General features: G+C 60.8%; 56 protein-coding genes and 1 pseudogene (2 of these 57 cut by a window edge). 29 read left to right on the forward strand and 28 right to left on the reverse strand.

Annotation, left to right across the window (positions count from 1 at the left end; translation table 11 throughout):
• Positions 1–318, forward strand: the 3' portion of a protein-coding gene (locus AB4O16_RS15645) for a xanthine phosphoribosyltransferase (protein WP_008022089.1). Its footprint begins 255 nt before the window's first position; the window shows 318 of its 573 coding nt (coding positions 256–573); its start codon lies off the left edge, out of view; the stop codon is at positions 316–318.
• Between the two features lie 114 nt (positions 319–432).
• On the opposite strand, the gene AB4O16_RS15650 is transcribed toward AB4O16_RS15645, so the two are convergent.
• The 6 genes from AB4O16_RS15650 to dadA form a co-directional block, all read right to left on the reverse strand.
• Entirely contained in the window at positions 433–2,370 is a 1,938-nt protein-coding gene (locus AB4O16_RS15650; protein WP_460155280.1) for an acetyl-CoA hydrolase/transferase C-terminal domain-containing protein, read from the reverse strand.
• A gap of 258 nt (positions 2,371–2,628) precedes the next feature.
• Positions 2,629–3,051, reverse strand: a complete 423-nt coding sequence (locus AB4O16_RS15655) for a c-type cytochrome (RefSeq protein WP_160386709.1) — start codon at positions 3,049–3,051, stop codon at positions 2,629–2,631.
• Positions 3,052–3,233: 182 nt separating this feature from the next.
• Positions 3,234–3,782 carry a cupin domain-containing protein gene (locus AB4O16_RS15660; protein WP_007975150.1) on the reverse strand — a complete coding sequence of 183 codons (549 nt, stop codon included), beginning with the start codon at positions 3,780–3,782 and terminating at the stop codon, positions 3,234–3,236.
• Between the two features lie 127 nt (positions 3,783–3,909).
• Positions 3,910–4,983: an alanine racemase gene (gene alr, locus AB4O16_RS15665; RefSeq protein ID WP_460155281.1), complete on the reverse strand. Its 1,074-nt coding sequence runs from the start codon at positions 4,981–4,983 to the stop codon at positions 3,910–3,912.
• Between the two features lie 94 nt (positions 4,984–5,077).
• Positions 5,078–5,431: a RidA family protein gene (locus AB4O16_RS15670; RefSeq protein WP_160386706.1), complete on the reverse strand. Its 354-nt coding sequence runs from the start codon at positions 5,429–5,431 to the stop codon at positions 5,078–5,080.
• A complete protein-coding gene (dadA, locus tag AB4O16_RS15675) occupies positions 5,403–6,707 on the reverse strand; it encodes a D-amino acid dehydrogenase (protein ID WP_160386704.1) in 1,305 nt (434 codons plus the stop codon). The genes AB4O16_RS15670 and dadA overlap by 29 nt, the downstream gene beginning before the upstream one ends.
• Positions 6,708–6,864: 157 nt before the next feature.
• On the opposite strand from dadA, the gene AB4O16_RS15680 reads away from it, so the two are divergent.
• Positions 6,865–7,353 carry an Lrp/AsnC ligand binding domain-containing protein gene (locus AB4O16_RS15680; RefSeq protein ID WP_007975155.1) on the forward strand — a complete coding sequence of 163 codons (489 nt, stop codon included), beginning with the start codon at positions 6,865–6,867 and terminating at the stop codon, positions 7,351–7,353.
• Positions 7,354–7,475: 122 nt separating this feature from the next.
• On the opposite strand, the gene AB4O16_RS15685 is transcribed toward AB4O16_RS15680, so the two are convergent.
• Positions 7,476–7,829: a YkgJ family cysteine cluster protein gene (locus AB4O16_RS15685; protein ID WP_150716221.1), complete on the reverse strand. Its 354-nt coding sequence runs from the start codon at positions 7,827–7,829 to the stop codon at positions 7,476–7,478.
• Between the two features lie 147 nt (positions 7,830–7,976).
• Between AB4O16_RS15685 and AB4O16_RS15690 the strand changes: the two genes are divergently transcribed.
• Positions 7,977–9,284: an NAD(P)/FAD-dependent oxidoreductase gene (locus tag AB4O16_RS15690; protein WP_160386702.1), complete on the forward strand. Its 1,308-nt coding sequence runs from the start codon at positions 7,977–7,979 to the stop codon at positions 9,282–9,284.
• A 142-nt stretch (positions 9,285–9,426) separates the two neighbouring features.
• Here the strand turns inward: AB4O16_RS15690 and AB4O16_RS15695 are convergent, their stop codons facing one another.
• On the reverse strand, positions 9,427–9,672 hold the full coding sequence (locus AB4O16_RS15695; protein ID WP_460155282.1) for a DUF1127 domain-containing protein: 246 nt from the start codon (positions 9,670–9,672) through the stop codon (positions 9,427–9,429).
• Between the two features lie 179 nt (positions 9,673–9,851).
• On the opposite strand from AB4O16_RS15695, the gene AB4O16_RS15700 reads away from it, so the two are divergent.
• A complete protein-coding gene (locus AB4O16_RS15700) occupies positions 9,852–11,285 on the forward strand; it encodes an aminotransferase-like domain-containing protein (RefSeq protein ID WP_460155283.1) in 1,434 nt (477 codons plus the stop codon).
• Positions 11,286–11,345: 60 nt separating this feature from the next.
• Positions 11,346–12,920: a phospholipase D family protein gene (locus AB4O16_RS15705; RefSeq protein WP_460155284.1), complete on the forward strand. Its 1,575-nt coding sequence runs from the start codon at positions 11,346–11,348 to the stop codon at positions 12,918–12,920.
• A gap of 156 nt (positions 12,921–13,076) precedes the next feature.
• On the opposite strand, the gene AB4O16_RS15710 is transcribed toward AB4O16_RS15705, so the two are convergent.
• Both AB4O16_RS15710 and AB4O16_RS15715 read right to left on the reverse strand, forming a co-directional pair.
• A complete protein-coding gene (locus tag AB4O16_RS15710; RefSeq protein ID WP_460155285.1) occupies positions 13,077–14,219 on the reverse strand; it encodes an MFS transporter in 1,143 nt (380 codons plus the stop codon).
• 186 nt (positions 14,220–14,405) lie between these two features.
• Positions 14,406–15,899 (reverse strand): aldehyde dehydrogenase, encoded by a 1,494-nt coding sequence (locus tag AB4O16_RS15715; protein ID WP_150716215.1) that lies wholly within the window; start codon positions 15,897–15,899, stop codon positions 14,406–14,408.
• Positions 15,900–16,135: 236 nt separating this feature from the next.
• Here AB4O16_RS15715 and AB4O16_RS15720 point away from each other — a divergent pair, with 236 nt between their 5' ends.
• Positions 16,136–16,498 carry a cupin domain-containing protein gene (locus tag AB4O16_RS15720; protein WP_460155286.1) on the forward strand — a complete coding sequence of 121 codons (363 nt, stop codon included), beginning with the start codon at positions 16,136–16,138 and terminating at the stop codon, positions 16,496–16,498.
• A gap of 178 nt (positions 16,499–16,676) precedes the next feature.
• On the opposite strand, the gene rpmG is transcribed toward AB4O16_RS15720, so the two are convergent.
• Together rpmG and rpmB are read right to left on the reverse strand one after the other, a co-directional pair.
• Complete coding sequence (gene rpmG, locus AB4O16_RS15725) at positions 16,677–16,832, reverse strand: 50S ribosomal protein L33 (RefSeq protein WP_003177274.1); 156 nt, start codon at positions 16,830–16,832, stop codon at positions 16,677–16,679.
• An 11-nt stretch (positions 16,833–16,843) separates the two neighbouring features.
• Positions 16,844–17,077, reverse strand: a complete 234-nt coding sequence (gene rpmB / locus AB4O16_RS15730; RefSeq protein ID WP_007975166.1) for a 50S ribosomal protein L28 — start codon at positions 17,075–17,077, stop codon at positions 16,844–16,846.
• A 446-nt stretch (positions 17,078–17,523) separates the two neighbouring features.
• On the opposite strand from rpmB, the gene AB4O16_RS15735 reads away from it, so the two are divergent.
• Positions 17,524–19,110, forward strand: coding sequence for an ABC transporter substrate-binding protein (locus AB4O16_RS15735; RefSeq protein WP_160388673.1), 1,587 nt, complete (start codon positions 17,524–17,526; stop codon positions 19,108–19,110).
• Positions 19,111–19,238: 128 nt separating this feature from the next.
• On the opposite strand, the gene radC is transcribed toward AB4O16_RS15735, so the two are convergent.
• Entirely contained in the window at positions 19,239–19,913 is a 675-nt protein-coding gene (gene radC / locus AB4O16_RS15740; protein ID WP_160388672.1) for a RadC family protein, read from the reverse strand.
• A 135-nt stretch (positions 19,914–20,048) separates the two neighbouring features.
• Here radC and coaBC point away from each other — a divergent pair, with 135 nt between their 5' ends.
• From coaBC to argB, 4 genes and pseudogenes are all read left to right on the forward strand, one after another.
• Positions 20,049–21,257, forward strand: coding sequence for a bifunctional phosphopantothenoylcysteine decarboxylase/phosphopantothenate--cysteine ligase CoaBC (coaBC, locus tag AB4O16_RS15745; RefSeq protein WP_160388671.1), 1,209 nt, complete (start codon positions 20,049–20,051; stop codon positions 21,255–21,257).
• Positions 21,258–21,262: 5 nt separating this feature from the next.
• Positions 21,263–21,718, forward strand: a complete 456-nt coding sequence (gene dut, locus AB4O16_RS15750; protein WP_160388670.1) for a dUTP diphosphatase — start codon at positions 21,263–21,265, stop codon at positions 21,716–21,718.
• Between the two features lie 265 nt (positions 21,719–21,983).
• Positions 21,984–23,360 (forward strand): annotated as a pseudogene (locus AB4O16_RS15755) (phosphomannomutase/phosphoglucomutase); the annotation flags it as partial.
• A gap of 17 nt (positions 23,361–23,377) precedes the next feature.
• Positions 23,378–24,283: an acetylglutamate kinase gene (gene argB, locus AB4O16_RS15760; RefSeq protein WP_008047078.1), complete on the forward strand. Its 906-nt coding sequence runs from the start codon at positions 23,378–23,380 to the stop codon at positions 24,281–24,283.
• A 180-nt stretch (positions 24,284–24,463) separates the two neighbouring features.
• On the opposite strand, the gene pyrE is transcribed toward argB, so the two are convergent.
• Complete coding sequence (gene pyrE, locus AB4O16_RS15765) at positions 24,464–25,108, reverse strand: orotate phosphoribosyltransferase (RefSeq protein WP_460155287.1); 645 nt, start codon at positions 25,106–25,108, stop codon at positions 24,464–24,466.
• A gap of 81 nt (positions 25,109–25,189) precedes the next feature.
• On the opposite strand from pyrE, the gene AB4O16_RS15770 reads away from it, so the two are divergent.
• A complete protein-coding gene (locus tag AB4O16_RS15770; RefSeq protein ID WP_003176915.1) occupies positions 25,190–25,969 on the forward strand; it encodes an exodeoxyribonuclease III in 780 nt (259 codons plus the stop codon).
• 75 nt (positions 25,970–26,044) lie between these two features.
• Here AB4O16_RS15770 and gltS read toward each other — a convergent pair whose 3' ends face one another.
• From gltS to rph, 3 genes are all read right to left on the reverse strand, one after another.
• Positions 26,045–27,250: a sodium/glutamate symporter gene (gltS, locus tag AB4O16_RS15775; RefSeq protein WP_460155288.1), complete on the reverse strand. Its 1,206-nt coding sequence runs from the start codon at positions 27,248–27,250 to the stop codon at positions 26,045–26,047.
• A gap of 383 nt (positions 27,251–27,633) precedes the next feature.
• Positions 27,634–28,002 (reverse strand): DUF4870 domain-containing protein, encoded by a 369-nt coding sequence (locus AB4O16_RS15780; protein ID WP_160388666.1) that lies wholly within the window; start codon positions 28,000–28,002, stop codon positions 27,634–27,636.
• A 28-nt stretch (positions 28,003–28,030) separates the two neighbouring features.
• Positions 28,031–28,753 carry a ribonuclease PH gene (gene rph, locus AB4O16_RS15785; protein ID WP_160388665.1) on the reverse strand — a complete coding sequence of 241 codons (723 nt, stop codon included), beginning with the start codon at positions 28,751–28,753 and terminating at the stop codon, positions 28,031–28,033.
• A gap of 268 nt (positions 28,754–29,021) precedes the next feature.
• Here rph and AB4O16_RS15790 point away from each other — a divergent pair, with 268 nt between their 5' ends.
• From AB4O16_RS15790 to AB4O16_RS15815, 6 genes are all read left to right on the forward strand, one after another.
• On the forward strand, positions 29,022–29,885 hold the full coding sequence (locus AB4O16_RS15790) for a YicC/YloC family endoribonuclease (RefSeq protein WP_160388664.1): 864 nt from the start codon (positions 29,022–29,024) through the stop codon (positions 29,883–29,885).
• 12 nt (positions 29,886–29,897) lie between these two features.
• Positions 29,898–30,518 (forward strand): guanylate kinase, encoded by a 621-nt coding sequence (gene gmk / locus AB4O16_RS15795; RefSeq protein ID WP_160388663.1) that lies wholly within the window; start codon positions 29,898–29,900, stop codon positions 30,516–30,518.
• Between the two features lie 167 nt (positions 30,519–30,685).
• Positions 30,686–30,949 carry a DNA-directed RNA polymerase subunit omega gene (gene rpoZ, locus AB4O16_RS15800; RefSeq protein ID WP_007921129.1) on the forward strand — a complete coding sequence of 88 codons (264 nt, stop codon included), beginning with the start codon at positions 30,686–30,688 and terminating at the stop codon, positions 30,947–30,949.
• A gap of 57 nt (positions 30,950–31,006) precedes the next feature.
• On the forward strand, positions 31,007–33,112 hold the full coding sequence (gene spoT, locus AB4O16_RS15805; protein WP_160388662.1) for a bifunctional GTP diphosphokinase/guanosine-3',5'-bis pyrophosphate 3'-pyrophosphohydrolase: 2,106 nt from the start codon (positions 31,007–31,009) through the stop codon (positions 33,110–33,112).
• A gap of 22 nt (positions 33,113–33,134) precedes the next feature.
• The gene (locus AB4O16_RS15810) at positions 33,135–33,515 is read left to right on the forward strand and encodes a RidA family protein (protein ID WP_003229509.1); all 381 of its coding nucleotides are present in this window, start codon (positions 33,135–33,137) and stop codon (positions 33,513–33,515) included.
• Between the two features lie 66 nt (positions 33,516–33,581).
• Complete coding sequence (locus tag AB4O16_RS15815; protein WP_160388661.1) at positions 33,582–34,322, forward strand: hypothetical protein; 741 nt, start codon at positions 33,582–33,584, stop codon at positions 34,320–34,322.
• 77 nt (positions 34,323–34,399) lie between these two features.
• Here AB4O16_RS15815 and AB4O16_RS15820 read toward each other — a convergent pair whose 3' ends face one another.
• Complete coding sequence (locus AB4O16_RS15820; protein ID WP_460155289.1) at positions 34,400–35,257, reverse strand: SDR family oxidoreductase; 858 nt, start codon at positions 35,255–35,257, stop codon at positions 34,400–34,402.
• A gap of 189 nt (positions 35,258–35,446) precedes the next feature.
• Here AB4O16_RS15820 and exbB point away from each other — a divergent pair, with 189 nt between their 5' ends.
• The 6 genes from exbB (at position 35,447) to AB4O16_RS15850 (ending at position 42,297) form a co-directional block, all read left to right on the forward strand.
• Complete coding sequence (exbB, locus tag AB4O16_RS15825; protein ID WP_460155290.1) at positions 35,447–36,427, forward strand: tonB-system energizer ExbB; 981 nt, start codon at positions 35,447–35,449, stop codon at positions 36,425–36,427.
• 6 nt (positions 36,428–36,433) lie between these two features.
• Positions 36,434–36,862 carry a TonB system transport protein ExbD gene (gene exbD / locus AB4O16_RS15830; protein ID WP_057395886.1) on the forward strand — a complete coding sequence of 143 codons (429 nt, stop codon included), beginning with the start codon at positions 36,434–36,436 and terminating at the stop codon, positions 36,860–36,862.
• Positions 36,859–37,608, forward strand: coding sequence for a TonB family protein (locus AB4O16_RS15835; RefSeq protein WP_460155291.1), 750 nt, complete (start codon positions 36,859–36,861; stop codon positions 37,606–37,608). Before exbD ends, AB4O16_RS15835 begins: the two co-directional genes overlap by 4 nt.
• A 192-nt stretch (positions 37,609–37,800) precedes the next feature.
• Entirely contained in the window at positions 37,801–38,730 is a 930-nt protein-coding gene (locus AB4O16_RS15840; RefSeq protein ID WP_460155292.1) for a LysR substrate-binding domain-containing protein, read from the forward strand.
• Between the two features lie 9 nt (positions 38,731–38,739).
• Positions 38,740–40,815: an ATP-dependent DNA helicase RecG gene (gene recG, locus AB4O16_RS15845; protein ID WP_160388655.1), complete on the forward strand. Its 2,076-nt coding sequence runs from the start codon at positions 38,740–38,742 to the stop codon at positions 40,813–40,815.
• A 78-nt stretch (positions 40,816–40,893) separates the two neighbouring features.
• Complete coding sequence (locus tag AB4O16_RS15850; protein WP_160388654.1) at positions 40,894–42,297, forward strand: aminoacyl-tRNA deacylase and HDOD domain-containing protein; 1,404 nt, start codon at positions 40,894–40,896, stop codon at positions 42,295–42,297.
• A gap of 98 nt (positions 42,298–42,395) precedes the next feature.
• On the opposite strand, the gene AB4O16_RS15855 is transcribed toward AB4O16_RS15850, so the two are convergent.
• The 4 genes from AB4O16_RS15855 to AB4O16_RS15870 form a co-directional block, all read right to left on the reverse strand.
• Positions 42,396–42,779 carry a helicase gene (locus tag AB4O16_RS15855; protein WP_460155293.1) on the reverse strand — a complete coding sequence of 128 codons (384 nt, stop codon included), beginning with the start codon at positions 42,777–42,779 and terminating at the stop codon, positions 42,396–42,398.
• A gap of 259 nt (positions 42,780–43,038) precedes the next feature.
• Positions 43,039–43,314, reverse strand: a complete 276-nt coding sequence (locus AB4O16_RS15860; protein WP_003195589.1) for an HU family DNA-binding protein — start codon at positions 43,312–43,314, stop codon at positions 43,039–43,041.
• 194 nt (positions 43,315–43,508) lie between these two features.
• On the reverse strand, positions 43,509–44,657 hold the full coding sequence (locus AB4O16_RS15865) for an NAD(P)/FAD-dependent oxidoreductase (RefSeq protein ID WP_160388652.1): 1,149 nt from the start codon (positions 44,655–44,657) through the stop codon (positions 43,509–43,511).
• A gap of 22 nt (positions 44,658–44,679) precedes the next feature.
• The gene (locus AB4O16_RS15870; RefSeq protein WP_160388651.1) at positions 44,680–44,847 is read right to left on the reverse strand and encodes a rubredoxin; all 168 of its coding nucleotides are present in this window, start codon (positions 44,845–44,847) and stop codon (positions 44,680–44,682) included.
• A 200-nt stretch (positions 44,848–45,047) separates the two neighbouring features.
• Between AB4O16_RS15870 and AB4O16_RS15875 the strand changes: the two genes are divergently transcribed.
• Both AB4O16_RS15875 and ubiA read left to right on the forward strand, forming a co-directional pair.
• Entirely contained in the window at positions 45,048–45,611 is a 564-nt protein-coding gene (locus AB4O16_RS15875) for a chorismate--pyruvate lyase family protein (protein WP_460155294.1), read from the forward strand.
• Positions 45,611–46,501 carry a 4-hydroxybenzoate octaprenyltransferase gene (gene ubiA, locus AB4O16_RS15880; RefSeq protein ID WP_160388649.1) on the forward strand — a complete coding sequence of 297 codons (891 nt, stop codon included), beginning with the start codon at positions 45,611–45,613 and terminating at the stop codon, positions 46,499–46,501. Before AB4O16_RS15875 ends, ubiA begins: the two co-directional genes overlap by 1 nt.
• 51 nt (positions 46,502–46,552) lie before the next feature.
• On the opposite strand, the gene AB4O16_RS15885 is transcribed toward ubiA, so the two are convergent.
• Entirely contained in the window at positions 46,553–46,945 is a 393-nt protein-coding gene (locus AB4O16_RS15885; protein ID WP_160388648.1) for a COG4315 family predicted lipoprotein, read from the reverse strand.
• A 153-nt stretch (positions 46,946–47,098) separates the two neighbouring features.
• Here AB4O16_RS15885 and phoB point away from each other — a divergent pair, with 153 nt between their 5' ends.
• The 3 genes from phoB (at position 47,099) to AB4O16_RS15900 (ending at position 50,614) form a co-directional block, all read left to right on the forward strand.
• Positions 47,099–47,788: a phosphate regulon transcriptional regulator PhoB gene (phoB, locus tag AB4O16_RS15890; protein WP_160388647.1), complete on the forward strand. Its 690-nt coding sequence runs from the start codon at positions 47,099–47,101 to the stop codon at positions 47,786–47,788.
• A gap of 75 nt (positions 47,789–47,863) precedes the next feature.
• Positions 47,864–49,150: a phosphate regulon sensor histidine kinase PhoR gene (gene phoR, locus AB4O16_RS15895; protein WP_178120702.1), complete on the forward strand. Its 1,287-nt coding sequence runs from the start codon at positions 47,864–47,866 to the stop codon at positions 49,148–49,150.
• A 123-nt stretch (positions 49,151–49,273) separates the two neighbouring features.
• On the forward strand, positions 49,274–50,614 hold the full coding sequence (locus AB4O16_RS15900; RefSeq protein ID WP_160388645.1) for a hemolysin family protein: 1,341 nt from the start codon (positions 49,274–49,276) through the stop codon (positions 50,612–50,614).
• A gap of 130 nt (positions 50,615–50,744) precedes the next feature.
• Here AB4O16_RS15900 and AB4O16_RS15905 read toward each other — a convergent pair whose 3' ends face one another.
• The 5 genes from AB4O16_RS15905 to pstA all read right to left on the reverse strand — a co-directional run.
• The gene (locus AB4O16_RS15905) at positions 50,745–51,644 is read right to left on the reverse strand and encodes a peptidoglycan DD-metalloendopeptidase family protein (RefSeq protein WP_460155295.1); all 900 of its coding nucleotides are present in this window, start codon (positions 51,642–51,644) and stop codon (positions 50,745–50,747) included.
• A 208-nt stretch (positions 51,645–51,852) separates the two neighbouring features.
• Positions 51,853–52,755: a response regulator gene (locus AB4O16_RS15910; protein ID WP_160388643.1), complete on the reverse strand. Its 903-nt coding sequence runs from the start codon at positions 52,753–52,755 to the stop codon at positions 51,853–51,855.
• Positions 52,756–52,922: 167 nt separating this feature from the next.
• Entirely contained in the window at positions 52,923–53,684 is a 762-nt protein-coding gene (gene phoU / locus AB4O16_RS15915; RefSeq protein ID WP_095964354.1) for a phosphate signaling complex protein PhoU, read from the reverse strand.
• A gap of 71 nt (positions 53,685–53,755) precedes the next feature.
• Complete coding sequence (gene pstB / locus AB4O16_RS15920; protein WP_160388642.1) at positions 53,756–54,589, reverse strand: phosphate ABC transporter ATP-binding protein PstB; 834 nt, start codon at positions 54,587–54,589, stop codon at positions 53,756–53,758.
• 172 nt (positions 54,590–54,761) lie between these two features.
• Positions 54,762–56,123, reverse strand: the 3' portion of a protein-coding gene (gene pstA, locus AB4O16_RS15925; RefSeq protein WP_160388641.1) for a phosphate ABC transporter permease PstA. Its footprint extends 309 nt past the window's final position; only the last 1,362 of its 1,671 coding nucleotides appear in the window; its start codon lies beyond the right edge, outside the window — the gene reads right to left on this strand; it ends in the stop codon at positions 54,762–54,764.

Consider the following 56,123-nt stretch of genomic DNA (forward strand, 5'->3'; position numbering starts at 1 on the left):
ACCCTGACCGAGAACCTGCTGTCGGCGACCGTCTACTCGTTCACCAAGCAGACCGAAAGCACCGTGGCGATCTCCCCGCGTCACCTGACCAGCAGCGACCGCGTGCTGATCATCGACGACTTTTTGGCCAACGGTAAGGCGTCCCAGGCGCTGATTTCGATCATCAAGCAGGCCGGCGCTACCGTTGCCGGTCTGGGCATCGTGATCGAGAAGTCGTTCCAGGGTGGCCGTGCGGAGCTGGATTCGCAGGGGTATCGCGTAGAGTCGCTGGCTCGCGTGAAATCGCTGGCCGGCGGTGTCGTGACCTTCATCGAATAAATCAGCTGCAATATAGAACCTGTGGGAGCGGGCTTGCCCGCGATGAGGCCATATCATTCAACATAAACGTTGGCTGATATATCGCCATCGCGGGCAAGCCCGCTCCCACAGGGATCACTTGCGTTGCTGAGCTTGTGCGGTTGCCTTTAGGCCACTGAGCAACAACCGCTGGTACAAATCCTCCTTCAGCCCTTCCGGCTTGCTCAACTGCATGCGTTGCAGATGCTCGGGAAACGCCGCAGGCTCCGGTGCATCCAGCGCTGCCTTGCCCAACTCCAGCACCTCGCTCAGCTTGAACTTGCTCTTGAGCCAGTTCAGCGCCCGCAACACATCCCGCTCCACTTCGGTGAAATCACAGCCCAGCGGATACTCCGGAAACAAATTCGGATGCCGGGCCTGAATCGCCTGCAATCGTTGTGGACTGTTCTCGGTAAAGCGCGGATCGAGACGGAAATCCTTCGGCAGTTTGCCGACTTTCTGCGCCTGCTCGATCAGCCCCTGCTGAAAACGCGAGTCGCTGATATTGAGCAGCGCCTCGATCACCGCCGCATCGGTTTTGCCACGAAGATCGGCAATGCCGTATTCGGTGACCACAATGTCCCGCAGGTGCCGGGGGATTGTGCAGTGCCCGTACTCCCAGACGATGTTCGAGCTGACGTCGCCTGCGGACTCGCGCCAGCTGCGCAGCAGCAACACCGAGCGCGCGCCTTGCAGCGCATGGCCCTGAGCCACGAAGTTGTACTGCCCGCCGACACCGCTGAGCACACGACCGTCTTCGAGTTGATCCGCCACCGCGGCACCGAGCAAGGTCACGGTGAACGCGGTATTGATGAACCGCGCATCAAGACGCTGCAAGCGCTTGAGCTCTTCCTGACCATAAAGCTCGTTGATGTAGCTGATACGGGTCATGTTGAATTCGAGCCGCTTGCTTTGCGGCAGCTCGCGCAGGCGATCGTAGAAACTGCGCGGCCCGAGAAAAAAGCCGCCATGCACCGAGATGCCGTCGGTTTGCGCGGCTTCGTCGAGGGTTCCGGCATTGGCCTGCTGTTGGGTCGTCACGTCCGGGTAAACCTTGCGCCGCACGATCCCGGCATCCGCCAGTACCAGCAAGCCGTTGACGAACATTTCGCTGCAGCCATACAGGCCTTTGGCGAAGGGTTCGATGCCGCCTTCGCGCTCGATCAATTGCGCCCACTGGCTGAGGTTCACCTCGGCCAGCAATGCCTTGTAAGCGTCGCTGTCGGCTTGCCGCGCCAGCAGCGCCGCCGTCAGCGCATCGCCCATGGAACCGATGCCGATCTGCAAGGTGCCGCCATCGCGTACCAGGGTGCTGGCATGCAAGCCGATGAAATGGTCCTGGAAACCGACCGGCATGTTCGGTGTGGAGAACAGCGTGGTGTTGTCCTTCTGGTCGATCAGCAGGTCGAACGTGTCGATGCCCAGCTCCGCATCGCCAGGCATGTACGGCAGATCGTTGTGCACCTGGCCGACCATCAGGATGGTTTCTCCGGCGGCGCGGCGCCTGGCGATCATCGGCATCAGGTCGAGGGTGATGTCCGGGTTGCAGCTGAGGCTCAAGCGGTCGGGATGCTCGGCATGGCTGGCGACCAACTGCGCGACCAGGTTCAACCCGGCGGCATTGATGTCCCGGGCTGCATGGCTGTAGTTGCTGCTGACGTAATCCTGCTGCGCCGTGGCACTGTTGAGCAGGCTGCCGGGCTGCATGAAAAACTGCTGGATGTGGATGTTGCCCGGCAGTTGATCGCGACGCAGGTCGGCGAGGAAATCCAGCTCGGGATAATCGCCGAACACCCGTTCTACAAAGGGTTCGAGGAAGCGCTTTTGCAAGCCGTCACCCAAGGGTGGCCGGCCCAGGCACAGCGCGGTGTAGATGGTCAGGCGCCGCTCGGGCAGCTGCGCAACACGCCGGTAGAGCGCATTGACGAAGGGGTTGGGTTTACCCAGCCCCAAGGGCAGCCCCATGTGAATGTGGTCCGGCAACCGCGCCAGGACGTCATCGACCGCCTGCTCGATAGAACACAACTGCACCATCGCTTGCTCCCTCACGTTCCATGACTTGGGCTTGGACCGAGCTTGCCGGGTCTTTGCTGCAATGAACAGCCTATAAAAACTGTGGGAGCGAGCTTGCTCGCGATGGATTCACAGACGCCGTGGGGTATCAGGTTCGCCGCGTTATCGTTGGCGACCATCGCGAGCGGGCTCGCTCCTACAGGTGGGCGGTGGTGTTCGTTGAAACGGCGGGCACAAAAAAGCCGCTCGAAAGCGGCTTTTCAGCAGCAAGATTCTGGCTTATTTCAGGCCGGACATCTTCTGGATGGCGCCTTTGAGCTCGGCATCGGAGCAGTCGGCGCAGGTGCCTTTAGGCGGCATCGAGTTAACACCGGTAATGGCCTTGGCCAGGATGCCGTCGAGGCCGCCCTGGTGGTCGGCACGCTCTTTCCAGGCAGCGGCATCACCAATTTTCGGTGCGCCCAACAGGCCTGAACCGTGGCAAGCGTTGCAATGTTTTGCAATCACTTCGTCCGGGGTTTTCGCACCGCCACCGCCGCCGGCGGAAGCGGCGACTTCCATGCCCTTGCACTCTTTACCCTGAACACAAACCTGGCCTACTGGCTCAAGGCGTTTGGCAATATCGTCGTTGGTCGCAGCTTGAGCGCTGACACTGACAGCCCATAGGGCCAATACGGTTGCTGGTGCAGCCAGCATTTTCATAATTAGGTTCACGCGTTCACCCTCAATGGTGGCTAGTCACGCCTACGGCCACGGTTCGCAGGCGGGCGCAAGTATAGCGGTAAGCCCGTCGCACTGAAACAACCCCAAAGTCGCAAGGGTCTTAGGCTGCGGCGGAAAAACGGCCCGGGCGCCTCTGTGATGCTGGCAGGACGCCTCTTTTCTTAGAAATTCGCCGGTGTGGCTGCGCTGATTAGTCGCGCAGGCGCATCGAACGGATTCCGGAAACGGTGTGGCTTGGTACTTTCAAAGTAGTAGCTATCGCCAGCTTCGAGGACAAAAGTTTCCAGACCGACCACCAGTTCCAGTTTTCCTTCGACCAGGATGCCGGTCTCCTCGCCCTCATGGGTGAGCATCTCGTCACCGGTGTCGGCGCCTGGCGGGTAGATTTCGTTGAGGAATGCGATGGCGCGGCTCGGATGCGCCCGGCCGACCAGTTTCATGGTTACGGCGCCATCGGAAATGTCGATCAGCTCGTTGGCCTTGTAGACGATCTGGGTCGGTTTTTCCTGCAGGATTTCTTCGGAAAAGAACTCGACCATGGACATGGGAATCCCGCCCAGCACTTTGCGCAGCGAACTGATCGAAGGGCTCACGCTGTTCTTTTCGATCATCGAAATGGTGCTGTTGGTGACACCCGCCCGTTTGGCGAGCTCACGCTGGGAAAGGCCTTTGAGCCTACGGATGGATTGCAGTCGTTCACCGACGTCCAAAGCTTGCGCCTCCAGGATTCAGATTGTTGGAATAGTGAGCGTTATCATGGCGACAGCGTTCAGTATTTACAACACCTTGACCTGAATCCTGCTCAGCGAGGCGACTTCCGGTCTCGAGCCTTGCGCACTAAGCCCCGGAATAGAGCAGTGGCACCCGGCGCAGGTTGCAGAAAATCTGATAAGGAATCGTCCCGGCGGCCATGGCTACATCACTGGCGAGGATGTTTTTGCCCCACAACTCGACGGTCGAACCCAGGCCGGCCTGCGGCACATCGGTCAGGTCGATGCAGAGCATATCCATCGATACCCGACCGATCAGCTGGCTGCGCTGCCCGGCAACCAGCACTGGCGTGCCGGTCGGTGCCAGACGCGGGTAGCCGTCGGCATAACCCATGGCCACCACGCCAATGCGCATCGGTTTAGGGGTGATGAATTTGGCACCGTAACCGACCGGCTCGCCAGCCGGCAGCTCGCGGACGCTGATCACTTTCGACTCCAGGGTCATCACTGGTTGCAGGCGCGAGGCCACTTCATTGGCCTCTTCGAACGGCGTGGCGCCATAGAGCATGATGCCGGGGCGCACCCAGTCGCTGTGAATCTGCGGCCAACCGAGCACCGCCGGCGAGTTGCGCAGGCTGACCTCGGCGGACAAGCCCTTGCGCGCGGCTTCAAACACCGCCACCTGGTCTGTGCTGGCCTGTTCGTGCAGTTCATCGGCACGCGCAAAGTGGCTCATCAGCACGACTTTCGCGACCTTGCCGCAGGCCAGCAGCCGTTGATAGGCCGCCTGATAATCCGCCGGGTGCAGCCCAACGCGGTGCATGCCCGAATCGAGTTTCAGCCACACGGTGATCGGTTTGCTCAACGAGGCTTTTTCGATGGCTTCGAGCTGCCACAGCGAATGCACCACGCACCAGAAATCGTGCTCGACGATCAATGACAGCTCATCGGCTTCGAAAAAACCTTCCAGCAGCAGGACCGGCGCACGGATGCCTGCCGCTCGCAGCTCCAGCGCCTCTTCGATACAGGCCACGGCAAACCCGTCCGCCTCGGCTTCCAGCGCCTGGGCGCAACGCACCGCGCCATGGCCATAGGCATCGGCCTTGATCACCGCGAGGGCTTTGGCCCCCGTGAGTTCACGGGCGATTCGATAGTTGTTGCGCAGGGCTTGAAGGTCGATCAGGGCACGGGCAGGACGCATGGCGGCAGACTTCTGGTCGGGTTATCGGGAAGAAAAACCGGTGCTGGCTGGTAGCGTGAACCGCCAACAGCACCGGGAGAGGGATCGTTAAAACCTACGGCAACGCGGCGACGATGGAGATCTCGACCAGGATACTCGGCTTGGCCATCTTCGCTTCGACGGTGGCGCGGGCCGGGGCGCTGCCTTTTGGCAGCCACTGGTCCCACACCGAATTCATGCCGGCAAAGTGCGCCTCGATGTCGTTCAGGTAGATCGTCGCCGACAGCAGATTCTGTTTGTCAGTCCCTGCCAGATCAAGCAAGCGTTCGATATTGGCGAGCACGTCGCGGGTCTGCTGTTCAATCCCGGCGTTGAAGTCGTCGCCAACTTGCCCGGCCAGGTACACCGTGCCGTTATGGGTGACGATCTGACTCATGCGCTCATTGGTGAGCTGGCGCTGGACTGACATGCTTTGCAGACTCCTGGGTTTTGCTGCCATAACGGGAAATATCGAGGCCTTCGGCGCTGATCTGCGGCTTTTTCTTCGCCATCAGGTCAGCCAGCAAGCGACCGGAGCCACAGGCCATGGTCCAGCCGAGCGTGCCGTGACCGGTATTCAGGAACAGGTTCTTGAACGGGGTGGCGCCGACAATCGGGGTGCCGTCCGGGGTGGTCGGACGCAGGCCGGTCCAGAAATCGGCCTGGGCCAGATCGCCGCCCTGAGGATAAAGATCGTTGACGATCATCTCCAGGGTTTCACGCCGGCGCGGGTTCAGCGACAGGTCAAAACCGGCGATTTCAGCCATGCCGCCGACGCGGATGCGGTTGTCGAAACGGGTGATCGCGACCTTGTAGGTCTCGTCGAGAATGGTCGAGGTCGGGGCCATCGCCGGGTTAGTGATCGGCACAGTCAGGGAGTAGCCCTTGAGCGGGTACACCGGCGCCTTGATCCCCAGCGGCTTGAGCAACTGCGGCGAGTAGCTGCCCAGAGCCAGCACGTAGCGGTCGGCGGTTTCCAGCTTGCCGTCGATCCACACACCGTTGATGCGGTCACCGGCGAAGTCGAGGCGCTGAATGTCCTGGCCGAAACGGAATTGCACGCCGAGGTTGGCGGCCATCTCGGCGAGCTTGGTGGTGAACATCTGGCAGTCGCCAGTCTGGTCGTTCGGCAGGCGCAGGGCACCGGCGAGGATGTCGGTGACGCTGGCCAGCGCCGGCTCAACGCGGGCAATGCCGTCGCGGTCGAGCAGCTCGAACGGCACGCCGGACTCTTTCAACACGGCGATGTCTTTCGCGGCGCCGTCCAGTTGCGCCTGGGTGCGGAACAGTTGGGTGGTACCGAGGCTACGGCCTTCGTAGGCGATGCCGGTTTCGGCGCGCAGTTCATCGAGGCAGTCACGGCTGTACTCGGACAGACGGACCATGCGCTCCTTGTTCACCGCGTAACGGCTGGCGGTGCAGTTGCGCAGCATCTGTGCCATCCACAGGTACTGGTCGATGTCGGCAGTGGCCTTGATCGCCAGCGGCGCGTGGCGCTGCAACAGCCACTTGATGGCCTTGAGCGGCACGCCCGGCGCGGCCCACGGCGAGGCATAACCCGGCGAGACCTGGCCTGCGTTGGCGAAACTGGTCTCCATGGCAGCAGCCGGCTGCCGGTCCACGACCACCACTTCAAACCCGGCACGGGCCAGATAATAAGCACTGGTGGTACCGATGACGCCGCTACCCAAGACCATGACGCGCATTTTCATATCCCTCATCGCGGCGAACCGCTGACGTTTGTTGTTCAGAGCTGCAGATGCGCGCAGTGTAAAAAAGATTTGCCAGTGCTTTTCACTATATAAACGCCTATATTTGGCGACAATTCTCGGCAAAAACCCTTTTCACGGAGGCGCATCCCCTATGCGTACCAACACTCAGACCAAACGTGAGCTGGACAAGATCGACCGCAATATCTTGCGGATCCTGCAAGCGGACGGGCGCATTTCTTTTACGGAGCTTGGGGAAAAAGTCGGGCTCTCGACCACGCCCTGTACTGAGCGGGTCCGGCGTCTGGAGCGCGAAGGGATAATCATGGGCTACAACGCCAGGCTCAATCCCCAGCATCTGAAGGGTAGTCTGCTGGTGTTCGTCGAGATCAGCCTGGATTACAAATCCGGTGATACTTTCGAAGAGTTCCGACGTGCGGTGCTGAAATTGCCCCATGTACTGGAGTGCCACCTGGTATCAGGGGATTTCGACTACCTGGTGAAGGCGCGGATTTCCGAGATGGCTTCGTACCGCAAGTTGCTGGGCGATATCCTGCTCAAGCTTCCTCATGTACGGGAATCCAAGAGCTATATCGTGATGGAAGAGGTGAAGGAGAGTTTGACCCTGCCGATTCCGGATTGAAATTTGCGGTGTCAGAACCGGCCCCATCGCGGGCAAGCCCGCTCCCACAGGTACAGTGGTGATCCTGTGGGAGCGGGCTTGCCCGCGATGGGGTCGACTCGGTGAACTGATTTACGGGATGGTCAGACCAGCACCTGTCGGTTCGAAGCCATGTACTCGAACACCTGCTTCTCCACCCTCGGATGAATCAGCTCCACCGGACCGCGGCCATTGGGGCACGGCAATGTCCTGGTGGTGCCGAACAACCGGCAGATCAGCGGCCGCTCGTCATACACGGTGCAGCCGTTTGGCCCCAGATGCACACAGTTGAGCTCTTCCATCGCGGCATCCTGCTCGGCACGGGTCTTGCGCGGCAGGCGTGACATTTCTTCGGGCGAGGTGGTCACCGGCCCGCAGCAGTCATGGCAGCCGGGAACGCACTCGAACGAGGGAATCTGCTGGCGCAAGGTGCGGATTGTCTGGCTGTTGCAGCTCATTGCAGCGGTGACCGATAGCGGAATAGAACGGGATTCTGACGCAAAAGCCCCGATCCAGACAGCACCAACCGACCAATGTTGCCCGCCCGGGAAGGTCCGGCTTATGCTCCGTCAAATTTTCTAAACATCAGAATCAGGATCACGCACATGATTGCCCGTGCTCAACAGCCTGCTGCGAACCACACCGCCTCCTACTACGCCGCCAGCAGCCTGCCGCAGCCCGAGCACCCTGCGCTCAAAGGCGAAGTGCTGGCGGATGTCTGCGTGGTGGGTGGGGGGTTCTCGGGGTTGAACACGGCGCTTGAGCTGGCCGAACGCGGCCTCAGCGTGGTGTTGCTCGAAGCCCACAGAATCGGCTGGGGCGCCAGTGGACGCAATGGCGGGCAGCTGATTCGCGGCGTCGGCCACGGCCTCGATCAGTTCACCAACGTCATCGGTGTCGAAGGCGTGCGGCAAATGAAACTCATGGGCCTGGAAGCCGTGGAAATCGTCCGGCAACGGGTCGAGCGCTTCCAGATCCCCTGCGACCTGACCTGGGGCTACTGCGACCTCGCCAACAAACCCCGCGACCTTGAAGGTTTCGCCGAGGATGCCGAAGAACTGCGCGGTCTCGGTTATCGCTTCGAGACACGATTGCTGCAAGTCCACGAGATGCACACCGTGGTCGGCTCCACGCGTTACGTCGGCGGCCTGATCGACATGGGTTCGGGGCACCTGCATCCGCTGAACCTGGCCTTGGGCGAAGCCGCAGCGGTACAACGGCTGGGGGTCCGACTGTTCGAGCAATCGGCCGTGACGCGCATCGATTATGGCCCCGAGGTCAAGGTGCATACCGCCGAGGGTGTGGTGCGCGCCAAAACCCTGGTGCTGGGCTGCAATGCCTACCTCAACAACCTCAACCCGCAACTGAGCGGCAAAGTCCTGCCCGCCGGCAGCTACATCATCGCCACCGAACCCCTGAGCGAAGAACAGGCCCACGCCTTGTTGCCGCAGAACATGGCGGTCTGTGACCAGCGGGTGGCCCTGGACTACTACCGGCTTTCGGCTGACCGGCGCCTGCTGTTCGGCGGCGCCTGCCATTACTCCGGACGCGACCCGAAAGACATCGCCGCGTACATGCGTCCGAAAATGCTGGAGGTCTTCCCGCAACTGTCTGGGGTGAAGATCGACTATCAATGGGGTGGCATGATCGGCATCGGCGCCAACCGCCTGCCGCAGATCGGACGACTCAAGGACCAGCCGAACGTGTATTACGCCCAAGCCTATTCCGGTCATGGCGTGAATGCGACGCACCTCGCCGGCAAGCTGCTGGCCGAAGCCATCAGCGGTCAGCACAGTGGCGGCTTCGATCTGTTTGCCAAGGTGCCACACATCACCTTTCCCGGCGGCAGGCATTTGCGCTCGCCGTTACTGGCGCTGGGGATGTTGTGGCATCGGTTGAAAGAGTTGGTGTGAAGGATTGGCGGCATCAGAACTGACGCCTCGCTGGCAAGCCAGCTCCCACGGGGATTACTGGTGTTCACAAGATTTGTGTTCACCACCGAAACCTGTGGGAGCTGGCTTGCCAGCGAAGAGGCCCGAAAGAACACTGCAAATTTCAGATCCGCCAGAAAGGCTTCAGCCCCTCCTCCAGCGCCTGCTCCCGCGTCAGCCCGACATCCTTGAGCTGGTCAGTCGTCAGCGCCAGCAACGCCTTGCGCGTATGCAGCCGACGCCAGAACAGATCCCAACGATTCTGGCCGGACGCCGCATCGCGCATGCTCGCCTCCCGCGTGCCGTTGTTCTGCCCTGCCGCCAGTTCCTGACTGTGTAACGTCAGCCGCACATCGCTCAAACCGTTCATCTTGGGTGCTCCTGTTTACTTGGGTAGCCAGAGGTTCCATGATGCGTGGGTGAGCAAAAGCATTACAGATTCAAAGCAACTGTATTAACTCAATACAGTTTTGCCGATTCCGTCACTGAATCCCGATTTTTCGCTCGATCTGTACTGGTCAACCGAATCACACCTGTCGAGGCTGCACCATGACCCTTTACGTCAATCTCGCCGAATTGCTCGGCACGCGTATCGAACAGGGCTTCTATCGCCCCGGTGACCGGCTGCCCTCGGTAAGGGCGCTGAGCGTCGAGCACGGCGTCAGCCTGAGCACGGTGCAGCAGGCCTATCGGGTGCTGGAAGACAGCGGGTTGGCCACGCCGCGGCCCAAGTCCGGGTACTTTGTTCCCGCCAGCCGCGAACTGCCGGATTTACCCGCAGTCGGTCGCCCGGCCCAGCACCCGGTGGACATTTCCCAATGGGACCAGGTGCTGGAGTTGATTCGCGCCGTGCCGCGCAAAGACGTGGTGCAGCTGGGCCGCGGTATGCCGGACATCACCAGCCCGACCATGAAGCCGCTGCTGCGCGACCTGGCGCGAATCAGCCGGCGGCAGGACATGCCCGGTTTGTATTACGACAACATCCACGGCAACCTCGAACTGCGCGAACAAATCGCTCGCCTGATGCTCGATTCCGGCTGCCAGTTGAGTGCCAGCGATCTGGTGGTCACCACTGGATGCCATGAAGCGCTGTCCACCAGCGTTCGCGCGATTTGCGAGCCGGGGGACATTGTGGCGGTGGACTCGCCGAGCTTCCACGGCGCCATGCAGACCCTCAAGGGCCTGGGCATGAAAGCCCTGGAAATCCCCACCGATCCGCTGACCGGTATCAGCCTCGAAGCGCTGGAGCTGGCCCTGGAGCAATGGCCGATCAAGGTCATACAGTTGACCCCCAACTGCAACAACCCGCTGGGCTACATCATGCCGGAGTCGCGCAAACGCGCGTTGTTGACGCTTGCGCAGCGCTTTGACGTGGCGATCATCGAGGACGATGTGTATGGCGAGCTGGCCTACACCTATCCGCGCCCGCGCACGATCAAGTCCTTCGACGAGGACGGTCGCGTCCTGTTGTGCAGTTCGTTTTCCAAGACCCTGGCGCCAGGCCTGCGCATTGGCTGGGTCGCGCCGGGCCGGTATCTGGAACGGGTGCTGCACATGAAATACATCAGCACCGGCTCAACCGCGCCACAACCGCAGATCGCCATTGCCGAATTCCTCAAGGGCGGGCACTTCGAACCGCATTTGCGGCGGATGCGCACGCAATACCAGCGTAATCGCGACATGATGATCGATTGGGTAACCCGCTACTTCCCGGCCGGCACCCGTGCCAGTCGCCCGCAAGGCAGCTTCATGCTGTGGGTCGAACTGCCGGAAGGTTTCGATACGTTGAAACTGAATCGCGCCTTGCACGACCTGGGCGTACAGATTGCCGTGGGCAGCATCTTTTCCGCCTCCGGCAAGTACCGCAATTGCCTGCGCATGAACTACGCTGCCAAGCCGACACCGCAGATCGAAGACGCGGTGCGCAAGGTCGGTGCGACAGCGATCAAGCTGCTGGCGGAAACCGATCAGCTCAGCGACTGACTTTTCTTCGGGAATCAGCGTCCATATGCCTATCTGCGCCGCCAAACGGAACGATCCTACGTGAGAGTCAGACAGCCCCTGCTTGCTCTTGTACTACTCGCCGCGTTCCTGGGCGGTTGCTCCAGCCTCGACGTCCGGCGTGAACCGAGCCAGGCACTGCCGGCCTCAGACTCCGCATTCGGGCGTTCGGTCCAGGCGCAAGCGGCACCCTACAACGGGCAATCGGGCTTTCGCCTGCTATCGGACAGCAGCGAGGCCTTCACCGCCCGCGCCGAACTGATCCGCAATGCCCAAAGCAGCCTCGACTTGCAGTACTACATCGTGCACGACGGCATCAGCACGCGCATGTTGATCGAGGAACTGCTCAAGGCCGCCGACCGGGGCGTGCGGGTGCGGGTCCTGCTCGACGATACCACCAGCGACGGCCTGGACCGGGTCATCGCCACCCTCGCCGCGCACCCGCAGATCCAGATCCGTGTGTTCAACCCGCTGAATCTTGGCCGCAGCACCGGCGTAACACGCACCGTGGGCCGGCTATTCAATTTGTCGCAACAGCATCGGCGCATGCACAACAAGTTGTGGCTGGCGGACAACAGCATGGCCATCGTCGGCGGGCGAAATCTGGGGGACGAGTATTACGATGCCGAGCCCAACATGAACTTCACTGACATCGACCTGCTCGGTGTCGGCCCGGTTGCCGAGCAGCTCGGACACAGTTTCGACCAATACTGGAACAGCGCCCTGAGCAAGCCGATCGACGAATTCCTGTCGAGCAAACCCACACCTCAAGACCTGGAAAACACCCGCGCCCGACTGGAAGAGTCCCTGGCGCAAACGCGCAAGCAGAATCACGCGCTCTACCAACACTTGATGACCTTCACCACGCACCCGCGCCTGGACATCTGGCGCCGCGAGCTGATCTGGGCCTGGAACCAGGCATTGTGGGATGCGCCGAGCAAGGTACTGGCCAAGGGCGAGCCCGACCCGCAGTTGCTGCTGACCACGCAACTGGCGCCTGAACTCAACAGCGTCCGCAAAGAACTGATCATGATCTCGGCCTACTTCGTGCCCGGCCAGCCGGGACTGGTGTACCTGACCGGGCGCGCCGATGCCGGCGTTTCGGTGAAACTGCTGACCAATGCACTGGAAGCCACGGACGTTCCCGCGGTACACGGTGGTTACGCGCCCTATCGCAGAGCGCTACTGGAGCATGGCGTGAAGCTTTACGAACTGCGCCGCCAACCCGGCGAGGGAGGCGGCAGCGGTAGCGGGCCGCATCTGTTTTCCAGCAGCTCCTATCGCGGCTCTGACTCCAGTCTGCACAGCAAGGCGATGATCTTCGACAAGCAGAAATCCTTTATCGGCTCATTCAATTTCGATCCACGCTCGGTACTGTGGAACACCGAAGTCGGCGTGCTGGTGGACAGTCCGGAGTTGGCCGTACGGGTCCGTGAACTAGCATTGCAGGGCATGGCACCGGCCCTGAGTTATCAGGTGGAGCTGGAAAACGATCAGATCGTCTGGACCACCGAAGACGACGGAAAAATGCACACCCTGACCAAGGAGCCAGGGAGCTGGTGGCGGCGCTTCAATGCCTGGCTGAGCAACACGGTTGGCCTGGAGAAGATGTTGTAATCCCGGGTCAGCAGGGCTTTTGTGGCGAGGGGGCTTGCCCCCGTTCGGCTGCGAAGCAGTCGTGAAGTGGGTCGGACAAAATGTTTTGGCCATGTTTAGCGCTGCTGCGCACCGCAACGGGGGCAAGCCCCCTCGCCACAGACTTCGCGCTCGTCGCTAAGCCGGTTGCGCGGCACCAAACGCCCCTTGGCGCGACACCACGATCAACACGCCCAAGGCCCCCACCGCCATCAGCAACGGCAACGCATGGCCGCTGATCCACTGGCTGCCGGCGCCCGCCAGCAGCGGCCCGACCAGACAACCGATGCCCCACAGCTGAGCGATGTGCGCGTTGGCGCGTACCAGTGCGTCGTCGCGATAACGCTCACCAATCAGGATCAGTGACAAGGTGAACAAGCCGCCGGCACTGGCACCGAACAGCACCCACAACGGCCAGATCAGCAGCGTATCGATCAGCAGCGGAATCGCCAGGCTCGACAGCAACAAGGCGGCTGCGCAACCGGTAAACAACGCCCGGCGCGACAAGCGATCGGCCAACGCACCTATTGGCAATTGCAGCACCGCATCGCCAACCACCACCGTACTGACCATCGCCAGCGCGATCTCCGTGGTGAAGCCCTGACGCAAGCAATAGACCGGCAGCAGCGTCAGAATCATCGCCTCGAATGCGGCGAACAGCGACACCGCCCAGGCAATCGCCGGCAAGCCACGACAGAATTCAAGCAAATCACGCAGAGTCACGCTGCTGGCCTCGCTGCTCGGTGCACCACTGCGGCCCAGCAACAGGAACGGAGCCGCCATCAGCAAGCCGACACCGACCCAAAAACCATAATCGTGCTCGGTGCCAAGGAAGCCCAGCAACACCGGTCCGGCCAACTGACTCAATGCGTAGCTGCTGCCATACAGCGCCACCAGTCGACCGCGCCACTCCTCGACCACCAGTTGGTTGATCCAGCTTTCACCGATGATGAAGACGAGGGTCAGGATCACCCCGATCATCAGCCGCAGCACCAACCAGATCGGATAGCTCGGCAACAGCGCCAGCAGACCGATGGAAACCGCCCCGGCCCACAGGCACAGGCGCATCAGATTGGCCGTGCCGAATCGCGCCGCCAGATGACTGGAAATTTTCGCCCCCAACAAGACACCGATGGCCGGCATCGCAGCCATCACGCCAATGGCAAACGAGCCATAGCCCCAGCTCTCCAGGCGAAACGACACCAGCGGCATGCTGACACCCAGGGCCAGGCCGACACTCAAGACAGAGGCCAAAACGGCGAAATAAGTCGCCCAACGCATGTTCCACGCTCCTGTGGATATTTTTATGTACAACACAAAACACTGTGGGAGCGAGCTTGCTCGCGATAGCGGTACAACATTCAACATTGAAGTCGACTGTTACACCGCTATCGCGAGCAAGCTCGCTCCCACAAGGGAACTGTGTCGTTCGGGAGGCCTGGTACTCAACAGGCCTCCGTCACTGACTTACAACTTGATCCAGGTCGCCTTCAGCTCGGTGTATTTGTCAAACGCGTGCAGCGACTTGTCGCGACCGTTGCCGGATTGTTTGAAGCCACCGAACGGAGCGGTCATGTCGCCGCCATCGTATTGGTTGACCCACACGCTACCGGCACGCAGTGCACGGGCGGTGAGATGGGCCTTGGAGATGTCGGCAGTCCAGACCGCAGCGGCCAGGCCGTACGGCGTGTCGTTGGCGATCGCGATGGCTTCTTCGGCGCTGTCGAATGCGATGACCGACAGTACCGGGCCGAAGATTTCTTCCTGGGCGATTTTCATCGCGTTGCTCACACCGTCGAAAATCGTCGGCTCAACATAAGTGCCGCCCGTTTCCTGAAGCGTACGCTTGCCACCGGCTACCAGCTTGGCGCCGTCGGCATGACCGGACTCGATGTAGGACAGCACGGTGTTCATCTGCTGGGTATCGACCAGCGCGCCAACATTGGTCGCCGGATCCAGCGGGTTGCCCGGCTTCCAGGTTTTCAGCGCCTCGATCACCAACGGCAGGAATTTATCCTTGATCGAACGCTCCACCAGCAGACGCGAACCGGCGGTGCAGACTTCGCCCTGGTTGAAGGCGATGGCACCGGCAGCCGCTTCGGCAGCGTCCTGCAGGTTCGGCGCATCGGCGAACACGATGTTCGGGCTCTTGCCGCCGGCCTCAAGCCAGACGCGCTTCATGTTCGACTCGCCGGAATAAATCAGCAGCTGCTTGGCGATCTTGGTCGAACCGGTGAACACCAGGGTGTCGACATCGTTGTGCAGGGCCAGGGCCTTGCCGACGGTGTGACCGTAACCTGGCAGCACGTTCAGCACGCCTTTCGGGATGCCGGCTTCGACAGCCAGTTCAGCGATGCGGATGGCGGTCAGCGGCGATTTTTCCGACGGCTTGAGGATCACCGAGTTACCGGTGGACAGCGCAGGACCGAGTTTCCAGCACGCCATCATCAGCGGGAAGTTCCACGGCACGATGGCACCAACAACACCCACCGGCTCACGGGTCACCAGGCCCAACTGATCGTGCGGGGTTGCAGCGACTTCATCGTAGATCTTGTCGATGGCTTCGCCGCTCCAGCTCAGGGCCTGCGCCGCGCCGGGAACGTCGATGTACAGGGAATCGCTGATCGGCTTGCCCATGTCCAGGGTTTCAAGCAGGGCCAGCTCTTCGGCGTGCTGTTTCAGCAGGCCGGCGAAACGGATCATGGTGGATTTGCGCTTGGCCGGCGCCAGGCGCGACCAGGCACCGGAGTTGAAGGTGGCGCGAGCGTTTTCCACGGCGCGCTGGGCGTCGGCGGCGTCACAGCTGGCAATCTTGCCCAGCAGACGGCCATCGACCGGGCTGATGCACTCGAAGGTCTCGCCGGATACGGCATCGGTGTATTCGCCATTGATATAGGCGCGGCCTTCGATTTTCAGGTCGCGGGCACGTTGTTCCCAATCGGCACGGGTCAGGGTGGTCATGCGAGTGTCCTCCTCTTATTGATACGACACCCGCGCTCTTCGCGGGTGCTGTCAGGAATTCTGCCCGGCCAGCCTGCTTTTCGGCCCAAGGCAACCGTCACCCTAAACCAGCCGCCCCTTATGTTTCAATATATTTGACATAACACCGGCAAACGGCCTTGCGATGTTCATTTTAATAAACATAGACTTTGGCCGGACACCCACCCATTGCGCCGTAATCAAAGGAGATAACAACAATGAACATCCAGAACGTCGTCGACTTCAGCCAGGCTACCACCGCCGCCGAACGCTACCGTCCGGACCCGACCAAAGTGCTCAAGGGCGACCCGGAACAAGCGGTCTACAACCACTACAACAGCCCTTGCGGGCAGTTGAATGCTGGCGTGTGGGAAGGCGATGTCGGGCAGTGGACAGTGAACTTCACCGAACACGAGTACTGCGAGATCCTGCAGGGGGTTTCGGTGCTGCGTGACAACGACGGCAACGCCAAGACCCTGCGCGCGGGCGATCGTTTTGTGATCCCGGCCGGGTTCAAAGGCACCTGGGAAGTACTGGAATCGTGCCGCAAGATCTACGTGGCGTTTGAACAGAAGGCCTGAGGATTTGGGTTGTCCCAGCCGGCCTAATCGCGAGCAAGCTCGCTCCCACAGGATATGTGATCGACGCAGTTCCCTGTGGGAGCGAGCTTGCTCGCGATGGGCCCCACCACGAAATTCAGGCAACAAAAAAGGCCCGTATCTCGCGATACGGGCCTTTTTCGTAAGAGGGAAAAATCAATTACTTGATTTTGCCTTCTTTGTAGATCACGTGCTTGCGAACAACCGGATCATATTTCTTGATCTCGATTTTGTCCGGGGTAGTACGCTTGTTCTTGTCGGTAGTGTAGAAGTGACCAGTACCGGCGCTCGAAATCAAACGAATCAATTCACGCATGATTAGCTCCCTTAAACCTTGCCATCGCGGCGAAGTTCGGCCAGCACGACAGTGATGCCACGCTTGTCGATGATACGCATGCCTTTGGCAGATACGCGCAGACGCACGAAACGTTTCTCTTCTTCAACCCAGAAGCGGTGATGCTGCAGGTTCGGCAGGAAACGACGACGGGTTTTGTTGTTTGCGTGGGAAATGTTATTCCCGGTTACCGGACCCTTACCGGTAACTTGACATACTCTAGACATGCCTCAGCCCTCTAAAACCACATGCCCAACCCGGCATGGGTTGGCCGCTTAATCTCTCAGTCATTTGGCGCCAGGCGCCGCGTTTCTTTAGAGGTCTTACCGGCTACACCTACAGTGAAGGAACCGGGCCCCTAGAAAAGAGCGCTGCTTTATACCAGAAAGACTTGAGAGCAACAACATTCACTGTGCGTTGAATTCACAAAATGCCCGTTTTCCGGGCGCCGAGCGCCTTGGACAAAGGCTATCGTCGATGACGACCGCTCGTCGCAGAGAATCGAACATTCGATCAACCAGGGGGTTTTCTCAACCGCTGCACAGCAAAATCAGTCGCCTATAGTCCTCTCAAAATGAAAAAGGGGATAGTCATTTGCAATAGAGCCCACTAGGGTAAGACTTTTCCAGACTGCACTTGCAGATGGGCCTTCGATCTGTAAAGGAAGCCGACCATGCGCCTCGCTGCCCTACCGCTGTTGTTCGCCCCGCTTCTGCTGAGCCCACAGGCCTTTGCCGCCGCCCTGAGCGTCTGCACCGAGGCCAGCCCCGAGGGGTTCGATGTGGTGCAGTACAACTCGTTGACCACCACCAACGCCTCGGCCGACGTGTTGATGAACCGCCTGGTGGATTTCGACACGGCCAGTGGCAAAGTGGTCGCCAGCCTCGCCGACAGCTGGGAAATCAGTCCCGATGGCCTGACCTACGTGTTCAAATTGCACCCGAAGGTGAAATTCCATCAGACGGAATACTTCACCCCGTCGCGTGAACTGAACGCCGAAGACGTGATTTTCAGCTTCGACCGCATGCTCGACCCGGCCAACGTGTGGCACAAAGTGGCCCAGAGCGGCTTCCCGCATGCGCAATCGATGCAGTTGCCCGCACTGATCAAGAAGATCGACGCCCTCGATCCGCAGACCGTGCGCTTCACCCTCGACCACCCGGACTCGACCTTCTTGGCGACCCTGAGCATGGGCTTCGCCTCGATCTACTCAGCCGAATACGCCGACAAACTGATGAAGGCGGGCACACCCGAGAAGCTCAACAGCCAGCCGATCGGCACAGGGCCGTTCGTTTTCACCCGCTTCCAGAAGGACGCCTCGGTTCGCTACAAAGCCAACCCTGACTACTTCGGTGGCAAACCCACTGTGGATCCGCTGATCTTCGCCATCACACCGGACGCCAACGTGCGCTTGCAGAAATTGCGTCGCAATGAATGCCAGATCGCCCTGTCGCCCAAGCCTCTGGACGTACAAGAAGCACTGAAAGAACCGACCCTGAAAGTCGAAAAGACTGACGCCTTCATGACCGCATTCGTCGGCATCAACAGCCAGCATCCGCCGCTGGACAAGCCAGAAGTGCGTCAGGCCATCAACCTCGCGTTCGACAAGGCCAATTACGTCAAAGCCGTGTTCGAAGACACTGCCGAAGCGGCCAACGGTCCGTATCCGCCGAACACCTGGAGCTATGCGAAAAACCTTCCGGGGTACCCGCATGACATCGCAAAGGCCAAGGCGCTGATGGCCAAGGCCGGGCTCAAGGAAGGCTTCCAGACCACCATCTGGACCCGCCCTTCCGGCAGCCTGCTCAACCCCAACCCGAGCCTCGGCGCTCAATTGCTGCAGTCCGACCTGGCGGAAATCGGCATTCAAGCCGAAATCCGCGTGATCGAATGGGGCGAGCTGATCCGCCGTGCCAAGGCCGGAGAACACGACTTGCTGTTCATGGGCTGGGCTGGCGACAACGGCGACCCGGACAACTTCCTCACGCCGCAGTTTTCCTGCGCGGCCGTCAAGTCCGGCACCAACTTCGCCCGCTACTGCAACCAGGATCTGGACAAGCTGATCAGCGCTGGCAAGACCACCGGCGAGCAAGGCGTGCGCACAAAGCTCTACGAGCAGGCCCAGGCGCAGATCCAGCAGCAGGCGCTGTGGCTGCCCCTGGCCCACCCGACGGCCTTCGCGCTGACACGCAAGGATGTCGAGGGGTACTCGGTCAGCCCGTTCGGGCGGCAGGATTATTCGAAGGTAAACCTCAAATAATCTGACACAACACAAAACCCTGTAGGAGCCGGCTTGCTGGCGATAGCGTCGGCACGCTAAGCCCCCATGCTGGATCTGCCGGCCCCATCGCCAGCAAGCCGGCTCCTACAATGTCCGCGTGCATCCCATTACATCCACCCATACTCCGCCATCGACAGCGGATCGCCGTCGCCGATGATGAAGTGGTCCAGCACCCGCACGTCAATCAACTCCAACGCCTTTTGCAGGCGCTTGGTCAGCACCCGGTCGGACTGACTGGGGTCGGTGTTGCCCGAAGGATGGTTGTGACAGAGGATCACTGCCGCTGCGTTGTTGGCCAAGGTGCGCTTGACCACCTCTCGCGGATGGACGCTGGTGTTGTCGATGGAGCCGCGAAACAGCGTCTCATAGGCCAGTACCTGATGCCTGGAATCGAGAAACAGGCAGCCAAACACCTCGTGTGGCTCGTGGCGCAGCATCGATTTCAGGTACTCGCGAACCGCGTGGGGATTCTCCAGTGCCGATTTCTGGCGCGCACGTTCGGCCAGATGGCGCCTGCTCATTTCTTGCGCAGCCTGCAACTGGGCAAACTTCGCCGGCCCAAGCCCCAACTGCTTGCTGAACGTTTCCTGATCGGCCTCGAACAGCAAACGCAGGCTGCCAAACTGATTCAACAGGTGTCGCGCCAGATCTACGGCACTTTTACCCACCACACCCGAGCGTAAAAAGATCGCCAGCAGCTCGGCGTCCGAAAGGCTTTCCGCACCCTGTTCAAGCAACCTCTCCCGCGGTCGTTCCGCCGCCGGCCAATCGCGAATACTCATAGCACCTCCCTGTCTGTGGGCGCCGCTGTTCCGTAGCGGTCGCTGTGATATCGTAGCCCATCTTTTTTGCGGGCGAATTCACCCTGGGGAGGGGGTTTCGCCACGTATGTCACCAACGAACTGAAAGGCAGGCCTATGCAGCGGCTGTATCGGAAACGCATTGTTCTGGGCGTCGGCGGCGGTATCGCTGCCTACAAGAGCGCCGACCTGGTTCGCCGCCTGATCGATCAGGGCGCCGAAGTGCGCGTGGTCATGACCCGTGGCGGCGCGGAATTCATCACCCCGCTGACCATGCAGGCCCTGTCGGGGCACCCGGTGCACCTGGACCTGCTGGACCCGGCAGCCGAAGCGGCGATGGGCCACATCGAGCTGGCCAAGTGGGCCGACCTGGTGCTGATCGCCCCCGCCACGGCGGACCTGATCGCACGCCTGGCACAGGGCATTGCCGACGACCTGCTGACCACACTGGTGCTGGCCACCGATGCGGTGGTCGCCGTTGCACCGGCAATGAACCAGGCCATGTGGCGCGATCCAGCAACCCAGGCCAACCTGCAAACCCTCGAAAGCCGCGACATCAAGGTCTTCGGCCCGGCCTCCGGCAGCCAGGCCTGCGGCGACGTCGGCCTGGGCCGCATGCTCGAAGCCACTGATCTCGCCCAATGCGCGGCCGACTGCTTCAAGCGTCAGGCCCTGACCGGCAAACACGTGGTGATTACCGCAGGTCCGACCCAGGAAAACATTGACCCGGTGCGCTACATCACCAACCACAGCTCCGGCAAGATGGGTTTCGCCCTGGCCGAAGCGGCGGTCGAAGCCGGCGCCCGCGTCACCCTGATCAGTGGTCCCGTGCACCTGCCGACCCCGGATCGCGTCACCCGCATCGACGTCGTCAGCGCCCGCGACATGCTGGCCGCCTGCGAAGCGGCGATTCCTTGTGACCTGTTCATCGCCTCGGCAGCAGTCGCTGACTACCGACCGGAAGTCGTCGCCCCACAGAAACTCAAGAAAGATCCTACGAACGGCGACGGCTTGTTGCTGCAGATGGTGCGTAACCCGGACATCCTGGCCACCATCGCCACCCGCCCCGACCGCCCGTTCAGTGTCGGTTTTGCCGCCGAGACCGAGCACCTGCTCGATTACGCTGCACGCAAGTTGAAAGACAAGAACCTCGATTTGATCGTCGCCAACGACGTCGCCAACCCGAGCATTGGCTTCAACAGCGAAGAAAACGCCTGCAGCGTCATCGACCGTGAGCTTCACGCCACACTTTTCGCCCAGACCAGCAAGAGCAAGATTGCTCGCCAGCTGATCACTTTTATCGCCGAACGTCTGAACCAGGTTTAATTTACATGCACGCTTTGCAAGCCAAGATCCTCGACCCTCGCATCGGTACCGAATTCCCGCTGCCGCAATACGCCACACCGGGCTCCGCCGGCCTCGACCTGCGCGCCATGCTGGAGCAGGACACCGTGATCAAGCCGGGTGAAACCGTGCTGATCCCTACCGGCCTGTCGGTCTACATCGGTGACCCGAACCTGGCGGCGCTGATCCTGCCGCGCTCGGGCATGGGCCATAAGCACGGCATCGTGCTGGGCAACCTGGTCGGCCTGATCGACTCCGACTACCAGGGCCCGTTGATGGTCTCCTGCTGGAACCGTGGCCAGACCGCATTCACCATGCCGGTCGGTGAGCGCCTGGCGCAACTGGTGCTGGTGCCGGTGGTACAGGCTCACTTCGAAATGGTTGAAGAGTTTGTTGAAACCGAGCGTGGCACCGGCGGCTTCGGCCATACCGGCACCCGTTGATTCGGTAGAGATCCTTTGTGGTGAGGGAACTGGCTTCCTCACCACAAAATTCAAATTGTCATCTGCAGCGTTTAGTACCGAAAATCAAGGCATTGCCCGGCCAAACCCTTGCCGCCATGGGCGTCATGGCCCTTTCACACCACGAACTCTCTGTGGAAATCGCCGTCATACCCTTCAGTTTGAGCCTGCCGCCGAATGATTCGGCGGCCTGTCCAGCCACTTTCGAGATGGAGCATTTCCACAGATGAACACCCCGGCCAAAATCGCACCCAAGTTCCCGGACAGCATCTTCCGCGCCTATGACATTCGCGGCACCGTCCCGGAGTTCCTGAACGCTGAAACCGCTTACTGGATCGGCCGCGCCGTCGGCACCCAAAGCCTGGCCCAGGGCGAGCCAAACGTGTCCGTCGGTCGCGATGGCCGTCTGTCCGGTCCGGAACTGGTCGCCCAACTGATCAAAGGCATCGCCGACAGCGGCTGCCATGTCAGTGATGTCGGCCTGGTCCCGACTCCGGCACTGTATTACGCCGCCAATGTGCTGGCCGGCAAATCCGGTGTAATGCTCACCGGCAGCCACAACCCGTCGAACTACAACGGTTTCAAGATCGTCATTGCCGGCGACACCCTGGCCAACGAACAGATCCAGGCCCTGCACGACCGCCTCAAGACCAACGACCTGAGCAGCGGCCAGGGCAGCATCACCCAGGTCGAGATCCTCGAGCGCTACAACAACGAAATCGTCCGGGACATCAAACTGGCCCGTCGCCTGAAAGTGGTTGTCGACTGCGGCAACGGCGCGGCCGGCGTGATCGCCCCACAGCTGATCGAAGCGCTGAACTGCGAAGTCATCCCGTTGTTCTGCGAAGTGGATGGCAACTTCCCGAACCACCATCCGGACCCGGGCAAGCCTGAAAACCTCGTGGACCTGATCGCCAAGGTCAAGGAAACCAACGCCGACATCGGCCTGGCCTTCGACGGCGACGGCGACCGCGTCGGCGTGGTGACCAACACCGGCAGCATCGTCTACCCGGACCGTCTGCTGATGTTGTTCGCCCGTGACGTTGTCGCGCGCAACCCGGGCGCCGAGATCATCTTCGACGTCAAATGCACCCGCCGCCTGATCCCGTTGATCAAGGAATACGGTGGCCAGTCGCTAATGTGGAAGACTGGTCACTCGTTGATCAAAAAGAAGATGAAACAATCCGGTGCCCTGCTGGCCGGCGAAATGAGCGGGCACATCTTCTTCAAGGAGCGCTGGTTCGGTTTCGACGACGGCATTTACAGCGCCGCTCGGTTGCTGGAAATCCTCAGCAAGGAAAAATCCTCGGCGGAAGAGCTGTTTGCGACCTTCCCGAACGATATTTCTACGCCGGAAATCAATATCCATGTGACCGAAGAGAGCAAATTCAGCATCATTGATGCACTGCACGACGCACAGTGGGGCCCAGGCGCCGACCTGACCACCATTGACGGCGTGCGAGTCGACTACGCCAAAGGCTGGGGCCTGGTACGCGCATCCAACACCACACCGGTGCTGGTGCTGCGTTTCGAGGCCGATGACGAGGCTGAATTGCAGCGCATCAAGGACGTATTCAAAGTCCAGTTGAAGCGTGTTGCACCTGATCTCCAACTACCGTTCTGATTCACCCGGAGCCCTGAATGACCCTCGAACGCGAAGCCGCCGCCAACACCGCCAAGGTCCTGTCCGAAGCGCTGCCTTACATCCGCCGTTATGTCGGCAAGACCCTGGTGATCAAATACGGCGGCAACGCGATGGAAAGCGAGGAGCTGAAAACCGGCTTCGCCCGCGACATCGTGCTGATGAAAGCCGTGGGCATCAACCCGGTGGTGGTTCACGGCGGCGGCCCGCAAATCGGTGACCTGCTCAAGCGCCTGTCGATCGAGAGTCACTTTGTCGACGGCATGCGCGTCACCGATGCCGCGACCATGGACGTGGTGGAAATGGTCCTGGGCGGCCAGGTCAACAAGGACATCGTCAACCTGATCAACCGTCATGGCGGCAGCGCCATCGGCCTGACCGGTAAAGACGCCGAGCTGATTCGTGCGAAGAAGCTCACCGTTACCCGCCAGACCCCGGAGATGACCACCCCGGAAATCATCGACATCGGCCATGTGGGCGAAGTGGTCGGGATCAACACCGACCTGCTGAACCTGCTGGTCAAGGGCGATTTCATCCCGGTGATCGCACCCATCGGTGTTGGTGCCAACGGCGAGTCGTACAACATCAACGCTGACCTGGTGGCCGGTAAAGTCGCCGAGGCGTTGAAAGCCGAAAAACTGATGCTGTTGACCAACATCGCCGGCCTGATGGACAAGTCGGGCACGGTCCTGACCGGCCTGACAACCCAGCAAGTCGACGACCTGATCGCCGACGGCACCATCTACGGCGGCATGCTGCCGAAGATCCGTTGCGCGCTGGAAGCGGTCCAGGGCGGCGTGGGCAGCTCGTTGATCATCGACGGTCGCGTGCCGAACGCGATCCTGCTGGAGATTTTCACCGATACCGGTGTGGGCACCCTGATCAGCAATCGCAAGCGTCCGTAAGCGATCGCGCAAACAAAAAAGACCCCGCTCGGCCTGGCTGAGCGGGGTCTTTTTTATTCCACAGTTCCTGTAGGAGCGAGCTTGCTCGCGAAAAACGTCAACGATAACGCGGGGCGCCTGGCGAAAAGAGGCGCTCTGACGTGCATCGCGAGCAAGCTCGCTCCTACAAGGGAATAGCGATTAAACGCCGAACTGCGCGCGGTAGGCTTCCACCGCCGGCAAATGCTGCTTGAGCTGCGGATCGTCCGCGAGGAATTCCAGCACCTGGTTCAGCGACACAATGCTGATCACCGGGATGCCGAAGTCACGCTCGACCTCCTGGATCGCCGACAACTCACCGTTGCCGCGCTCCTGACGGTTCAGGGCGATCAGCACGCCAGCGGCCTTCGCGCCTTCCTGGGAGGCGATGATTTGCATCACTTCACGAATCGCGGTGCCGGCAGTGATCACGTCGTCGATGATCAACACGTCGCCGGCCAGCGGTGCGCCGACCAGGCTGCCGCCTTCGCCATGGGCCTTGGCTTCCTTGCGGTTGAAGCACCATGGCAGATCACGGTTGTGATGCTCGGCCAGGGCCACGGCGGTGGTCGCCGCCAACGGGATGCCTTTGTAGGCCGGGCCAAACAGCACGTCGAAGGGAATGCCGCTCTCGGCAATGGCAGCGGCGTAGAAACGACCCAGCTGCGCCAGGGCCGAACCCGAGTTGAACAGGCCGGCATTGAAGAAGTAAGGACTGGTGCGCCCGGACTTCAGGGTGAACTCACCGAAGCGCAAAACGCCGCGATCGATGGCAAAACGGATGAAATCGCGCTGATACGCTTGCATGAAAAAACCCCAAATACCACGGATTTAGCTAATTAGCTTGACGCCGTGTATCATACACGCACGCGATTTTTGGGGCCATTTATGCGGATCATCAGTGTGAACGTCAATGGTATTCAGGCTGCAGTCGAGCGCGGTTTGCTCAGTTGGCTGCAAGCACAGAATGCCGACGTCATCTGCCTGCAGGACACCCGCGCCTCCGCCTTTGAACTGGACGATCCAGCCTTCCAACTGGATGGATACTTCCTTTATGCCTGCGATGCCGAAGTCCCCGCCCAAGGTGGCGTGGCTTTGTATTCGCGGCTGCAACCGAAGGCTGTCATCAGCGGTCTCGGTTTCGAGACGGCCGACCGCTACGGGCGCTACCTGCAAGCCGATTTCGACAAGGTCAGCATCGCGACCTTGCTGCTCCCTTCGGGGCAGAACGGCGATGAAGACTTGAACCAGAAGTTCAAGCTAATGGACGACTTCGCCCGTTATCTGGATAAACAGCGACGCAAACGTCGCGAGTACATTTATTGTGGCTCGCTATACGTGGCGCAACAGAAGCTGGATATCAAGAACTGGCGCGACAGCCAGCAATCTCCGGGCTTCCTGGCACCTGAGCGTGCCTGGATGGACGAGATTGTCGGCAACATGGGTTATGTCGATGCCCTGCGGGAAGTCAGCCGTGAAGGCGACCAGTACAGCTGGTGGCCGGACAACGAACAGGCGGAGATGCTCAACCTCGGTTGGCGCTTCGACTATCAACTGCTGACCCCGGGCCTGCGCCGCTTTGTACGCAGCGCGCGCCTGCCACGTCAGCCGCGGTTCTCGCAACACGCACCGCTGATCGTGGATTACGACTGGACGCTGACCATTTAAGTGATTCTTCACTGAGTGACAGCCAAAAAAATGCCCGTATCGCAAGATACGGGCATTTTTTGTGCGCTCTAAACGTCAAGTCGCAACGAAGAATGGTAGTGCAAGGTACAACTTGATCACGATGACATTAACAATGTCGATGAAAAAGGCACCGACCATTGGCACTACCAGGAACGCGATCTGCGAAGGCCCGTAGCGCTGTGTCACCGCTTGCATGTTGGCGATGGCTGTTGGCGTAGCGCCCAGTCCAAAACCGCAGTGCCCCGCCGCCAGTACTGCCGCATCGTAGTTACTGCCCATCATCCTGAACGTTACAAAGATCGCAAACAAAGCCATGACCAATGTTTGCGCAGCCAGGATGATAAAGATCGGCAAGGCCAGTGCAGCCAGGTCCCAAAGTTTGAGTGACATCAGGGCGATCGCCAGAAACAGCGACAAGCTGACATTCCCCAACACCGAGACTTCACGCTCAAACACCTGATACACGCCAAGCGCCGAAAGCCCGTTTCGCAAAACCACGCCCACGAACAACACGCAAACGAATGTCGGCAACTCAAATGCGGTTCCCTGGAGCCAGCCATTGAGAAGTGTGCCCGTCAGCAGGCTGACAGCGATCAGCGCCAGTGTCTCGACTAGAGAAAACGACGTGATCGAGCGCTCTTTGTTCGGTTGTTCAAAGCCCTTGGGCAACCGTGGCTTTTCCTGCTGGCAACCGGGTGTCTGGACACGGCTGATAAGCAGGCGGGCAACAGGCCCACCAATCAAACCACCCAACACCAGGCCAAACGTTGCGGAGGCCATTGCCAGTTCAGAGGCGGAAGCCAGACCGAACTTCTCGCTGAACGTCGCCCCCCATGCCGCACCTGTTCCGTGACCGCCCGCCAGAGTTATCGAGCCCGTCAACAAGCCCATCAAAGGATCGAGCCCCAACGCCGTAGCGAGCCCGATGCCCATGGCATTCTGGATCACCAGAAGTGCGACGACCGCCAGCAGAAAGACCCCAACGACGCGCCCACCCTTCTTCAGGCTGGCGAAATCCGCGCTCAAACCGATAGTGGCAAAAAACGCCAGCATCAACGGCGTTTGCAGCGAAGTATCAAAGCGGACTTCAATATCGAGGCTTCTCAATGCCAGAAGAGTCAAGGCAACCACTAACCCGCCCGCTACGGGTTCGGGGATATTATAAGTACGTAAAAAACCGACACGCGTGACAAGACCCCGTCCCAGCAAAAGTACTAAAGAGGCGGCGACAAGTGTTCCGTAAAAATCAAGCTGAAGCATTCTGGATACTCTTTCTTATATATTCAGGGGCGAACTTTTTACCTGGACACGCTCTTGAACAGGCTGAGTTGTCTCAACACTGGTTGGCATTTGATTCAGAGGCCGTCAATGGTCCGAATATATCGAAATATTTCATGATGAATATTACCTGGGGCAACCTTATCAACCGCCAAGTCTCATTGCCAAGCATACAAGCCATACTGGGCTTTGCAGTTTGTGTCTAAACGTGTAAGAACTATTATGTGTACGAATTAACTTCAACTGACTTGCGCACAACCAAGTACGCAATATTAGAGATTAATCTGATTGCAAAAAAACAAATGCCCCGACGGGTCGGGGCATTTGTTTTTTAACTGTGCTTCAAACAGCAACCGTGTCTCGGCTTACTTGATCAGCCGCCAGGTGAACGGATATCGATAAGGTTGCCCCTCATTGGCCTTCACTCCGGCAATGATCGTCAGCACCAATGCACCGATGGCGATCAAGCCAAACAGGAAGAACCCGATAATCAACAGCATCAGCAGGAAGCAGATGGCCGAGGCGATGGCGACGGTGAGCTGGAAGTTCAGCGCTTCCTTGCCCTGAGCGTCGATGAACGGGTCCATCTCGCGCTTCATTTGCCAGAGAATCAGCGGGCCGATGATCGTCCCGAACGGAATCCAGATCCCCAACAAGGCGGACAAGTGACAAAACATTGCCCATTGGCGCACCTCTCGGCTCGGCGTGGGCAGCGGTAGTTGTTCGTCACTCATGGTGTCCTCCTTGCCTGGAGCGGTCCGGTCAGTCGGTCAATGCGGCCTTTTGCAGTTCGAAGATTTCGTTCATGCCTTTCTTGGCCAGTTCGAGCATGGCGTTCAGCTCTTCAGGCTGGAACGGCGCGCCTTCGGCAGTGCCCTGGACTTCGATGAAGCCGCCAGCGCTGGTCATTACCACGTTCAGGTCGGTCTCTGCGGCCGAGTCTTCCAGGTAATCCAGGTCGAGCACGGGCTCACCCTTGTACATGCCTACGGAAACAGCGGCGATCATCTGCTTGACCGGGTCGCCGCCCTTCAGGCCGCCCCGCTTCTTGATGACTTTCAGGGCATCGATCAGCGCAACCATGGAGCCGGTGATCGAAGCCGTGCGGGTGCCGCCATCGGCCTGGATCACGTCGCAGTCGACGTACAGGGTGACGTCGCCCAGCTTGGTCATGTCCAGCGCCGCGCGCAGGGAGCGACCGATCAGACGCTGGATTTCCAGGGTACGGCCGCCTTGCTTGCCACGACTGGCCTCACGCTGGTTACGCTCGCCGGTAGCGCGCGGCAGCATGCCGTACTCGGCAGTCAACCAACCCTGGCCCTGGCCTTTCAGGAAACGCGGTACGCCCGGTTCAACGCTGACAGTGCAGATGACCTTGGTATCACCGAACTCGACCAGCACAGAACCCTCGGCGTGCTTGGTGTAGTTGCGGGTGATGCGGATCGAGCGGAGCTGATCGGCAGCGCGACCACTTGGACGTATCATAGGGAATACCTGTACTGGGGACGGAAAACTGCGGAGCATTATAGGGCCGACGACCGCCACTGGGCACTTCTAAAAAAATCCACCGACGACCGATGGCTCTGCGCTGCACGTCGCTGCCAGCCTGCCGCTCTTTGTCACACCCTGTGTTTGGGCGCATCCGCGCCACTGCGCTACAATCCTGCGCCTTTGCTGCCAGTCGGCTTTAATTCATTGATATCGGACTCCCGGAACCACGGTTCTGCGCCGATCTGCATTGCGAGGTACCGCCATGGTGCACAGCATGACCGCCTTCGCCCGCGTCGAAAAAGCCGGCGTCCAGGGCACCCTGAGCTGGGAACTGCGCTCGGTCAACAGCCGCTACCTGGAACCCCACCTGCGCCTGCCGGAGTCTTTTCGCGACCTCGAGGGTGCTGTTCGTGAGGCCCTGCGCCAGGGCGTATCGCGGGGCAAGCTCGAATGCACCCTGCGCTTTACCGAAGAAAACACCGGCAAAGCGCTGCAAATCGATCAGGAACGCGCCGCGCAACTGGTCGCCGCCGCCGAAACCATCGCCGGCCTGATCAAAAACCCGGCAGCGCTGAACCCTCTGGAAGTCCTGGCCTGGCCCGGTGTACTGGTAGGCGACGCCACCGACCCGCAGGCCTTGAACGCCGAAGCGCTGGCACTGTTCAATCAGGGCCTCAAAGAGTTGAAGGCCGGCCGCGAGCGCGAAGGCGCAGAGCTGGCGCGGCTGATCAACGAGCGCCTGAGCTCCATCGAAGAAGACGTGGTGACCCTGCGCGAACTGGTCCCGCAGATGCTCGCCACCCAGCGCCAGAAAGTCCTCGACCGCTTTGCCGACATGAAGGCCGAGATGGACCCGCAGCGCCTGGAACAGGAAATGGTCATGCTCGCGCAAAAAAGCGACGTCGCCGAAGAACTGGACCGCCTGAGCACCCACATCATCGAAGTTCGCCGGGTGCTCAAATCCGGTGGCGCCGCCGGTCGGCGCCTGGACTTCCTGATGCAGGAACTCAACCGCGAAGCCAACACACTGGGCTCCAAAGCCTTCGACCCGCGCAGCACCCAGGCTGCGGTCAACCTCAAGGTGTTGATCGAGCAGATGCGCGAACAAGTGCAGAATATTGAGTAAGGCTACCCCGACATGACCCACAGCACTGGCACCCTGTACATCATTTCCGCCCCTTCGGGCGCGGGCAAGAGCAGCCTGGTCAAGGCCCTGACCGACGCCGATCCGGAGATCCGCGTCTCGGTCTCCCACACCACCCGCGCCATGCGCCCGGGCGAAGTGGACGGCGTGAACTACAACTTCGTCGCGCGCGAACAGTTCGTGAAGATGATCGAGCACGGCGATTTCCTCGAGCGCGCCGAAGTGTTCGGCAATCTCTACGGCACTTCGCAAAGCCACTTGCAGCAGACCCTGGACGAAGGCCACGACCTGATTCTGGAAATCGACTGGCAAGGTGCCGAGCAAGTGCGCAAGCTGATGCCGCAGGCCCGCTCGGTCTTCATTTTGCCGCCGTCGTTGCAGGCCCTTCACCAGCGCCTGACCAATCGCGGCCAGGACAGCGACGAGATCATCGATGGCCGCATGCGCGAAGCCGTCAGCGAGATGAGCCACTATGTCGACTACGACTACCTGATCATCAACGACGATTTCGCCCACGCGCTGCACGATCTGAAGGCGATTTTCCGCGCCAATCAGCTGATCCAGAAGCGTCAGCAGCAGCGTCACGGTAAATTGCTGGCTGAATTGCTCGGTTAATCAGCTCTTCCCAAAACCGCTGCAAGGGCTTTACATTGGCACTTGCAGCGCGTTGAAGAGCTTGGTCAAAAAATCAGCGCTTCCCTAATCGCTGGTGATTTTTTAAACTGTTGAGTCCGCTCGCCCATCCGGGCAGCGCGCATATTGCATTTGCTACGAGGAAGACCATGGCCCGCGTAACCGTTGAAGACTGCCTAGAACACGTGGATAACCGCTTTGAGCTGGTCATGCTCTCTACCAAGCGTGCCCGTCAACTGGCCACCGGCGGCAAAGAGCCGAAAGTAGCATGGGAAAACGACAAGCCTACCGTCGTCGCCCTGCGCGAAATCGCTGAAGGCCTGATCGACTACGCAGCTATCGCTGAAGCCGAAATCGTTGAAGATGAACCGCTTTTTGCTGCATTCGAGGACGAGTCCAACGAGGCCGTCTAAGCCTATGCCTGGTCGACGTAGCACGGCGCGGGATAAAAGCTTGCGGCAGGAGATATCATGCCGAGCATAGACGCCCTCGCCGATCGCTTATCGACCTACCTCGGCAATGACCAGGTCAACCTGGTCCGCCGAGCGTATTTCTACGCCGAACAAGCCCACGACGGCCAACGCCGCCGTAGCGGCGAGGCGTACGTCACGCATCCTCTTGCCGTGGCCAATATTCTTGCCGACATGCACATGGACCATCAGAGCCTGATGGCCGCCATGCTGCATGACGTGATCGAAGACACCGGTATTGCCAAGGAAGCGCTGCAAGCGCAGTTCGGCGAAACCGTGGCCGAACTGGTCGACGGGGTCAGCAAACTGACCCAGATGAACTTCGAGACCAAGGCCGAAGCCCAGGCTGAAAACTTCCAGAAAATGGCCATGGCCATGGCCCGCGACATTCGCGTGATCCTGGTCAAGCTGGCCGACCGCCTGCACAACATGCGCACGCTGGAAGTGCTGTCTGGCGAAAAACGCCGGCGCATCGCCAAGGAAACCCTGGAAATCTATGCGCCCATCGCCAACCGGCTGGGCATGCACGCCATCCGCATAGAATTCGAAGACCTCGGCTTCAAGGCCATGCACCCGATGCGTTCCGCGCGGATCTACCAGGCCGTCAAGCGCGCCCGGGGCAACCGCAAGGAAATCGTCAACAAGATCGAAGAATCCCTCAGTCACTGCCTGGCCGTCGACGGTATCCAGGGCGAGGTCAGCGGTCGCCAGAAACACCTCTACGGCATCTACAAGAAAATGCGCGGCAAGCGTCGGGCCTTCAACGAGATCATGGACGTCTACGCGTTCCGGATCATCGTCGACAAGGTCGATACCTGCTACCGCGTGCTGGGTGCTGTACATAACTTGTACAAACCGCTGCCGGGACGCTTCAAGGATTACATCGCGATCCCCAAGGCCAACGGCTACCAGTCGCTGCATACCACGCTGTTCGGCATGCACGGTGTACCGATCGAGATCCAGATCCGCACCCGTGAAATGGAGGAGATGGCCAACAACGGCATCGCCGCCCATTGGCTGTACAAATCCAGCGGCGACGAGCAGCCAAAAGGCACTCACGCCCGCGCCCGCCAGTGGGTCAAGGGCGTGCTGGAAATGCAGCAACGTGCCGGCAACTCGCTGGAATTCATCGAAAGCGTGAAGATCGACCTGTTCCCGGACGAGGTCTACGTGTTCACGCCAAAAGGCCGGATCATGGAGCTGCCCAAGGGCTCCACGGCAGTCGACTTCGCTTACGCGGTGCACACCGACGTGGGCAACAGCTGCATCGCCTGCCGGATCAACCGTCGTCTCGCACCGCTGTCCGAACCGTTGCAAAGCGGCTCCACGGTCGAGATCGTCAGCGCTCCAGGCGCGCGGCCGAACCCGGCCTGGCTCAATTTCGTGGTCACCGGCAAGGCGCGCACGCACATCCGCCATGCCCTGAAGCTGCAACGCCGCTCCGAATCCATCAGCCTCGGCGAACGCCTGCTGAACAAGGTGCTCAACGGCTTCGACAGCTCGCTGGAAAAAATTCCGGCCGAGCGCGTCAAGGCCATGCTCGTCGAGTACCGCCTCGAATTGATCGAAGACTTGCTGGAAGACATCGGCCTGGGTAATCGCATGGCCTATGTGGTCGCCCGTCGCTTGCTCGGCGAAGGCGAACAGTTGCCGAGCCCGGAAGGCCCGCTGGCGATTCGCGGTACCGAAGGCCTGGTGCTCAGCTACGCCAAGTGCTGCACGCCGATCCCGGGCGACCCGATTGTCGGCCACCTGTCCGCCGGCAAAGGCATGGTCGTGCACCTGGACAACTGCCGCAACATCAGCGAAATCCGCCACAACCCGGAAAAATGCATCCAGCTCTCGTGGGCCAAGGATGTCACCGGCGAATTCAACGTCGAGCTGCGCGTCGAGCTGGAACACCAGCGCGGCCTGATCGCCCTGCTGGCCAGCAGCGTCAATGCCGCCGACGGCAACATCGAGAAAATCAGCATGGACGAACGCGATGGTCGCATCAGCGTGGTCCAGTTGGTGGTCAGCGTGCACGATCGCGTGCACCTGGCCCGCGTGATCAAGAAACTGCGTGCCCTGACCGGGGTGATCCGCATCACCCGCATGCGCGCGTAACCCACCCTTCAAGGAGCTATCCATGACCAAGACTGTTATCACCAGCGACAAGGCCCCGGCCGCCATCGGTACTTACTCCCAGGCGATCAAGGCTGGCAACACCGTCTACATGTCGGGTCAGATTCCCCTGGACCCAAAAACCATGGAACTGGTTGAAGGCTTCGAAGCCCAGACCGTCCAGGTGTTCGAGAACCTCAAAGCCGTGGCCGAAGCTGCCGGCGGTTCGTTCAAGGACATCGTCAAGCTGAACATCTTCCTCACCGACCTGAGCCACTTCGCCAAGGTCAACGAGATCATGGGCAAGTACTTCGACCAGCCTTACCCTGCCCGCGCCGCCATCGGCGTAGCAGCCCTGCCAAAGGGTTCGCAGGTTGAAATGGATGCCATCCTGGTCATCGAGTAATGCGTGCGGCGCAGCCCGGGCTGCGCCGACTGCTCTGCTGTAAAGAAAGCTTGAAAGGATTCCACCATGCGCAACGCGCTTGCTCTCTCGCTGCTCGCCCTGCTCCTGGGCGGATGTGCCAGCAACCCTGCCGATCGCGATATCAGCGGCACCTGGATCAACCAGGTGGCGATCGATGCTGCCGCCAAGGGCGTCCCCCTGCGTGAAGCGCTCCAGGCCAATGGTCCGAACCTGGAATGGGACATCAACACCAAGGCCGGTCAGGCCCGCTACACCAACGGTTTTGAAAATGTCGACGGCAAGCTGCTGGGTGAAGAGTCCGGCGCCTGGAAAGTCGACTTTTATGGCAGCTCGGCCAGTGAGCTCAAGCGTGACGGCAAACAACTGAGCCAGTCCGCCAGCGACAACGAGCCTGAGCAAGTCTTCGACCGCGTACAGATCCAGGTACCGGATGGCGCACCGATGGGCGCCAGCTTCGAACGCGCACTGTATTCAGCCTACATGGGCGGCGGCTGGACAATCGTCAACGGCCCGGGAGAAGGCAGCACGGTTCAATTCCAGGCCGACGGCCAAGTGACCGGCCTGCCGGGCACTGATCGTTATGCGCTGTGCCTGGCCGGTGATTGCGCATCCATGAGCGGCGGCAATGACAACATGTGGCTGCAACTCAATGGCCAGGGCAACGCCTGGATCTTTGCGCGCAAGGGCAAGGAGCTGGAGATTTTCCAGACCGTGAACACGGCGCAGGCGGACGAGATGCCTCAGTACACGCCGGGTGATCGCAAGTGGTTGCTCGAGAAGCAATAAGCTGGATTTGAAGCCAACTGATAACCCTGTGGGATCGCCGCACCGCCGCTCCCACAGGTGTTTACGGCACCTGGAAGTCAGCAGCGCCCCTCAAGAATCGCCGCATACCCTTCGCGAAAACTCGGATACGTCGGTTTCCAGCCCAACGCCTTGGCCCGCGCATTGCTGCAGCGCTTGCTACCAGTGCGTCGCACGCTGTCGTTATCGGCCCACTCGGTCACACCCAGATACTCACGCAACCAGCCCACCACATCAGCCAGCGCTGCCGGCTCGTCATCAACACCGATGTAGACATCATCCAGCGCCACGCCACGCCGATCCGCCTCAAGCAGGCACGCCATCAACCCTGCGGCATCGTCGGCATGAATCCGATTGGCATACAACGGTGGCTCGACCACCACGCGATAGCCCCGGCGCACCTGGGTCAGCAACCACTCGCGGCCGGGACCATAAATGCCCGTCAGGCGCACGACACTGGCCGGGATACCGCTCTTGAGCGCGAGTTGCTCGGCTTCGAGCATCACACGACCCGAATAGCCGGCCGCCACGGCAGGTGAGCTCTCATCGACCCATTCACCTTCCTGCTGCCCATAAACACTGCTGCTGGACACGAACAGCAGACGGTTGGGCACCTGGCCGTAGTCGCCCAGCCACTCCAGCACATGCTCCAGACCCTGGACATACGCAGCGCGGTAACCGGCTTCGTCGTGATCGGTGGCCGCCGCGCAATACACCAGGTAGTCCACGGCACCGATTGGCCAAGTGGCCGGACACTCTTTGTTGAACAAATCACCGGCAACGCCGATGACGCCGGCGGGCAGACGCGAAACGTCACGCCGCAGGCCATGGACCTCCCATCCCGCCGCCAGCAATTGTGTGGCCAGGCGGCCGCCAACATCACCGCAGCCGGCGATCAAAACAGTAGGCGCAGACATCAGAAAACTCCCATCGCAAAGCCACAGACTAGCGCCGGCAATAGACAGGCGGCTAGCAATGCAGGAAAAAAAGAGACTCTATTACTTCTGTTAACAAGAATTACTTGCAATAATACACGCCACTTTTGTTCTCGGCCCTTCGAGGCCTGGAAGAACATCACCCGTTTTTTTCTCTCAGGTCCGGCCAGCATGACACGCAATCAATTCCCCGCTTCGCCAACCAAACGACCTCGCGCCTGGAGCGCAGTGGCCGCCCTGCTGCTCAGCCTGATGCTCGCGCCAGTCGCCGCATTCGCCGATGCGCAGGCGCCCGCCGCTCCGGCCGCCGCCGCAGCACCTGCACCTGCACCTGCCGATCACGCCGCCCCGGCCATTGCTCCGGCCGCAACGGATCCTGCACAGGCAGTACCGGCAGACACCCTGGGTGAAGACGTTCCTGAAGTCCTCGAAGCCGACAACACCCTGGGCATGGCCCATGACCTGTCGCCGTGGGGCATGTACCAGAATGCCGACATCATCGTGAAAATCGTGATGATCGGCCTGGCCATCGCCTCGATCATCACCTGGACCATCTGGATCGCCAAGGGTCTTGAGCTGATGGGTGCCAAGCGTCGTCTGCGTGGTGAAATCGCCCAACTGAAAAAATCCGCCTCCCTCAAGGAAGCCAGCGCCACCGCGGCGAAGGAAGGCACCCTGGCCAACCTGCTGGTACATGATGCCCTCGAAGAGATGCGCCTGTCGGTCAACAGCCGTGAGAAAGAAGGCATCAAGGAGCGCGTCAGCTTCCGTCTTGAGCGTCTGGTCGCGGCTTGCGGTCGCAACATGAGCAGCGGCACCGGCGTGCTGGCCACCATCGGTTCCACTGCGCCGTTCGTCGGCCTGTTCGGCACCGTGTGGGGCATCATGAACAGCTTCATCGGCATCGCCAAGACCCAGACCACCAACCTCGCCGTCGTGGCCCCTGGCATCGCCGAAGCCTTGCTGGCTACCGCGTTGGGCCTGGTTGCAGCGATCCCTGCGGTGGTGATCTACAACGTCTTTGCCCGCTCCATCGCCGGTTACAAGGCCCAGGTGTCCGACGCGTCGGCCCAGGTCCTGCTGCTGGTCAGCCGCGACCTCGACCACCAGCCTGAGCGCAGCTCGCAACCGCACATGGTGAAAGTGGGGTAATCGGCCATGGGCCTGCATTTGAAAGAAGGCGCAGACGACGATCTGGCCGAAAACCACGAAATCAACGTCACGCCGTTCATCGACGTGATGCTGGTACTGCTGATCATCTTCATGGTGGCGGCCCCGCTGGCCACCGTGGACATCAAGGTCGACCTGCCCGCCTCCACCGCCAAACCGGCGCCGCGGCCAGAGAAACCGGTGTTCCTCAGCGTCAAGGCTGACCAGCGCCTGTTCCTCGGCGAAGACGAAGTGAAGGCCGAAGCACTCGGCGCCACGCTCGACGCCAGGACCCAGGGCAAGAAAGACACGACGATCTTCTTCCAGGCCGACAAAGGCGTGGATTACGGCGACCTGATGAGCGTGATGGATAACCTGCGCTCTGCCGGCTACCTGAAAGTGGGTCTGGTCGGTCTCGAGTCGGCAGTCAAGAAATGATCACGACGCGCCATAAGCTGACGCGTTACAGCGGTAGCCTGGCCGTGGTGCTGGGTGTTCACGCGCTGGCCATTGCGCTGGCGTTGAACTGGTCCGCCCGTCCGCCCATCGAATTGCCCCCACAGGCAATGATGGTCGAACTGGCGCCGGTTCCTGCCCCGCCACCGCCCGCTCCGCCGAAAGTCGTCACCCCGCCGCAGCCACCGGCTCCGGTTGAAGAACTGCCGATACCCAAGCTCGCTGAAGCGCCGAAAGCTGAAATTGCCGTGCCCAAGCCCGTCAAGCCAAAGCCCAAGCCTCAGCCGCCCAAACCGGTCGAGAAGAAACCTGATCCGCCGAAGGAAAAACCGGCCGAAGAGAAACCTGCCGAAACGCAGCAGACTCAGGCTCCAACGCAGAAATCCGCGCAGCCCGCGCCTGGCCCTTCGCCGGCTCAACTGGCGGCCAAGGCCAGTTGGCAAGGCACGCTGCTGGCACACCTGCAGAAGTACAAAAAGTACCCTGCCAGTGCACAGGCGCGAGGCAAGGAAGGCATGAACCGTCTGCGTTTCGTCGTGGATGCCGAAGGCAATGTGTTGTCGTTTGAGCTGGTAGGTGCCTCGGGTACTGCGGATCTGGACCGGGCCACCCTGGAAATGATCCGCCGCGCCCAACCGCTGCCCAAGCCACCGGCCGACATGCTGACCAACGGCTCCATCGAAATCGTTGCGCCTTTTGTGTACTCGCTGGAAAAACGCCGCCGTTAAAAACGTCACGCAGCCCTGTGTAGGAGCGAGCCTGCTCGCGATGGTCGTCAACGATAACGCGGCGAGCCTGACACCCCGCGAAGGTGTCAGGTTTTTCGCTAGCAATCGCGCCCCTACACACACCCAGTCTGATAACGTGCGTCTATCGATTGCAGCCGGTATGCTTGGCCCGCAACTTCATGGACGCTTGCTATGACCCTCACAGAATTACGCTACATCGTTACCCTCGCCCAAGAGCAGCACTTCGGCCACGCGGCCGAGCGCTGCCACGTCAGCCAGCCAACCCTGTCGGTGGGCGTGAAAAAGCTTGAAGACGAACTCGGTGTGCTGATTTTCGAGCGCAGCAAAAGCGCCGTGCGCCTGACCCCGGTCGGCGAAGGCATCGTTGCTCAGGCGCAGAAAGTCCTGGAGCAGGCCCAAGGCATCCGCGAATTGGCCCAGGCCGGCAAAAACCAGCTGACCGCCCCGCTGAAAGTCGGCGCGATCTACACCGTCGGGCCGTACCTGTTCCCGCACCTGATTCCACAACTGCATCGGGTCGCCCCGCAGATGCCGTTGTACATCGAAGAAAACTTCACCCACGTGCTGCGCGACAAACTGCGCAACGGCGAGCTCGACGCGATCATCATCGCCCTGCCGTTCAATGAAGCCGACGTGCTGACCCTGCAGCTCTACGACGAGCCGTTCTACGTGCTGATGCCGGCGCAGCACCCCTGGACACAAAAGGAATCCATCGACGCCAGCCTGCTCAACGACAAGAGCCTGCTGCTGCTCGGCGAAGGCCACTGCTTCCGTGACCAGGTGCTGGAAGCCTGCCCGACCCTGACCAAGGGCAGCGACGGCGCCAAGCACACCACGGTGGAATCCAGCTCCCTGGAAACCATTCGCCACATGGTCGCATCCGGCCTGGGTATTTCGATCCTGCCGTTGTCCGCGGTCGACAGCCATCACTACGCGCCTGGCGTGATCGAAGTGCGTCCGTTGTCCGCACCCGTACCGTTTCGCACCGTGGCCATTGCCTGGCGCGCCAGCTTCCCGCGCCCGAAAGCGATTGAAATCCTCGCTGACTCCATTCGCCTGTGCTCGGTGGCCAAGCCAGCGGCACAAGTCGCTGCGGGTTAAGCGACGGTCATGAGCGAGTTGTCGCAAGTGTCGGTGACGGCACTCAAGGGTGTCGGTGAAGCCATGGCCGAGAAACTGGCCAAGGTCGGCCTGGAGAATCTCCAGGACGTGTTGTTTCACCTGCCGCTGCGCTATCAGGATCGCACCCGCGTGGTTCCGATCGGCGCGCTGCGACCTGGCCAGGATGCCGTCATCGAAGGCACCGTCAGCGGCGCCGACGTGGTCATGGGGCGTCGACGCAGCCTCGTGGTTCGGCTGCAGGACGGTACCGGCGGACTCAGCCTGCGCTTCTACCATTTCAGCAACGCGCAGAAAGAAGGCCTCAAGCGCGGCACGCGGATTCGCTGCTACGGCGAGGCGCGGCCTGGTGCTTCGGGGCTTGAGATCTACCACCCGGAATACCGCGCCATTACTGGTGACGAGCCGCCGCCGGTGGATGAAACCCTGACCCCGGTCTACCCGCTCACCGAAGGCCTGACCCAACAGCGCTTGCGCCAGTTGTGCATGCAGACCCTCACCCTGCTCGGCCCCAGCAGCCTGCCCGACTGGCTGCCGAACGAACTGGCCCGCGACTACCAACTGGCGCCGCTGGCCGATGCGATTCGCTACCTGCACAACCCGCCCGCCGATGCCGACGTCGATGAGCTGGCCCTCGGTCACCACTGGGCGCAGCACCGCCTGGCCTTCGAAGAACTGCTGACCCATCAGCTGTCGCAACAGCGCCTGCGCGAAAGCATGCGCTCCCTGCGTGCGCCGGCGATGCCCAAGGCCACGCAACTGCCAGCCAAATACCTGGCCAACCTCGGCTTCAAACCGACCAGCGCCCAGCAACGGGTTGGCAACGAAATCGCCTACGACCTCAGCCAGCATGAACCGATGCTGCGGTTGATCCAGGGCGACGTCGGCGCCGGCAAAACCGTGGTCGCCGCCCTCGCCGCGCTGCAAGCGCTGGAGGCTGGTTATCAGGTGGCCCTGATGGCGCCCACCGAGATTCTCGCCGAGCAGCACTTCATCACCTTCAAGCGCTGGCTCGAACCGCTGGGCATTGATGTCGCCTGGCTGGCCGGCAAGCTCAAGGGCAAGAACCGCGTCGCCGCGCTGGAGCAAATCGCCAGCGGCACGCCGATGGTCGTCGGCACCCACGCACTGTTCCAGGACGAAGTGCAATTCAAGAACCTGGCGCTGGTGATCATCGACGAACAGCACCGCTTCGGCGTACAGCAGCGTCTGGCCTTGCGGCAGAAAGGCGTCGGCGGGCGCATGTGCCCGCACCAACTGATCATGACCGCCACGCCGATTCCGCGCACGCTGGCCATGAGCGCCTACGCCGACCTCGACACCTCGATCCTCGACGAACTGCCCCCCGGCCGAACCCCGGTCAACACCGTGCTGATCACCGACACCCGACGGGTCGAAGTCATCGAGCGGGTGCGTAGCGCCTGCGCCGAAGGGCGCCAGGCCTATTGGGTGTGCACGCTGATCGAAGAGTCGGAAGAGCTGACCTGCCAGGCCGCCGAAACCACCTATGAAGACCTCACCGCCGCCCTCGGCGAACTGAAGGTCGGGCTGATCCACGGCCGCATGAAACCTGCGGAAAAAGCTGCAGTGATGGCTGAATTCAAGGCTGGCAACCTGCAACTGCTGGTGGCGACCACGGTGATCGAAGTGGGCGTCGACGTGCCCAACGCCAGCCTGATGATCATCGAGAACCCCGAGCGCCTGGGCCTGGCACAACTGCACCAATTGCGCGGCCGCGTCGGCCGGGGCAGCGCGGCCAGCCATTGCGTGCTGCTCTACCATCCACCGCTGTCGCAGATCGGCCGTCAGCGCCTGGGCATCATGCGCGAAACCAACGATGGTTTTGTCATCGCCGAAAAGGATCTGGAACTGCGCGGCCCCGGCGAAATGCTCGGCACCCGGCAAACCGGCCTGCTGCAATTCAAGGTCGCCGACCTGATGCGCGACGCCGATCTGCTACCCGCCGTACGGGATGCCGCCCAGGCATTGCTCGAGCGCTGGCCGACCCACGTCAGCCCGCTGCTCGACCGTTGGCTGCGTCATGGCCAACAATACGGCCAAGTGTGACAACCGTCACGGTTTCTGAGGCGTGGCCCAAGGCAAGCTGGTTATACTCCTGCAATTGTTCAAGTACGGATACAGACCATGACCGAAGTTGCCCTCGCACCCGACACCCCGCACGCTCCGTCGGTTATTCGGCTGATGCTGGGCAAATTGGGCATTGCCTATGAAGAAGTGCTGGACCGTCACGGCCTCAATCCCGCGCGCAAGGTGCAGGCCGTTCTGCTCGATGACAGCGTTGGCGTATTGATGGTGCTGTTCCCGCAGAGCCAATTGCTGGACCTCAATCGCCTCACTGAACTCACCGGCCGCCGCCTCGCCGCCGTACCGACCGAACGCCTGAAAAAAATGCTCGGCAAGCACAATCTCAGCTTGCTGCCGGGCCTGCCGGCGCTGACCAGCTCACCGTGCCTGTATGACGAAAGCCTGCTGCGCGAGCCGAAGTTGCTGATCAACTCCGGTGAACCGGGCGTGCTGCTGGAAATCTCCAGCGAAGACTTCAAGACGACCATGCTGACCAAGGCCAGCGCCGCCAACTTCGGCGAAAACCTGAGCAGCATTCGTCCGAACCTCGACCGCCCCGATGACGACCGCGAGGAAATCACCCAGGCCGTCCAGGCGTTCACCGCACGACGCATCCAGCAACGTCTGGAAGCGACCATTGAAATTCCGCCGCTGGCCGAAACCGCACAGAAAATCATCAAGCTGCGCGTAGACCCCAACGCAACCATCGACGACATCACCGGCGTGGTCGAAACCGACCCGGCGCTGGCCGCACAAGTCGTGAGCTGGGCGGCCTCGCCGTACTACGCCTCGCCGGGCAAGATCCGTTCGGTGGAAGACGCCATCGTGCGCGTGCTGGGCTTCGACCTGGTGATCAACCTGGCGCTGGGCCTGGCGCTGGGCAAGACCCTGAGCCTGCCCAAGGACCACCCGCAGCACTCCACGCCGTACTGGCAGCAATCGATCTACACCGCCGCCGTCATCGAAGGCCTGACCCGCGCCATGCCGCGCACCCAGCGTCCGGAAGCCGGCCTGACCTACCTGGCCGGCCTGCTGCACAACTTCGGCTACCTGCTGCTGGCCCACGTGTTCCCGCCGCACTTTTCGCTGATCTGCCGCCACCTGGAGGTCAACCCGCACCTCTGCCACAGCTTCGTGGAACAACACCTGCTGGGCATCAGCCGTGAACAGATCGGCTCATGGCTGATGCGCTACTGGGACATGCCCGAAGAACTGGCCACCGCCCTGCGCTTCCAGCACGACCCGGCCTACGATGGCGCCTACGCCGAATACCCGAACCTGGTGTGCCTGGCGGTGCGCCTGCTGCGCAGCCGAGGCATCGGCTCCGGCCCGGACGAAGACATCCCTGACGCCCTGCTCGAACGCCTTGGCCTGAGCCGCGAAAAGGCCAACGACGTGGTCAGCAAGGTTCTGGAGGCTGAAGTGCTGCTGCGCGAGCTGGCTTCGCAATTCACTCAAGGCTGAAAAGCAATCGCGAGCAGGCTCGCTCCCACAGGATTCAGGTGATCCCTGTGGGAGCGGGCTTGCCCGCGATGAATATCACTCGATCTACCTGAAAGACCTCAAGCCTTCGGCTGGGCCTTCTTCGGCTTCAAATACTTGGTCAACCCCTGGAACCAGATCACCAGCGCCGGGTTGCCCTTGATCTGAATCGACTTGTCCTGAATCCCCGTCATGAACGCCAGTTGCTTGTTCTTCGCCTGCATCGTGGCAAAGCCGTACGCGGCGTCTTTGAAGGCAATCGCAAACGCAGGCTCGGCATGCACACCCGACTGGCTGGTGATGCGCTGGTCCTTCACGCGGAAATGCCGCGCCACTTTCCCGTCCAGGGTCTGCAGCTGAAACACCAGGTCCTTATCACCCAACTGCTGCTGAAACGCCGGATTGGTCCGGCTGGCCTTACCCATCAACAAACCCAGCATCCACAGCAGAAAACGAAATTTCATGCGCACAGCCTCAAGAGAAAAATGAACGGCCGGGGCAGTGTAGCGACTTACAAACAGAACGCCACCATCGAGTTACGTTAGAAGAAGATGAGCTACATTTGCCGCATGATGACTGCCAAGTCACACTTTCTTAACGCAGGATACTTGCCGGCTCCTACAGTGATCGCATTGCCTTTCGCGTCCCATAAAAAATGGGCACCCAACCTGGTTGGCGTGCCCATTCCTTGTCCGCTTCCCGCATGCGGGAGGTCGATACTGATTACGGATTGACGCTGTCCTTCAACGACTTGCCCGGCTTGAACGCAACGGTGTTGCTGGCCTTGATTTTGACGGGCTCGCCGGTTTGCGGGTTTTTGCCGGTGCGGGCACCGCGATGGCGTTGCAGGAAGGTGCCGAAGCCCACCAGCGTCACGCTGTCTTTGCGGTGCAGGGCACCGGTGATTTCTTCCAGAACGGCGTTGAGAACGCGGTTGGCTTGTTCTTTGGTGAGGTCTGCTTTTTCAGCAATAGCTGCAGCGAGGTCTGGTTTACGCATATGAGTGAAGCCCCTTTGACGGTTTGTTGTTGTTATGTCCGTGCTGCCCTCTGCGGAGCAGCGCCAAAAGCGCCGCAGGTGCTCTACTCTGCGGCAGACGGGAGTGAGGATGGCACGCAGTGACGAGCCGCGCCAGTATCGGCGCGGCCTTTGTTGGGGCAAAAGGGGGGTGATTCCGACAGAACGACCGGTATTTATGCCAGCAGGGCCGGAAGCTCTTTGTTCAGGGCCAGTTTTTCCATTACGGCGGCACCCGTGAGTGCGTAACCGAGCAGCTTGCCCGCGGCATCACGGCATAAAACCTTGATGTCGGCGCCCTGCCCTTCGACTGTCCAGATGCCCTCTGCGCCCCGTGGCGGCGGGGACACCACCAAAGGACACACCGGGGTTTTAACGGTGATCGGCATCGGGCCATAGGTGACGGCGGTCGGGTTGCCGGCCAGGGTTTGCGCCAAGGCTCGCGCACAGCTCATCAAGGGCATGACGTACAACAGATTCAAGCCGTCGACCTCGGCACAATCGCCCAGGGCGTAGATGTTGGCGTGGGAGGTCTTCAGGTGTCGGTCGACCATGACGCCGCGGTTGACCTGCAGACCGGCCGCAGCCGCGAGGTCAACCCGGGGGCGCAGGCCAATGGCCGAGACCACCACGTCGCACGGGATCACCTGGCTATCGGACAGGTGCGCTTCGAGGCCGTCCGCCACGCGTTGCAGGCGATTGAGCACCGGCCCCAGGTGGAAACGCGCGCCGAGGCTTTCAAGGCCCGCCTGCACCGCAGCCGCTGCCGCCGGGTGCAGCAGGGTCGGCATGACTTGCTCACACGGTGCCACCAGTTGCACCTCAAAGCCACCCAGGGTCAGGTCGTTGGCGAACTCGCAGCCGATCAGGCCGGCGCCGAGCAGCAGCACGCGGCGTTTGCCGGCGGCTGCCGCACGAAAGCGTGCGTAGTCTTCCAGGTCGTTGATGGGGAACACGCAATCCGCCGCATCGCCTTCAATCGGCACGCGCACGGTTTCGGCGCCCCAGGCCAGGATCAGATCGCGGTAGATCACTGCTTCTTCACCGATCCACAGGCGCTTGTGGCCCGGGTCGATGCCGCTGATGCGCGTGTGGGTGCGAATTTCGGCCTTGAGCTGTTCGGCCATGGCGCCGGGTTCGGCCATGCTCAGGCCGTCGGCATCCTTGTTCTTGCCGAAGCCGGTGGAGAGCATCGGCTTGGAGTAGGAGCGCCCGTCATCGGCGGTAATCAATAGCAGCGGGGTTTCGCTGTCGAGCTTGCGAAACTCGCGGGCGACGTTATAGCCAGCCAGCCCGGTTCCCACGATGACCACAGGTGCGTTCATTCCTGACTCCTCTTGTCTTTTATCAGTTGATTTCGATCATTTCGAAATCCATCTTGCCCACGCCACAGTCGGGGCACAGCCAGTCTGCCGGGACGTCTTCCCAACGAGTGCCCGGCACAATGCCGTCATCCGGCCAACCGTCGGCTTCGTTGTAGATCAGGCCGCAGACGATACATTGCCACTTTTTCATTCAGGTACTTCCTCAGGGTTCAGGCGTTTTGCCGGCCGGACGGTCGTTGGTTGCAGCGCTGCCGTCCGGCTCAGGGCGTTTTGTACTGATGGGGCCGGGCAGATGCAAGCCTGTTCGGCGCAACGGCGGGGCAATTCAATCAACATCGGCGGCTGACATGTTAAGCTCGCCGCCTCATTTGCTGCCAATAATGACTCATTGTGCAACACACAGAATCCCCCTCCCCGGTCCCGCTCTGGCTCTCGCGCAGCCAATTGGCGCCCCTCCCCGACGCCTCCATTCTGGACTGGCTCTTCGACGAAGGCTCGCTGACCCGACGCCTTGTTCATCTGTCGAATGATGCGTTCAGCGTCACGCCGCTGCTCGAAGGCTGGCAGCCGCTGCGCGCCGATGAATGCGCCGCGCTGGACCTGGCCGAAGGCAGTGAAGGCTGGGTGCGCGAAGTGTATCTGCGCGGTCATGGCCAGGCGTGGGTGTTCGCCCGCAGCGTTGCGTCACGCAGTGCCTTGCACGGTGACGGCTTGCACATGGACGAGCTGGGCAGCCGCTCGCTGGGTGAGTTGCTGTTTTGCGACCGGGCGTTCCAGCGTCAGGCGATCGAGGTTTGTCATTACCCTCAAGAATGGCTGCCGAGCGAAGTGCGAGCGCGTGAGTTGTGGGGACGCCGTTCGCGTTTTGATCGGGGCGCCTTGAGCATACTGGTGGCCGAAATTTTCCTGCCTTCCCTGTGGGACACCGCACGCGCCCAAACGGAGAACCGTTGATGTACCAAAGCCTGCTCAAGTCCTTGAACCGCCTGAACCCTCGGGCCTGGGACTTCATTCAGCTGACCCGAATGGACAAGCCGATCGGCATTTACCTGCTGCTCTGGCCGACGCTGTGGGCGCTGTGGATTGCCGGCAAGGGTTCGCCGTCCCTGGCCAACATCGTGATTTTTGTCCTCGGCGTGGTGCTGACCCGCGCCGGCGGCTGCGTGATCAACGACTGGGCGGACCGCAAGGTCGATGGCCATGTGAAACGTACCGAGCAACGCCCGCTGGTGAGCGGCAAGATCAGCTCCAAAGAGGCGCTGGTGTTCTTCGCGTTGCTGATGGGTGCAAGTTTCCTGCTGGTGCTGTGCACCAATGCCGCGACCATCTGGCTATCGTTGGGCGGCCTGGCGCTGGCGTTCAGTTACCCGTTCATGAAGCGTTACACCTATTACCCGCAAGTGGTGCTGGGCGCGGCGTTTTCCTGGGGGATGCCGATGGCGTTCACGGCAGAAACCGGTGAGCTGCCGGCTGTCGCCTGGCTGCTGTGGATCGCCAACCTGATGTGGACCGTGGGTTACGACACCTATTACGCGATGACCGACCGCGATGACGACCTGAAGATCGGCGTGAAATCCACGGCAATCCTGTTCGGCGATGCGGACCGGGCGATCATCCTGACCCTGCAAGGGTTGGCGCTGGGTTGCCTGTTGCTGGCGGGGTCGAAGTTCGACCTTGGAGGCTGGTTCCACCTCGGATTACTGGTGGCGGCGGGCTGCTTTGCGTGGGAGTTCTGGTACACCCGAGGCAAAGACCGGATGCGTTGCTTCAAGGCGTTTCTGCACAATCACTGGGCGGGTTTGGCGATTTTCGTCGGGATTGTGCTGGATTACGCGATGCGTTGACTTGTAGCAGCTGGCGTAGCCTGCATCCGGCTACGCCAACTGCCATGGGGCTTACATCTTCGGCCCGGAGTTGGTGATGATGTGCCATTTTTCCCCTTTTTTGTCGCCCGTCTTGTCTCCTGGCTTCTTGTCGTCGTCGTAGTAGTACAGCGGCTTGCCATCGTAAGCCCACTGCATCGTGCCATCGTCACGCTTGACGACCGACCACTTACCCTCGGCCTTGGCGCCCGCCTCCGCCTTGAACGGTGGCCAGTGATCTGCGCACTCACCCGTGCACACCGACTTGCCGCCAGTGTCCTTGTCGAACGTGTACAAGGTCATACCCTTATGGTCGACCATCATGCCGTCTTTCATCATCACAGGATCAGCCGCGAAGGCCATGGCCGGCAAGGAAAGCGCAGTCGCCAACAGCAGGGTCTTAAAGGAAAACGAGGATTGCTTCATGGAAACCTTCCTTTTGTGGTTGTCAGGATTCGGACTTAAAGCTTAGTCCAGGATCCAGCCAATCGCAGGCCGACTAAAATACTGTCACACGACTGCAATATTTCCGTTATCTAATGCGGCGCAAGACAGTTAAATGACAAGAGGATTAAGGGCATGGTTGGCAGGAGCATTCTGATCGTCGACGACGAAGCGCCTATTCGCGAAATGATCGCCGTTGCGTTGGAAATGGCCGGCTATGACTGCCTGGAGGCTGAGAACTCCCAGCAGGCCCACGCCATTATCGTCGACCGCAAACCGGACCTGATCCTGCTCGACTGGATGCTGCCCGGCACGTCCGGCATCGAGCTGGCCCGTCGCCTCAAGCGTGATGAACTGACCGGGGACATCCCGATCATCATGCTCACCGCCAAGGGTGAGGAGGACAACAAGATCCAGGGTCTGGAAGTCGGCGCCGACGACTACATCACCAAGCCGTTTTCCCCCCGTGAGCTGGTGGCGCGCCTGAAGGCCGTGCTGCGCCGTGCCGGCCCGACCGATGGCGAGGCGCAGATCGAAGTCGGCGGCCTGCTGCTGGACCCGATCAGCCACCGCGTGACCATCGACGGCCGTCCTGCCGAGATGGGCCCGACCGAATACCGCCTGCTGCAATTCTTCATGACCCACCAGGAGCGCGCCTACACGCGCGGGCAGTTGCTGGATCAGGTCTGGGGCGGCAACGTCTACGTTGAAGAGCGCACGGTCGACGTGCACATTCGGCGCCTGCGCAAAGCCCTCGGCGATGCTTACGAAAATCTGGTACAAACCGTGCGCGGCACTGGCTACCGGTTCTCGACCAAGGCCTGATGATCGCAGCGGTTCCACTTTCAAGGACGTATTTTTTTCGTGAACCAAAACTGGCATGGCACCCTGATTCGCCACATGCTGCTGCTGGTCACCGCCTGCCTGGTGATCGGCCTGGTCACCGGCTACTACGGCTGGAGCCTCGCCGCAGGCCTGGGTCTTTACCTGGCCTGGACCCTCAAGCAATTGCTGCGTCTGCATGAGTGGCTGCGCCTGCACAAACCCGATGAAGCGCCACCCGACGGCTATGGCCTGTGGGGCGAGGTGTTCGACAGCATCTACCATCTGCAGCGCCGCGACCAACGGGTACGCGGACGCCTGCAAGCGGTGATCGACCGGGTTCAGGAGTCCACCGCCGCGTTGAAAGACGCGGTGATCATGCTCGACACCGACGGCAACCTGGAATGGTGGAACCGCGCCGCTGAAACCCTGCTGGGCCTCAAGACCCCGCAGGACAGCGGCCAACCGGTGACCAACCTGGTGCGTCATCCGCGCTTCAAGGAATACTTCGAGCAAGACAGTTACGCCGAGCCGCTGGAAATCCCCTCGCCGACCAACGACCGTGTGCGCATCCAGCTGTACATCACCCGCTACGGCAACAACGAGCACCTGATGCTGGTGCGCGATGTGACGCGCATCCATCAGCTGGAACAGATGCGCAAAGACTTCATCGCCAACGTTTCCCATGAACTGCGCACACCCTTGACGGTGATCTGCGGTTACCTGGAAACCCTGCTCGATAACGTCGACGAGGTGAACCCGCGCTGGAGCCGTGCCCTGCAGCAGATGCAGCAACAAGGCGGCCGCATGCAGACGCTGCTCAACGACTTGCTGTTGCTGGCCAAGCTGGAAGCCACCGATTATCCGTCGGACAATCAGCCGGTGCCGATCGACGGCCTGCTGCAATCGATCAAGAGCGATGCGCAGCAGTTGTCCGGCCAGAAAAACCAGAAGATCACCCTGGAAGCCGACCCGACGATTCTGCTCAAGGGCAGCGAAGCGGAGTTGCGCAGCGCGTTTTCCAACCTGGTGTTCAACGCGGTGAAGTACACCCCGGCCGAAGGCAATATCCGCATCCGCTGGTGGGGCGATGACCAGGGGGCGCACCTGAGCGTGCAGGATTCCGGGATCGGCATCGATAACAAACACCTGCCGCGCCTGACCGAACGCTTCTACCGCGTCGACTCCAGCCGCAACTCCAACACCGGGGGCACCGGCCTGGGGCTGGCGATCGTAAAACACGTTTTGTTACGACATCGGGCACGGATGGAAATCAGCAGCGTACCGGGCCACGGCAGTACCTTTACCTGCCACTTTGCCCCGGCCCAGGTCACCAAATCCCGGGTGATCAGCACCGCTGACTGATACCGGCCAGCACGCGCCACTAGGCAACGGGCCGGTCAGCCGCTACATTGGCTGACTTGTGCCTGCCTTTCAGGCGCGGCTTTTTCTTCCCTTTCGAATACACGGAACCCGCAAAACTCCATCATGGACCCTTCCCCTGGCTTGTCCCTCGCTACAATTTTCGCCGACTTCGGCATGATTCTTTTTGCTCTGATCCTGGTTTTGCTCAACGGATTTTTCGTTGCGGCGGAATTTGCCATGGTCAAGCTGCGCTCGACCCGGGTCGAGGCCATCGCTGAGCAGAACGGCTGGCGCGGGCACATCCTGCGCACCGTGCACAGTCAGCTCGATGCCTACCTGTCGGCGTGCCAATTGGGTATCACCCTCGCGTCGCTGGGCCTTGGCTGGGTCGGCGAGCCGGCGTTTGCGCACATTCTCGAACCGTTGCTGAGCGCCGTTGGCGTCGAGTCGGCCGAGATCGTCAAGGGCGTATCGTTCTTCACCGCGTTCTTCATCATTTCGTACCTGCACATCGTGGTCGGCGAACTGGCCCCGAAATCCTGGGCGATCCGCAAACCCGAATTGCTGTCGCTATGGACCGCCGTGCCGCTGTACCTGTTCTACTGGGCCATGTACCCGGCCATCTACCTGCTCAACGCCAGTGCCAACACCATCCTGCGCATTGCCGGGCAAGGTGAGCCCGGCCCGCATCACGAGCATCACTACAGCCGTGAAGAACTCAAGCTGATCCTGCACTCCAGCCGTGGCCAGGACCCGAGCGACCAAGGCATGCGTGTGTTGGCCTCCGCTGTGGAAATGGGCGAACTGGAAGTGGTCGACTGGGCCAACTCCCGCGAAGACCTGGTGACCCTGGAGTTCAACGCGCCGCTCAAGCAGATCCTGGCGATGTTCCGTCGCCACAAGTTCAGCCGCTATCCGGTGTACGACAGCGAGCGCCAGGAGTTCGTCGGCCTGCTGCACATCAAGGATCTGCTGCTGGAACTGGCGGCGCTGGACCACATTCCCGAGTCGTTCAACCTCGCCGAACTGACCCGCCCGCTGGAGCGCGTGTCGCGACACATGCCGCTGTCGCAGTTGCTGGAGCAGTTCCGCAAGGGCGGCTCGCACTTCGCCGTGGTTGAAGAGGCCGATGGCAACATCATCGGCTATCTGACCATGGAAGACGTGCTGGAAGTGCTGGTGGGCGATATCCAGGACGAACACCGCAAGGCCGAACGCGGGATCCTCGCGTATCAGCCGGGCAAGCTGCTGGTGCGCGGTGATACGCCATTGTTCAAGGTCGAACGGCTGCTGGGCATCGATCTCGACCACGTCGAAGCCGAAACCCTTGCCGGGTTGGTCTATGAAAGCCTCAAGCGCGTTCCGGAAGAGGAAGAAGTGCTGGAAGTCGAAGGCCTGCGGATCATCATCAAGAAAATGAAGGGGCCGAAGATCGTCCTGGCCAAGGTGTTGATGCTGGACTGATCGAGATATCCGGATTCGAGTCGATTCCTTCGCGAGCAGGTCGGATCGCCGCACCGTCGCTCCCACAGTTGAAATGCATTCCAATGTGGGAGCGGGCTTGCCCGCGATGGCGTCAGGTCAGACAACGCCATCATTGTTTGCCCAATGCAAAATTGGGCAACGCGCCCACCGGCTGGCTGAACTGGTACGGAATCGACACCAGCCCCAGCCCGGTATTGCGCTGCACCACGAAGTGCAAATGCGGCCCGGTGCTGTTGCCCGTATTGCCGGACAACGCCAATGCACTGCCGACCGTTACCCGCTGGCCTTCCCGCACTCGGACCGAGCCTTTCTTCAGGTGCAGGTAAACACCCATGGTCCCGTCATCGTGCAGCACCCGCACGAAATTGCCGGATGCATCGGTGCCGCGGCCGCTCTGGCGATTTTCCGTTTTCACCACCACACCGCCTCGCGCCGCAATGATCGGTGTGCCCTCAGGCATCGCAATGTCGATGGCGTAACGGCTCTTGGGGCCAAAGTGGCTGTAAGGTCCGTTGGCACCCTGACTGATCCGGAACGGCCCGCCACGCCAGGGCAAAGGGTACCGATAGCCCACGGCGACCCCTGAGGGGTCACCCAGGGAGTAATTGAACTTCGGAACGTAGGCGAGTGGCGTTCCGGCGTTTTTCGCCGAGAGCTGCGCCAGGCGAACGCTGGTGCGTTGGGGTATCACGCGCCGAATCGTACGCGCCGGTACACCGCTGGCGTTCTTCACCCCGGCGAAACTCAGCTCGACCTCGACCGGCGCATACAGGTCATTGCGCACGTACACGCTGTCCACGCCGTTCTTCTTCAAGATGATCAGACGCACCTGACGTTCAAGGTGCTCGACCATGCCATCGCGAAAAATAAACAGCCTGGAGTTTTTGCTGGTGGGGAAGTCGCTGTAGGAGACCACGCCATTGGCATCGGTGGACTTGTAGATCGTCATGGCCGTCGCCGAAACGGCGGCCATGCACAGACCACAAAAAAGCAGCATTCGCGTGAACATGGGGATGAATTCTGTCGAGTGAAACCTGAAATGGAGCCTAGCAGCTGCAATGGACCCGGGTAGTCGACAGATGTTTCAGAAAAGGTGTTCAGCAGATGTGCGGTAACAGTGATGACCCCTTCGCGAGCAGGCTCGCTCCCACATGAGAACGCATTCCAAATGTGGGAGCGAGCCTGCTCGCGAAAGCGGACTTGCAGGCGAAGCTGAATCAAGCGCCAGGAATGAAGTGCTTCTGCGCCGTACCCCGCGCAATCAGGCGCGAGATGTAATCGAGCTTCTGCGCATCCTGGTCGACGAAGCGGAAGGTCAGTTGCAGCCAGTCGCTGTCAGGTTTCGGTTCGTGCGCCACGACGGCGTGCAGATAGCCGTTGAGACGGGCGACTTCGGCATTGTCGCCCTGCTCCAGGTCCAGCACGGCGCTGTCGAGGATCTGCGGCAGGGTCTCGGTACGCTTGACCACCAACAAGGCTTCCTTGAGGCTCAAGGCCTTGATCACGCACTGCTGAATGCCGTTCGGCAAACGCAGTTGACCCTGGCCACGGCCACTGGCGGGATTCGAAGCGGCTGCAGGCGCCTTGACCGGCGGGCTGTTGAGCAAGCCCTTGGACGGTGCGGGTGCGGTCGATGGCGTAGCGACGGGGGCCTTGCCGGCCGTCAAGGCGGCAAGGGAGTCGTTGGCGAATGCAGGGGGGGTCTTGGTCGCGGCTACGTTGATCAAGGCATCGAGTTTGCCGACCTTGTGCAGCGCCTGCTTGACCTTGGTGATCAGTTGCTCGTTGGTGAACGGCTTGCTGACGTAACCGGATACCCCGGCCTGGATCGCCTGGACGACGTTTTCCTTGTCGCCACGACTGGTCACCATCACGAAAGGCATGGTTTTGAGGTTGTCTTGCTCACGACACCAGGTCAGCAGTTCCAGGCCGGACATTTCCGGCATTTCCCAATCGCACAGGACCAGGTCGAACGCTTCCTTGGCCAGCATGGCCTGGGCTTTTCTGCCGTTGATCGCATCTTCGATCCGCATGCCCGGGAAATAATTGCGCAGGCACTTTTTCACCAGGTCACGAATGAACGACGCGTCGTCCACGACCAACACACTGACCTTACTCATCCACCACCCCTTTAAGAAATCCCGGCCAGCATACCGCCTTGCTGATGGCACATTGCCAAAAACCTTCAGTCACGCCGGACTTTTCGTTCGCGGGTGCTGCTTTTCGAATTCATGGGCCGCAAACAAAAACGCCCGGCCATCAGGCCGGGCGCTTTACTTGGGCAACCTTACTTATCGTCAGTTTTGCCCGGAACATTAGCGGTTTCGCCGGTTGTTCCTTCGACTTCTTCCTTCATGCGCTTGAGACCCAGGTGGCGCACGTCGGTGCCGCGTACCAGGTAAATCACCAGTTCCGAGATATTGCGCGCGTGGTCGCCGATACGCTCCAGCGAACGCAGCACCCAGATAATGCTCAGAACCCGCGAGATAGAACGCGGATCTTCCATCATGTAGGTCGCCAGCTCACGCAGGGCGGTCTTGTATTCGCGGTCGATGATCTTGTCGTACTGCGCCACCGACAGGGCCAGCTCGGCGTCGAAACGGGCGAAGGCGTCCAGTGCGTCGCGGACCATGTTGCGCACCTGGTCGCCGATGTGGCGCACTTCGACGTAGCCGCGCGGGGCCTCGCCTTCTTCGCACAGCTGGATGGCGCGACGGGCGATCTTGGTCGCTTCGTCACCGATGCGCTCCAGGTCGATCACCGATTTGGAAATGCTGATGATCAAGCGCAGGTCGGACGCTGCCGGCTGACGACGGGCCAGAATGCGCAGGCATTCTTCATCGATGTTGCGTTCCATCTGGTTGATCTGGTCATCGATCTCGCGCACCTGCTGGGCCAGGCCGGAGTCGGCCTCGATCAGCGCGGTGACCGCGTCGTTGACCTGCTTCTCGACCAGCCCGCCCATGGCCAGGAGGTGGCTGCGCACTTCCTCGAGCTCAGCGTTGAACTGCGCGGAGATGTGGTGGGTAAGGCCTTCTTTACTAATCATGTTGGCGTCCTTGGAGCGTCCGGTAAGGTGCGGTGGACCGCAGCGTCAGTTCAGTGAGCAACAACAGCTTCCTAGCCGTAGCGACCAGTGATGTAGTCTTCGGTCTGCTTCTTCGCCGGATTGGTGAACAGGGTGTCGGTGTCGCCGAATTCCACCAGTTTGCCCATGTACATGAACGCCGTGTAGTCGGAAACCCGCGCGGCCTGTTGCATGTTGTGGGTCACGATGACGATGGTGAACTTCGATTTCAGTTCGTAGATCAGCTCTTCGACTTTCAGCGTGGAGATCGGGTCGAGTGCCGAGCACGGTTCGTCGAGCAGCAGCACTTCGGGCTCCACGGCGATGGTGCGGGCGATCACCAGACGCTGCTGCTGACCACCGGACAGGCCCAGCGCCGATTCGTGCAGACGGTCCTTGACCTCGTCCCACAGCGCCGCGCCTTTGAGTGCCCACTCGACGGCTTCGTCGAGCACGCGCTTCTTGTTGATGCCCTGGATGCGCAGGCCGTAGACCACGTTTTCGTAGATGGTTTTCGGGAACGGGTTGGGCTTCTGGAACACCATGCCGACGCGACGACGCAGCTCGGCCACGTCTTCGCCCTTGCGGTAGATGTTGTTGCCGTACAGGTTGATCTCGCCTTCAACGCGGCAACCGTCAACCAGGTCGTTCATGCGGTTGAAGGTACGCAGCAGCGTGGACTTGCCGCAGCCGGACGGACCGATGAAGGCCGTCACGCGCTGTTTCGGGATGTTCATGCTGACGTCGTACAGCGCTTGTTTTTCGCCATAGAACAGGCTCAGGCCCGGCACTTCGATGGCCACGGTTTCCTGCTCGAGGTTCAGGCTCTGTTTGTCGCGACCCAGGGCCGACATGTTGATGCCGTGGGTATGTGTTTCGTGCTGCATGGGAGGCTCCCTGTGCTAACAAATTCGGTTCGGTTGCCACAGGCCGAGCCTGCGGGTTACACAATTCTTTCCTTGTAGGAGCCGGCTTGCTGGCGATCCAGGCAACTCGGTCCCGCAGGCTCACCGTGGTGATGCCTTCGCCAGCAAGCCGGCTCCTACAGTTCGGTGTTGATCAGCTATCCAGCGCTTTGTATTTCTCGCGCAGGTGGTTACGGATGTACACCGCCGACAGGTTCAACGTCGCGATCACCAGCACCAGCAGCAACGCCGTGGCGTACACCAGCGGTCGTGCGGCTTCGACGTTCGGGCTCTGGAAGCCGACGTCATAGATGTGGAAGCCCAGGTGCATGATTTTCTGGTCCAGGTGCAGGTACGGGTAGTTGCCGTCAACCGGCAGCGACGGCGCCAGTTTCACCACACCCACCAGCATCAGCGGCGCCACTTCACCCGCGGCGCGGGCCACGGCGAGGATCATGCCGGTCATCATCGCCGGGCTGGCCATCGGGATGACGATCTTCCACAAGGTTTCAGCCTTGGTCGCGCCGAGGGCCAATGAACCTTCACGCACGGTGCGAGGAATCCGCGCCAGGCCTTCTTCGGTGGCCACGATCACCACCGGCACCGCCAGCAGCGCCAGGGTCAGCGAGGCCCAGAGCAGACCGGGTGTACCGAAGGTCGGTGCGGGCAGCGCTTCCGGGAAGAACAGGCGGTCGACCGAACCACCCAGTACGTAGACGAAGAAGCCCAAACCGAACACGCCGTAGACAATCGCCGGAACGCCCGCCAGGTTGTTCACCGCGATACGGATGATCCGCGTCAGGGTGTTCTGCTTGGCGTATTCACGCAGGTAGACCGCTGCCAGCACGCCGAACGGGGTGACGATCATCGCCATGATCAGGGTCATCATCACGGTACCGAAGATCGCCGGGAAGATGCCGCCTTCGGTGTTCGCTTCACGCGGGTCGTCCGACAGGAATTCCCAGATCTTGCTGAAGTAGAAGCCAACCTTGGTGAAGGTGCTCATCGCGTTCGGCTGGTAGGCGTGAACCACTTTGCCCAGACCGATTTCAATCTCTTTGCCGTTGGCATCGCGGGCCGTCAGCGCATCGCGATTGAACTGCGCATGCAGATCGGCCAGACGCGCTTCGATGTCCTGATAACGGGCATTGAGTTCGGCGCGCTCGGACTCCATGTCCGCTTGTGCGGTGGCGTCGAGTTTGCCTTCCAGTTCCAGTTTGCGACCGTGCAGACGGATGCGTTCCAGCCCTGCGTTGATCGCACCGATGTCGGTCTTTTCCAGCGACTTGAGCTGGGCGGCGAGCCCGTTCACACGGTTGATCCGCGCCTGCAGCTCAGGCCAGGCAGCCTCGCCCTCGGCGATGACCTTGCCGTCCTGTTTGACGTTGACCAGGTAGCCGTAGAAGTTGCCCCACTCACGACGCTCGATGGCCATCAGCTCCGGCGGCGTCGTCTGGTTGGTCAGCCACTCGCCGACGATCCAGGTGAAGTCGGTGCCGTTCAGGTCACGGTTGCC

Source organism: Pseudomonas sp. S2_H10 (genome assembly GCF_054668285.1).

Bases quoted from the DNA above. Each gene is read 5' to 3' on its own strand.
- AB4O16_RS15650 (WP_460155280.1), bottom strand. From the start codon at position 2,370: ATGGTGCAGTTGTGTTCTATCGAGCAGGCGGTCGATGACGTCCTGGCG.
- AB4O16_RS15655 (WP_160386709.1), bottom strand. From the start codon at position 3,051: ATGAAAATGCTGGCTGCACCAGCAACCGTATTGGCCCTATGGGCTGTC.
- alr (WP_460155281.1), bottom strand. From the start codon at position 4,983: ATGCGTCCTGCCCGTGCCCTGATCGACCTTCAAGCCCTGCGCAACAAC.
- AB4O16_RS15670 (WP_160386706.1), bottom strand. From the start codon at position 5,431: ATGTCAGTCCAGCGCCAGCTCACCAATGAGCGCATGAGTCAGATCGTC.
- dadA (WP_160386704.1), bottom strand. From the start codon at position 6,707: ATGCGCGTCATGGTCTTGGGTAGCGGCGTCATCGGTACCACCAGTGCT.
- AB4O16_RS15680 (WP_007975155.1), top strand. From the start codon at position 6,865: ATGCGTACCAACACTCAGACCAAACGTGAGCTGGACAAGATCGACCGC.
- AB4O16_RS15685 (WP_150716221.1), bottom strand. From the start codon at position 7,829: ATGAGCTGCAACAGCCAGACAATCCGCACCTTGCGCCAGCAGATTCCC.
- AB4O16_RS15690 (WP_160386702.1), top strand. From the start codon at position 7,977: ATGATTGCCCGTGCTCAACAGCCTGCTGCGAACCACACCGCCTCCTAC.
- AB4O16_RS15695 (WP_460155282.1), bottom strand. From the start codon at position 9,672: ATGAACGGTTTGAGCGATGTGCGGCTGACGTTACACAGTCAGGAACTG.
- AB4O16_RS15700 (WP_460155283.1), top strand. From the start codon at position 9,852: ATGACCCTTTACGTCAATCTCGCCGAATTGCTCGGCACGCGTATCGAA.
- AB4O16_RS15710 (WP_460155285.1), bottom strand. From the start codon at position 14,219: ATGCGTTGGGCGACTTATTTCGCCGTTTTGGCCTCTGTCTTGAGTGTC.
- AB4O16_RS15715 (WP_150716215.1), bottom strand. From the start codon at position 15,899: ATGACCACCCTGACCCGTGCCGATTGGGAACAACGTGCCCGCGACCTG.
- AB4O16_RS15720 (WP_460155286.1), top strand. From the start codon at position 16,136: ATGAACATCCAGAACGTCGTCGACTTCAGCCAGGCTACCACCGCCGCC.
- rpmG (WP_003177274.1), bottom strand. From the start codon at position 16,832: ATGCGTGAATTGATTCGTTTGATTTCGAGCGCCGGTACTGGTCACTTC.
- rpmB (WP_007975166.1), bottom strand. From the start codon at position 17,077: ATGTCTAGAGTATGTCAAGTTACCGGTAAGGGTCCGGTAACCGGGAAT.
- AB4O16_RS15735 (WP_160388673.1), top strand. From the start codon at position 17,524: ATGCGCCTCGCTGCCCTACCGCTGTTGTTCGCCCCGCTTCTGCTGAGC.
- radC (WP_160388672.1), bottom strand. From the start codon at position 19,913: ATGAGTATTCGCGATTGGCCGGCGGCGGAACGACCGCGGGAGAGGTTG.
- coaBC (WP_160388671.1), top strand. From the start codon at position 20,049: ATGCAGCGGCTGTATCGGAAACGCATTGTTCTGGGCGTCGGCGGCGGT.
- dut (WP_160388670.1), top strand. From the start codon at position 21,263: ATGCACGCTTTGCAAGCCAAGATCCTCGACCCTCGCATCGGTACCGAA.
- argB (WP_008047078.1), top strand. From the start codon at position 23,378: ATGACCCTCGAACGCGAAGCCGCCGCCAACACCGCCAAGGTCCTGTCC.
- pyrE (WP_460155287.1), bottom strand. From the start codon at position 25,108: ATGCAAGCGTATCAGCGCGATTTCATCCGTTTTGCCATCGATCGCGGC.
- AB4O16_RS15770 (WP_003176915.1), top strand. From the start codon at position 25,190: ATGCGGATCATCAGTGTGAACGTCAATGGTATTCAGGCTGCAGTCGAG.
- gltS (WP_460155288.1), bottom strand. From the start codon at position 27,250: ATGCTTCAGCTTGATTTTTACGGAACACTTGTCGCCGCCTCTTTAGTA.
- AB4O16_RS15780 (WP_160388666.1), bottom strand. From the start codon at position 28,002: ATGAGTGACGAACAACTACCGCTGCCCACGCCGAGCCGAGAGGTGCGC.
- rph (WP_160388665.1), bottom strand. From the start codon at position 28,753: ATGATACGTCCAAGTGGTCGCGCTGCCGATCAGCTCCGCTCGATCCGC.
- AB4O16_RS15790 (WP_160388664.1), top strand. From the start codon at position 29,022: ATGGTGCACAGCATGACCGCCTTCGCCCGCGTCGAAAAAGCCGGCGTC.
- gmk (WP_160388663.1), top strand. From the start codon at position 29,898: ATGACCCACAGCACTGGCACCCTGTACATCATTTCCGCCCCTTCGGGC.
- rpoZ (WP_007921129.1), top strand. From the start codon at position 30,686: ATGGCCCGCGTAACCGTTGAAGACTGCCTAGAACACGTGGATAACCGC.
- spoT (WP_160388662.1), top strand. From the start codon at position 31,007: ATGCCGAGCATAGACGCCCTCGCCGATCGCTTATCGACCTACCTCGGC.
- AB4O16_RS15810 (WP_003229509.1), top strand. From the start codon at position 33,135: ATGACCAAGACTGTTATCACCAGCGACAAGGCCCCGGCCGCCATCGGT.
- AB4O16_RS15815 (WP_160388661.1), top strand. From the start codon at position 33,582: ATGCGCAACGCGCTTGCTCTCTCGCTGCTCGCCCTGCTCCTGGGCGGA.
- AB4O16_RS15820 (WP_460155289.1), bottom strand. From the start codon at position 35,257: ATGTCTGCGCCTACTGTTTTGATCGCCGGCTGCGGTGATGTTGGCGGC.
- exbB (WP_460155290.1), top strand. From the start codon at position 35,447: ATGACACGCAATCAATTCCCCGCTTCGCCAACCAAACGACCTCGCGCC.
- exbD (WP_057395886.1), top strand. From the start codon at position 36,434: ATGGGCCTGCATTTGAAAGAAGGCGCAGACGACGATCTGGCCGAAAAC.
- AB4O16_RS15835 (WP_460155291.1), top strand. From the start codon at position 36,859: ATGATCACGACGCGCCATAAGCTGACGCGTTACAGCGGTAGCCTGGCC.
- AB4O16_RS15840 (WP_460155292.1), top strand. From the start codon at position 37,801: ATGACCCTCACAGAATTACGCTACATCGTTACCCTCGCCCAAGAGCAG.
- recG (WP_160388655.1), top strand. From the start codon at position 38,740: ATGAGCGAGTTGTCGCAAGTGTCGGTGACGGCACTCAAGGGTGTCGGT.
- AB4O16_RS15850 (WP_160388654.1), top strand. From the start codon at position 40,894: ATGACCGAAGTTGCCCTCGCACCCGACACCCCGCACGCTCCGTCGGTT.
- AB4O16_RS15855 (WP_460155293.1), bottom strand. From the start codon at position 42,779: ATGAAATTTCGTTTTCTGCTGTGGATGCTGGGTTTGTTGATGGGTAAG.
- AB4O16_RS15860 (WP_003195589.1), bottom strand. From the start codon at position 43,314: ATGCGTAAACCAGACCTCGCTGCAGCTATTGCTGAAAAAGCAGACCTC.
- AB4O16_RS15865 (WP_160388652.1), bottom strand. From the start codon at position 44,657: ATGAACGCACCTGTGGTCATCGTGGGAACCGGGCTGGCTGGCTATAAC.
- AB4O16_RS15870 (WP_160388651.1), bottom strand. From the start codon at position 44,847: ATGAAAAAGTGGCAATGTATCGTCTGCGGCCTGATCTACAACGAAGCC.
- ubiA (WP_160388649.1), top strand. From the start codon at position 45,611: ATGTACCAAAGCCTGCTCAAGTCCTTGAACCGCCTGAACCCTCGGGCC.
- AB4O16_RS15885 (WP_160388648.1), bottom strand. From the start codon at position 46,945: ATGAAGCAATCCTCGTTTTCCTTTAAGACCCTGCTGTTGGCGACTGCG.
- phoB (WP_160388647.1), top strand. From the start codon at position 47,099: ATGGTTGGCAGGAGCATTCTGATCGTCGACGACGAAGCGCCTATTCGC.
- phoR (WP_178120702.1), top strand. From the start codon at position 47,864: ATGCTGCTGCTGGTCACCGCCTGCCTGGTGATCGGCCTGGTCACCGGC.
- AB4O16_RS15900 (WP_160388645.1), top strand. From the start codon at position 49,274: ATGGACCCTTCCCCTGGCTTGTCCCTCGCTACAATTTTCGCCGACTTC.
- AB4O16_RS15905 (WP_460155295.1), bottom strand. From the start codon at position 51,644: ATGTTCACGCGAATGCTGCTTTTTTGTGGTCTGTGCATGGCCGCCGTT.
- AB4O16_RS15910 (WP_160388643.1), bottom strand. From the start codon at position 52,755: ATGAGTAAGGTCAGTGTGTTGGTCGTGGACGACGCGTCGTTCATTCGT.
- phoU (WP_095964354.1), bottom strand. From the start codon at position 53,684: ATGATTAGTAAAGAAGGCCTTACCCACCACATCTCCGCGCAGTTCAAC.
- pstB (WP_160388642.1), bottom strand. From the start codon at position 54,589: ATGCAGCACGAAACACATACCCACGGCATCAACATGTCGGCCCTGGGT.